The following is a 57,671-nucleotide window of genomic DNA, read 5'->3' as shown; positions in this document are numbered from 1 at the left end:
CGAACCGATAGGCCACCAGGCGTCCGTACTTGACGGCACTGAAATCGATGCAGGCAACGTTGGATTTCAACGGAGCAGGCTCGCCTTCCATCCAGTAATGTCCGACAAACACCGGCGGGGCATCGATCGGATAGCTGATCAGCTGCGCCCGTTCCCGATCGGTCAGAACCTGGCTGGCCACTTCGGGCGGCAGCGGATCGGGCTGGAACACCACATCGGCATAGGTACGCGGGTTGTCGGCCCAGAATTTGGTCCTGAAAAACTCCCGCACATAGCCATCGCGACCGGTAATTGACATTCCCTCGGGAAGCCGGAGATCGGTTCCCCGCAGCAGGGTGTCCATTACCTGCCCGGCAAACGATTCGATCGCGGCGGACGCGTGGAGAAAATCGTCATCAATATACGGTCCGCCCTGCAACGCCTTGAATTTCTCGATCAGGTCGCCATCCCAACACGCATGAACCACCCGGAAATCCTCGTCCTCGATGAACAGGGGAATCGTGTAGAACCACTCCAGAAACTCGTTCCACTCATGGGGATACGCGTCAAACTGTTCCAGGGTTTCCTTGATCAGACGGTTGTGCCGGGGGGTATGTTCCCGCAACCAGGTCTTACCGCTGCCAGCCCGTGCCCGGGTACAATAACCCAGTGCATTGTACTCGTGGTTGCCCATCACAATGCGCGCGGAGCCATGCTCGACCATGTCCCGCACGAGGTGAAGCGCCTCCCGGATCCGTGGTCCGCGGTCAATGATGTCGCCAATAAAGATGGCCTGCCTGGATGGGTGCCGATAGACGCCATTGACCTTGCGGTAGCCCATTCGATCGAGCAGACGCTCCAGGGTATGCGCACAGCCGTGGATATCCCCGATGATGTCGAAGCCGCGTTGTGCGGCGGGTCGTTGTCCTGCCATGGTTAACTCGCTGCGATCTCACTTGCCCAGCCAAGCTTGTCGCGGCAGGTGGCATAGAAATTGTGGTCCGTCGGATGAATGAGCCGGATCTTGAAGGGCTTTTTAATGATGCGAATGATGTCGCCCGGCGCGCAGGAAATGTTCATCTGCCCGTCAAAACTGATCTGGGGATAGGTCTCGTTGGTTTCGCCAATCACCAGCTTGATCTCGCTTTTCCCGTCCACCACGATCGGCCGGCTGCTGAGGGTATGCGGAAACATGGGGACCAGCACGATGGCATCCAGTTTGGGATGCATGATCGGACCGCCGGCAGACAACGAATAGGCCGTCGAGCCGGTCGGCGTTGACACGATCAGACCATCAGAACGCTGGCTGTACACAAAATGGCCGTCGATGAAGAGATCGAAGCCGATCATCCGGGTGGATTTGCCCGGGTGAAGCACCACGTCGTTGAGGGCACTGCCAAACCCCAGGGGCTGACCATTACGCTCGACGTGGCCATCCAGCAGAAAGCGGGTTTCTTCGATGTACTCGCCTTCCAGGACCTTTCCGAGGCGCTCCTCCAGGTCCGAGGGTGAAATATCCGTGAGAAAGCCCAGACGGCCGCGATTGACACCCAACAATGGAATCTTGGACTTGGCCAGTTCGCGGGCAGCGCCCAACAGGCTGCCATCGCCACCAACTACAATAACGAGGTCACAGATTTCTCCCAGCAGTTTCTTGCTGGCCACCTGCAAGCCGTGACCCGGGATCATGCCCGCCGTATCCTCTTCGAGAATGACCTGGTAGTTTTGGGCAAGAAGGTATTGCTTGAGCTGGCGCAGGGTTTCCACCACCTTGACGCTGCCCATTCGCCCAATGACGCCGATATTCCTGAATTGATCCATGAGGTTTCCTGTATTCACGGGATGCAACAGAGGCAGGCAAGGTCTGACCCCCTGTAACGATGGCGTACAGTGTAACGAAACTCGGCGGGATTCTGAAAAAAGCTTGGCAGGATCAGGCTTGATGCTTTTCGCATCGATCGTCTTTACCCGGTCTGAATTCCGACGGCTGACTGACCCTCATGATTGGTTCTTCGCACACATTGCCGTCGCTGTCCTGGTGACGGCACACCGGATTCTCGTAATGATCCAGCCATTCCCGGTAGGCCGGCTCATTGACACCGCAACGCTCTGCCGCATACGCCACGGGGTTTTTGAAGTAGCTTTCGATGTCATCGTACGGCAGCGTGACATGGCCCAGCCCCGGGTGATACGCCACCAGAAAGACCGATTGCTTCTGCAGGTGCTCCAGAATGGAGTTCTCGGTCGGCTCGACATGCTGGAGCTCGTGGTTCTCCTGTTCCAGAGCCACAATCCGCTCGTCCCGCAATTCAAGCTCACGTTGACGTCGATCGAGCTGCTCTCTCAGAAGCACCAGTTCCGCGTCGGCATTGGCGTCGTTTCTGGCACGCTCACCGTCTACCCCCTCCAGACGCTCCTGCATCGACAGGTATTGTTCATTCCGCTCAGCAAGCCGCTTCTTGAGCTGTTCATTACTGAGACGCTGGCGCTCATATTTCTGCTCGAGTTCGTTGAGCTCGCCGCGCAGGGCCTGCATTTCCAGCCGGTGCTCCCGCTGGATGTCTGACATGGCATCCCGATGGACGCTTTGCAGTGTTTTTATACGAAGGCGCTGCTCCCGGATCAACTGGGCCAGGCGGGCACGATCCCGGCCCTCTCCGTCCGGCACCCCCTCGGGTGCCCGGGACTCAGGGGCCGGAGCGGCATTCAGAACCGGGATATCTTCCTCAACCGGCTCGACTTTCCTGAACTTGAGGGTATTGGCGTCGACGGCTTTACGGATGGCCTGGAAGTGATTGTTGCCCGGCGTCATGTCGGGATCCCAGAGTTCCTGGACCAACTTTGGGTCGGGGCATTGGCTCCGGCAGACCAGGCGAATGGGTCCCGCTCCCATATCCGGGCCCTTTGCGCCGCGCTTCGCCAGCTCTTCGATGGGGATATTCCAGTTGGTATCCGCCCGGCCCTCTTCATCGAACCAGATACGGAAGAACACCAACGAGCGCACCAGCAGATCCGTTCCGAGATCCACAAGAACAGCGCGGACGTCTGTCTCGGCAAGATCCGACAGTCCGACGTAACCATCCAGGAAAGCACCAAACTCCGAAGCCCGCATCTGTCGGGCGACGCTTCCTCCTTCCATAAAAAATACGGCTGAGTAGCCGTCGGGTGCCGGTGCGGCAGATGCCATTCGTTAAACTCCGGGGTCAGGGATTGCCTAGCTTTACAATAGTCTAGCCAGACAATCCCCGATGGACAGCGGAAAACTGCAACGTTTTGTGATCAGATTTCCGCCGCCAGACGGCTGCCCTGGTTAATCGCCCGCTTGGCGTCCAGTTCTGCCGCAACGTCGGCCCCGCCAATCAGGTGGACCGGCATGCCAGCCGCCTCAACGCCCTGCTGCAACTCACGGAGCGGTTCCTGGCCAGCACAGATGATGATGGTATCAACGTCCAGAACCCGATCCTCGCCCTGCTCGGCACCCTTCGGCGTGACAGTGATGTGCAGGCCTTCGTCATCGATCTTCCGGTAAGTGACGCCCGGCACCATCTGCACGTGTCGATTCTTCAGGGAAGTCCTGTGGATCCAGCCGGTGGTCTTGCCCAGGTTTTTGCCCACTTTGGAGGCTTTGCGCTGGAGCAGATAAACCTGACGGGCCGGCTCGGGGACATCGGCTTCGACACCCTGGATTCCGCCCCGGTGCTCGACACTCAGGTCAACGCCCCACTCCTTCATGAACTCACCGGTATCCAGCGACGCCGACTTGCCCTTGTGAACGATAAACTCCGAGACGTCAAAGCCAATCCCGCCGGCGCCGATCACGGCCACCTTCTGACCGACTGGCTTGCGCTCAAGCAGCGCATCCAGATAGCCGATCACCTTGGGATGATCAATGCCATCGATGTCGGGAGTCCGGGGCTCGACACCGGTTGCCAGAACAACTTCGTCAAAGCCACCAGCCTTGAGATCGTCCGCGCTGACCCGGGTGTTCAGCCGGATATCCACGCCGTGCTTCTCAAGCATCACCCGGTAGTAACGGAGGGTTTCGTAGAATTCTTCTTTCCCCGGAATCCGCTTGGCCACATTGAACTGCCCACCGAGCTCGCTGCCGGCATCAAACAGAGTGACCTGGTGGCCACGCTCCGCCGCAACCGATGCGAATGCCAGGCCTGCCGGCCCGGCACCAACGACAGCAATGGACTTGGGCGCCGCGGTCTTCACATAGGTCAGCTCGGTCTCGTGACAGGCCCTCGGGTTGACCAGACAGGACGTCAGTTTGCCGCTGAAGGTATGATCCAGGCAGGCCTGGTTACACCCGATACAGGTGTTGATTTCGTCGGCACGATCCTCCGCGGCTTTCAGCACCAGCTCCGCATCGGCCAGGAACGGCCGTGCCATGGACACCATGTCGGCATCGCCCTCTGCCAGAACCTGCTCCGCAACATCGGGCATGTTAATCCGGTTGGTGGTCACCAGCGGTATGGAGACCTCGCCCTTGAGACGGGCCGTCACCTTGGTAAACGCGCCGCGGGGTACCGAGGTTGCGATGGTGGGCACCCGTGCCTCGTGCCAGCCGATACCGGTATTGATGATGGTGGCTCCGGCCTTCTCGATCTCCTTGGCCAGCAGCACAACTTCATCCCAGGTGCTGCCATCCTCGATCAGGTCGAGCATGGACAGACGGTAGACAATGATGAAGTTTTCACCGACACGCTCCCGTACCCGACGCACGATCTCGATGGGCAGGCGAATGCGATTCTCGTAGCTTCCGCCCCAGCGGTCCGTGCGCTGGTTGGTGTGCGTCACGATGAACTGGTTGATGAAGTAGCCCTCGGAACCCATGATCTCTACGCCATCGTAGCCCGCTCGCTGGGCAAGGGCGGCACAGTTCACATAGTCATCAATCTGCTTCTGGATGCCTTCCTCGTCCAGCTCCCTGGGCTTGAAGGGGTTGATCGGCGCCTGAATGGCTGACGGCGCCACCAGCGTCGGAGAGTAGGCATAGCGACCGGCATGCAGGATCTGCATACAGATCTTGCCGTTGGCCTCGTGAACGGCCTCCGTGATCACCTTGTGCCGATCAGATTCCTCCTCCGTATTCATTTTCGCGGCATGCTGGAAGACCGCGCCTTCCTCATTCGGACCGATGCCGCCCGTTACGATGAGTCCGGCGCCGCCCCGGGCGCGCTCCGCATAGAACTCGGCCAGACGGTTGAAGCCGTTCTTGGCTTCTTCCAGCCCCGTATGCATGGAGCCCATCAGCGTGCGGTTACGGAGTTTCGTGAAACCGAGGTCCAGCGGTTCCAGGAGGTGGGGATACTTCTCTACACCCGGTGTAGCGGTCATGTTGATCTCCTCATCGGTTCGGGCGACGACACGCCCCTTTCGGTATGGGAGACAACTTAACGGGCGATCAGGCGCCGCTCAATATCCAAAAACGACTTTCTGTTATCCTGTAATAACATCACTGATAAAGTTGAGATCGAATGCCACGAAACCAGGACGCCACTCACCGGAACGCCCTTGGCGACATCAGCATGCTCTACGTATCCGTGCTACTGCGGGCCGCCGAGGAAGAAGGGGCCGATGCCCGGGGGCTGGCACTGCAGTTCGGTCTGGACGAAACCGGGCTTGCCTCACCCGAAGCAAGAATCAGCATACCCCGGTTCATGCGCATGGGACACGCCGCTATCCGGGATTCGGGAAACCCCGCGCTGGGGTTGCGCATGGGTGCACTCAGCCGACCAGTGGATGCCGGCCTTGCGGGGATCGCAGCCGAGACCGCCCCGACTGTGAGCCAGGCCCTGAGGACACTGATCCGCTACTCGCTGCTGACCAGCCAGAACAGCCGCGGTCGCCCGTCCATCGAGCCAGAGCGTCGCACCGTCCATTTTTACTCCATACGCCCTTATAACCCATACAACTACTTCGTGGTGGACTCGGTGTTGGCTGCATGGACCCAGTTTGCCCGAACACTGACCGGCCGGTACGACCTTCTCGAAAAGGTTTCCATCGAATACCGGTCCAATGGACTGGACGATCTGTTTGAAAGCTGGTTCCGATGCCCGGTCGAGTTCGGAGCAGGCGGCAACAGCCTGACCTTCAAGGAAAGTGCCTGGCGCCAGCCAAGCAACCAGGCCCATCCTGCCATGCATGAACAGCTGGGCAGACTGTGCGAACAGGAACTCGAAAACATCCGCCGCGGCTGGCAGATGTCAGATCGGGTGCGCCATCTGATGACGCCCATGTTTAGGGGAGAAACGCCGTCGCTGGAAAGGGTCGCCGCACGCCTGGGTATGACACCCTGGACCTTGCAACGGCACCTGGCATCAGAGGGCACCGGCTTCCGGCAATTACTGGACAAGACCCGCCAGCAGCTGGCCGAGGATTATCTGCGGGAAACCGACAGCTCCCTGTCGGAAATCGCCTGGCTGCTGGGGTTTGCCAACCCGCCGGCTTTTCACAAGGCGTACCAGCGCTGGTTTGGAATCAGTCCCGGCGAAAGACGTAAACAACTCCGCCAGGCAGTAAATAACAACCTGCCGCCTGAACAGATTCAGAGCTCTGTGGCGTCGTCGACAAAGTCCTGATCGTCAGCAAGTTCGTCAAAACAGATTTCAAGAAGTTCTTCTTCGTATTCAGACATCAACCGTCTCTCGAATGACACTTTTGAGAGACAAAATAAAACGTCTTTATGACAGTTTGGAGTCAATTACGGAAGAAGCAGAATGAAAACAAGGGAAGGAAAATGGCGGAGCGGACGGGACTCGAACCCGCGACCCCCGGCGTGACAGGCCGGTATTCTAACCAGCTGAACTACCGCTCCGCGTGGGTCACCACCGTGCTCTCCAACATCGATCAAAAACCAGATCTGTTAAAGGCTTAGCCGTCAGGGGTGTGACTGCTCGGTGACAACGAGGGCGCATTATAAAGACGCCCTGAAACATGTCAACGGTTTTCCGAAAAAAACGGAAAACTTTTTACATGGCATCCACCATGGCGTCTTTGCCCTGGGCAGTCCGACGATATTCGATCGGCGTCATTCCGGACCAGCGTTTGAAAGCACGGTAAAACGTACTCGGTTCCGAAAAGCCGGTCAGATAGACAATTTCATCAATCGACTCGTCCGTTGTCGCCAGGAGCTGCCGGGCCAGGCGATAGCGGAATTCGGCCAACACCTGATTGAAACTGGTTTCGGCCTCGGTCAATCGGGTACGGAGGGTTCGGGGCTTGATACCGAGCCGTCCGGCCACCGCATCCAGCGTCACCTCACCGCTATCCAGCAGTTCGGCAACAATACGCTCCACCTGCCCGACGATGTCTTTTTTCTCCAACCGGGCCACCTGCTCGCTGGCGAACCGCTCATGCAGATCCAGCAACTCCGGTTCGGCGTGCGGAGAAGTATGCTGCAACAGGCTGACGGGGAAATAGAGGCGATTCTCCTCCGCACCAAACACAACCTCGCAGCCAAATACCTCGGCGACGTGCTCCTGCCCCTGTTCCCGGCTGTGTTCGAACTCTACGCGCGAGGGATAGAACTGACCATCGGTGATGGAGCGGAAAAACGTGATCAGCCCTAACGCGAAGCATTCGTTGAAATGCTTGAGCCGGCGGACATCGTCGCAGGCCGCATCCAGGACCATGCAGGCGTTATCGCCCTCGATAAAGAAATCGGTATTGGCCGCATCGCTGAGCAACCGCTGGTAATTCTGGGCGCGCCTCAACCCCTCTCCGAAGGTCGGACTGCTCAGAAACAGGTACTCGAGGACCTGCCCTTTGTAGGCGGGCAACAGCTGCCCGAGGTGAAGACCGATATCCGGGTCTCCGGACACATCTTCCAGCGCCTGCCAGAAGTACAGCTGGGCGCTGTGAGGCGTTCGAAGCTGATCGGTGTACACATAGCTCTCATCCACGCCCAGGCGACTGAAAACGGCATCGGTATCAACACCCTTTTTCTTCATCGCCTCGTAAATCAGGCGCAACATTACTCCCGCGTCACGAAGTTCCTGCATAAGATCCCGCTTTTTTTAGTTATGGGTACTACTTTGACCCGCCGGACAACCAGCGGGGCGTGCCAAGCCAATGATCGAGCCAGTCGGGTTTGCCAGACTCAACCAGAGTGTAAAAAGCCGGAAAATCCCGGGCATAGCCTCTCTATTCAGGGGCCAGAGGCGATCTGTGTTAATAATAGAGCATATCAGGCGACAAGGAGACCTGCACCATGCCGACGCCGTTGATTTATCGCAACCGACCACCCGCCTTGCTGCCACTGTTCAGCAAGGCCCTGATTCCCAAACGAATGGCCCCGGATGCGCAACCAACCATCCCCGAACTTGAAGCGTGCCTGCTCGGAGTTTCCACGGTCAACGAACGATTAGCCGAATACTCGTCGGTCTGCGGATTCGGCCAGCATAGCAGCGTCCCGGTCACATGGCCGCACATCCTCGCTTTCCCGCTGCACCTGAAATTGCTGACAGAGCCGGATTTCCCCCTGCCCTTGCTGGGACTGGTTCATCTCCGAAACACCATCACCCAGCATCGTCCTATCGGTGCAGGCGAAACCCTGGATCTGACCGTACGACTGGGGAACCAGCAGGAAACCGCCCGTGGCATCGAGTTCGACCTTATCACAGAGGCCCGATCGGCCGGCTCCCTGGCCTGGCAGGAAATCAGCACCAATCTGTTTCGCAAGCCACAACCCAAAGACACGACGTCCGGGCACAAACAGGCTTCGGAGCTGCAGCATTTTCCGCAAACCCTGTCGATCAGAGCCCCGGAATCCATCGGACGTCAGTACGGCGCTGTCTCTGGCGACCGCAACCCGATTCATCTGCATGCACTCACGGCCCGGGCATTCGGATTTCCGAGGGCCATTGCCCATGGCATGTGGAGCCAGGCAAAAATCCTGGCGGAGCTGGAACAGCAGGAGGACTGGAAAGGAGGCGCCTTTACCGTGAGCTGCCAGTTCAAGAAACCGTTCTTCCTTCCGGGAGAGGCGATCCTTGAATGGCAGGCTGATCAAAACGGCTGGGACTACCAGCTTCTCAACAGCAGAGGGGAAGCGCCCCATCTGACCGGGCGCGTTGACTGGCTTTAATCAGTGCCGGGGGGCTGACAGGGCTCCCCTTCCGCACCCGATACCGGGAGCGTGAAGAAGAATCGGGCACCGCCGTCTTCAGGGCGCTCAAAACCGATTTCACCGCCCTGCGCCTGAATGAGCGAGCGACAGGTGGCCAGCCCGATTCCCATGCCTTCGTCCTTGGTGGTGTAAAAGGGATGAAAGAGCTTGTCTTCGGCGTCATCCGGCAAGCCGACTCCATGATCGCGAACCTCGATCCGCACACACGCACTGCCTGCCAGGTAAGCCCTGACCTGTACCGGTTCTGATGCCCCGGCCGAGCGCGTGGACTCGAGGGCGTTGCGGATCAGGTTCAGGGCCACCTGTTGCACCTGCACCGGATCCGCCAGAACATCCGGCAAGTCGTCGTCGAGCCGAACATCTATCCCGCCCTCGTTGTTCCTCATATCCACTTCGGCAAACTGGCGGGTGTCTTCCAGAAGCGCCTCCACCGAGAGGATTTCCTTACCGGTCGCAGGCTTTTTCATGAAACGACGGATCCGGCGAATAATCTCGCTGGCACGGTGGGATTGCGCTTCGATCTTGTCCAGCGTTTCCTGTAACAGGGGGAGATCCGGGGACGCTTTGCCCATCATGCGCTTGGCCACACGGGCGTAGTTGGTGATGGCGGTCAATGGCTGGTTCACCTCATGGGCAAAACCCGCGGCCATTTCGCCCATCGTGGTCAGACGGGACGTGTGGGCCAGCTGATCACGCTGCTCCTGAACCAGCTCCCGGGCCTCCTGGAGTTCCCTCTCGTTTTCCAGCTCCGCCGTAATATCCCGGAAAACCACCACTGCGCCATGCAACTCGTCGTTGTCCAGTTTTGGCGTGGAGCGATACTCCGCCGGGAATCCGGTTCCATCAAGGCGCTGAAGACGGATATCTCGCTGATTCTCGGCAACCCCCTGTCGACAGGTGGCCTTTACCGGCAGACCGTCAGGATCGTCCGAACAGGTTGCAAAATGCAGTTCGAAAAAGTCCCGGCCGATCAACTCTTCAACGGGCGCTCCCATGATCAGCGCCGCAGCGGGATTGGCAAACTCGATGATTCCGTTCTCGTCGAGGCCGTAGATGCCCTCGCTGATAGAGTTGAGAATCCGGGCCTGATCCCCCTGCAATTCCCGGTTGCGCGCCTGCAGCTCGCGTTCGAGCCGTATGACCCTGGCGTGGGTCTTTACCCGCGCAATCACTTCCTGGGACTGGAATGGTTTGGAGATGTAATCCGCCCCGCCGAGGTTGAAGCCTTTCACCTTTGCCTGGAGATCATCCAGGGCCGACAGGAATACAACAGCGCAATCCGCCGTCTGCGGATCGTCTTTTAGCCGCTGGCATACTTCGTAGCCGTCCATTTCCGGCATCATGATGTCCAGCAGAATGACTTCGGGCTGGTGCCGGTGGGCAAGGTCCAGAGCCTTTTCGCCCTCATTGGCGATCAAAAGGCGATAACCTTTGTCTTTCAGGGTTTCATAGAGGACTTTGAGGTTCTGAGGATTGTCATCAACCAACAGAACCGTCACCTCGGAATTCTCGCTGACGGTTTCAGTCATAGAGTCGGGCCGGTAAAAAACGTCTCGCCATCATGCCGACGCAGGCACGCTTAGTCGATAAGGTCCTTTACGGACAAGACCATACGAACAAGATGTGCCAGAGAATGGGTTCCCATCTTGTGCATGACCCGGGAACGATGGATCTCGACCGTGCGCTGGCTGATCTCCAGCTCAATCGCAATGACCTTGTTCGCCTGACCTGCAATCATCCGGTCCATGATTTCATGCTCCCGGGGCGTCAGGCTCTTGATACGACGAATGATTTCCTGCTTTTCATCCAGCGTCTTGCGCTGCTCAAGGTCCTGCTCAAGCGCCGCTTCGATTTTTTCGAGGAGCGCCTCTTCACGGTAGGGCTTCTGGATAAAATCGACGGCCCCTTCCTTCATCGCATCAACCGCCATGGGTACATCGCCATGCCCGGTGACGAAGATGATGGGCAGGATGGAGTGCTTGTCGTTCAGCTTCTTCTGGAGTTCCATCCCGTCCATGCCGGGCATCCGGATATCCAGCACGATACAGCCGGCCATCTTGTCGGAGTAATCCCGCAAAAACGCATTCGCGCTCTCATAGGTCTGCACCGGCTTGCCATCGGATTTCAACAGCAGCTCGAGGGAATCGCGCACCGCCTCATCATCCTCAACTACGTACACAGTCTGCTGGATATCTGTCATGGGTGTATTCTCTCCTGTCCGTTTTCTTATCGTTTCCGGTCAGTGAATTGACGGGTCCTTTTGATCAGCCTTGGCGTGTTCCTGGCGCTCGTGTTCCCGCATTTGTTCAAGCCGTTGCTGGATAATGCCAAAAACGCTCTGTTTCGGATACCTGCCCCGCTTGTCCGGTTTGCCCGCGGGCAATCCCAGCAACAGACTGATCGCCTCTTCAACGTGGGCAACCGCGTAGACTGAAAACTGTCTGGCCCTGACAGCGCTGACCACTTCCGCGTCCAGCATCAGGTTCTGAACATTGGTCACGGGCACAATAACGCCCTGCTCACCTGTCAGACCGCCTTTCAACTGACAGGTGGCGAAGAATCCCTCCACTTTTTCGTTCACGCCCCCGATCGGCTGGACCTCACCGAACTGGTTGACCGAACCCGTGATGGCAAGGTCCTGGCGAACGGGCACACCGGACAAAGACGATACCAGCGCACACAGTTCCGCCAGCGAAGCACTGTCTCCCTCGACTTCACCATAGTTCTGCTCGAACGTGAGGCTGGCAGAGAGGTGCATGGGGTCTTCGACGGCGAACTTTGACGACAGCCAGGACGTCAGGATCATCACGCCCTTGGAGTGAATATTGCCGCCCAGCTTGGCATCCCGCTCAATATCCATGACACCACCATCGCCATAATAGCAGGTCGCCGTCACTCGATTGGAAAGGCCAAATTCATATCCACCGGTCGATAGTACGGACAGAGCGTTAACCTGGCCCACACAGGTGCCGGTGGTCGAGACAAGCGTCGACCCGTCCCGGATGGAATCGTAGAACTGATCCCGTATACGACTGCTCCGGTACCGGGCACTTTCCAGTGCCCTCTCAACATGGATGTCGGTAATCAAACGGGCCTTGGCCTGCCGCGCCCAGAAATCGGACTCCCGAAGCAGGTTGGCGATGTCCGCCGCATGCAGCGACAGCCGGTCCTGATGCTCCGCCATGCGCGCGCTGTGCTCGATGGTCCGTGCCACGGCTTTGTTGGTACAGTGGAGCAGTTTCTTCTCGCTGACCAGACTGGCGATGAACTTGGCATACAGCAGCTGGCTGTCATCGGTCCGGTACATTTCGTTTTCAAAATCCGCCGTCACCCTGAACAACTCGGAAAACTCGGAATCGTATTCCTGCAGCAAGAGCCAGGTTTCCCGATCTCCAAACAGGACGATCTTGACGTCGAGGGGCACGCCCTCCGGTTCGATGGAGATGGTTCCGGACAAGGTCATCTCACGCTCCAACGAGTTGATCTGCAGCGACCGGGACCGCAGGGCACGCTTGAGACCATCCCATACGAACGGCTGCTCGAGAACCTTGATGGCATCCATCAGAAGATACCCACCGTTGGCCTTGTGCAGGCTACCCGGACGAATCAGGGAAAAGTCGGTGAACACGGTGCCCTTGTAGGTCACGTTTTCCACATATCCGAACAGGTTGTGGTAAGTCGGGTTCTCCTCGACGATCACCGGCACTTCGTTGCTTTTCTGGTGTACCAACAGGTTAATCAGATACCGGCGGGGCATCTTTTTGTCGAGGGAAGCATAGGCGATGGCCACCTGCTCTTCACCGTCGTCCAGGAAAATGTCGAGGTTTTCCACCAGATCCGCCCGGACCGAATTGATATATTCAACAACATCCGGCAGCTCCCGGTACTTTTCAACAAGCTCGTCCAGCTGATGACCGGAAATCCCCGCCAGAGTTTCCTGGTTCAGTGCGTGCTGTTTCTCGGCGTACTCCTGCTCCCAGTCGGCAATTTTGCGCAACGCCTGGCGCAGACGCTTCTCCAGCCTGTTGATGGCATCTTCAAAGCGATCGCGCTCTTTCTCGCTGAGCGCCTCGAAAGTCTCCGCGGTGTGTGGCTCGTCTCCGTTCATAGCCACCAGACGGTACCCGCCCGGCGTCGTCACCGTCAGGCTGATTTTCTTGCGCTTCGCCTGGACCGCGACCTTTTCGAGCTCATCCTCCTGCTTCTTGCCGTATTCATTCTTGAGCTGCTCGGATCGTTCCAGAAAACTGTCACTGTCGAACGTCTGGGGAATCACCTTGACCAGACGTGACATCAGCTTGTCCATATCCTGCTTGAGCTGGGAACCCAGGCCCGCAGGGAGCTTCAACAGCCTGGGAACCCGAGGCTCCTCGAAGTTGGCCACATAGCACCAGTCATGGCTCTGCTGTTCCGTGTCCACATGATGTTCCAGATAGCGGAGCATCATCGTGCGCTTCCCCAGACCATTCCGTCCCACCGCATAGACGTTGTAGCCCCCATGCGGCATGGCCAGAGCAAAGCGTACCGCCTCCTGGGCACGATTCTGACCGACAATTTCAGCCAACGGCTCCAGTTGCTTGGTGGTCTTGAATGGGAGATCTTTCAGAACGCAGGCTTTGTAGAGCTGATGCAGATGCAATGGCTTCAAGGTAGGTTCCTGTAACAATCCGGATAACTGATTGATTGAAGAGTCTTTGGCCGCCCATTGTAGATTCTGCAAGCCGCCCTGTCGCGTTTTGGCAAAAGTTTTACTTGCCAGCTAGATCAGACCTGCATCGAGACTCGCCGCTACGTAAAGCCCCAATTCGCGACAGTCATTTTCGAAGTGATCCCGGTACTCGCCACGACAGACGAGCGGTTCGTGAACGCGCCGCCAGCGCAGACCGGTGGTGATAGAGTCAATCGCCCGGCAGGTGCCTGTGCCATCATGGCCTGCTCGAACGTAATAGGTGAAGGGCAATCCCTGGGTCTTTTCCAGACAGGGATAATAGGTGCGGTCAAAAAAATCCTTCAGGGCACCACTCATGTACCCCAGGTTCTCGGTCGTTCCAAGGATAATGGCATCGCACTCAAGAACGTCTTCAGGACCAGCCTCCAGTGGCGGCTTGACCACCACCTCAACGGCCTCGATGTCGTCATGCCGGGCGCCTGCACAGACGGCGTCCCGTAATCGAAGGGTATTCGGGGAAGGCGCGTGAGCGATAATCAGCAACCGTTTCATCGCACCTCCCCTCTTCACAGCCCGAAATACTCTTAGAGCAATTCTCCATTGGCCTCGGCCGGCTCTGCCGCCGCCGCATCTTTCTTGACCGGCTTGGGCATCAGCTTGTCGCGGACCTTGGCTTCAATTTCGGTGGCGATGTCCATATTCTCTTCGAGGAACTTGCAGGCGTTGGCCTTGCCCTGGCCAATCTTGTCGCCGTTGTACGAGTACCAGGCGCCGGATTTGTCCACAAAACCTTCCTTCACGCCCATGTCCAGCACCTCGGCCATGTGGTAGATGCCCTTGCCGTACATGATCTGGAACTCTGCCTGCTTGAACGGCGGAGAAACCTTGTTCTTGACAACCTTGACGCGGGTTTCGTTACCCACCACTTCGTCCCCTTCCTTGACGGCACCAATGCGGCGGATGTCCAGGCGGACAGAAGAGTAGAATTTCAGCGCATTACCGCCGGTGGTTGTTTCCGGCGAACCGAACATCACACCGATCTTCATACGGATCTGGTTGATGAACACCATCAGACAGTTGGCATGCTTGACGTTACCGGTCAGCTTGCGCAGCGCCTGGGACATCAGCCGTGCCTGGAGGCCTACGTGGCTGTCGCCCATTTCGCCTTCGATCTCCGCTTTCGGCGTCAATGCAGCCACGGAGTCGACAATGATCACATCCACGGCGTTGGAGCGAACCAGCATGTCGGCGATTTCAAGCGCCTGCTCACCGGTGTCCGGCTGGGAGACCAGAAGATCGTCAACGTTGACGCCCAGCTTCTCGGCGTAAACCGGATCCAGCGCGTGCTCGGCGTCCACGAATGCACAGGTTTTACCCTGCTTCTGGGCTTCGGCAATCACCTGCAGGGTCAACGTGGTTTTACCGGAACTTTCCGGGCCGTAGATTTCGACGATCCGGCCATAAGGCAGACCACCAATACCCAGGGCAACGTCCAGCCCCAGGGAACCGGTGGAGACCGCAGGAATGGCTTCGCGGGGCTGATCCCCCATCTTCATCACGGCACCCTTGCCGAACTGGCGCTCGATCTGGCTCAGCGCTGCGCTCAATGCTTTCTTGCGGTTGTCTTCCATTGGTACAAACCCTCGTCGCCGGGGCTGCCAGTCCTTTTCAGAAGACCGACAGCGGAATCTGGAAGGAAACCACCGGAGCTACCCAGTGCATTTCCTGTATATTTGAACAGTATTAAAACATAAGCGGATGAGGAGACCAACCCCTCCCGCGTGAAGCGAATCAAGAAACCGACGAAGTCCGCTCGAGGTACTCAGTTACTGCCTCCAGTACGAACAGAACCGACTGGCGACGCACCTGATCGCGATCCCCCTGAAAATGCCGGACAGCAGCTTCCGTACTGGCCCCGCCGGAGCCCCAGGCAAACCAGACCGTCCCCACCGGCTTTTCCTCACTGCCGCCACCGGGGCCGGCGACACCACTAATGGCCACTGCGACATCAACGCCCGCTGCATTGACCGCGCCGGTCACCATCTCCCGAACCACCGGCTCACTGACCGCACCGTGGGTGTCCAGCGTCTCTGTTTTAACCCCCAGCAAGGACTGCTTTGCACCGTTACTGTAGGTCACCAGCCCGGCCATGACATAGGCGGAAGAGCCGGGGCGATCCGTCAGCACCTTGGCCACCCAGCCGCCGGTGCAGCTTTCAGCGGTGGCAATGGTACGTCGCTGGCTGTCCAGGAGTTTGCCGAGCCGCAAACCCGCCTGCTCAAGGTCCTGGTCACTCACTGACATATCGCTCTCCTCGGGGAAGGGTTTATCGAAACGCTTCATTTCATCGCCGGCGTTATTTTCTTACAATTCACGCCTCCATCCAATCCAAGGCAGACCGGACCACTCATGTCAGCAGCGCAGACCGATCTCTCAAAGCACACGCCCATGATGCAGCAGTACCTGAAGATCAAGGGGCAGCATCCGAACGAGCTGGTCTTCTACCGGATGGGGGATTTTTATGAACTGTTCTACGAAGACGCCAAAAAGGCGGCCGAATTTCTGGATATCACCCTGACCGCCCGCGGGCAATCCGGCGGAAATCCGATTCCCATGGCAGGCGTCCCTTACCATTCGGCCGAAAGTTACATTGCCCGGCTGGTTCGCGCGGGTCAATCCATCGCCATCTGCGAGCAGATCGGGGACCCCGCCACCAGCAAGGGGCCCGTGGAGCGGCAGGTCGTCCGGATCGTCACACCCGGCACGCTCAGTGACGAAGCATTCCTCGAGGACCGGCGAGACAACCTGCTTGCGGCCATCTACAACCACAAGGAGCGGTTCGGATTCGCCTCCCTGGACATTTCCAGCGGCCGCTTCTCCGTCTCCGAACTCGACGACCTCGATGCCCTTCAAGGCGAGCTGCAGCGGCTCAGGCCGGCTGAGATACTGATCAGCGAAGATTTTCCGTACGCCGATATTCTGGAGGGCTTCACCGGCATCCGTCGACAGGGTCCCTGGCTGTTCGAATCCGATACCGCCCATCGGGTGCTTACCCAGCAGCTTCAGGTTCGGGATCTGACCGGTTTCGGCTGCGAAGACCTGCCGCTGGCCATCTGTGCGGCGGGTTGCCTGCTGCAATACGCCAAGGAAACCCAGCGTACCGCCCTGCCCCACATCCGTAAGTTAACCCGGGAACGCCGCGAGGAGGCCGTCATCCTCGACGCCACCAGTCGCCGCAACCTGGAGATCGATACCAACCTCATGGGCGGACATCAGCACACCCTCGCCTGGGTCATGGATCGCACGGCGACCGCCATGGGCGGCCGGGAACTCCGGCGATGGCTGAACCGACCGCTCCGGGACGTGGAGGTGGTTCGCCAGCGCCAACAGGCCGTTTCTGCCCTGCTGGACGGATTTCATTACGAACCGGTCCACGACCTGCTCAAACAGGTGGGCGACATCGAACGCATTCTTGCCCGGGTGGCGCTTCGCTCCGCCCGCCCCCGGGATCTCGCCAGGCTCCGCGACGCTTTTCAAACCCTGCCGGACCTGCAGAACGCGCTCAAGCCGGTCAGCTCACACCACGTTGTGAAACTGGCCACCACCATCGGTGAATACCCGCAACTGGCAGATTTACTGGAACGCTCGGTGATCGACAACCCGCCGGTGGTCATCCGGGATGGCGGCGTTATCCGCGAGGGGTTCGACGAGGAACTGGACGAGTTGCGCAACATCAGCGAGAACGCCGGCCAGTACCTTCTGGATGTGGAAACGCGGGAGCGGGAAAGAACCGGCATCAGCACGCTGAAGGTTGGCTACAACCGGGTCCACGGCTATTACATCGAAATCAGCCGTGCCCAGTCCGACCAGGCGCCGGTCGACTACATTCGCCGCCAGACCCTGAAGAACGCCGAGCGATTTATCACACCGGAACTCAAGGAATTCGAAGACAAGGCCCTGAGCGCCAAGAGCCGCGCCCTCGCCCGCGAAAAGGCCCTGTATGACGAGGTCCTCGAATCCGTAGCCGAACAGCTGGCCCCCTTGCAGGACGCCGCCCAGGCGCTGGCCGAACTGGACGTCCTGAGCAACTTTGCCGAGCGCGCCACGTCCCTCCGTTTTGCTGCCCCGGAGTTTACCGACACCCCCGGCTTCGATATCGAGGAGGGCCGGCATCCGGTGGTGGAGCAGCTCCTGGACGAGCCCTACGTCCCGAACGATCTGCTGATGGATACCAGGCGCCGGATGCTGGTCATCACCGGTCCGAACATGGGCGGTAAATCAACCTACATGCGCCAGGCCGCGCTGATCGCACTGCTCGCCTACACTGGCAGCTTTGTGCCCGCCAACCGGGCGGTGCTCGGGCCGGTAGACCGGATTTTCACCCGCATGGGATCCTCGGACGATATCGCCGGTGGCCGCTCCACCTTCATGGTGGAGATGACCGAAACCGCCAACATCCTGCACAACGCCACCGAGCACAGTCTGGTCCTGATGGATGAAGTCGGCCGGGGCACCAGCACCTTCGACGGGCTTTCGCTGGCCTGGGCAACGGCCGAGCACCTGGCACGGGACATCCGGTGCTACACCCTGTTCGCTACCCACTACTTCGAACTGACCCAGTTGGCGGAGGACCTGGAACACGCCGTCAACGTGCATCTGACCGCGACGGAACACGACGACAGCATCGTATTCCTCCACAACGTCCACGATGGCCCCGCCAGCCAGAGCTATGGCCTGCAGGTTGCCCAGCTTGCCGGTGTGCCCCAGGATGTGATCCGTAACGCCAAAGCCCAGCTGACACACCTTGAGGGCAGCGCGTCACCAGCTGCACCGGCGACCGGCCCCGAGCCGACGCCCCCCGCGAGGAAGGCAGGCTCTTCGGACACCCAGCGCGTCAGCGAGCCGGTTCTTCAGGCCGACATGTTTGCGTCATTGGAACCGAGCGTGGTGGAAGAGACGCTGCGGGAGCTGGATCTGGACGGATTGACGCCGCGGGAAGCGCTGAACCAGCTCTACGAACTGAAAAGCCTGATGAAAAAATAACCTGGGGCTGGCCTGATTCTGACCTGCGTAATAACCTTATAGCAGGCGAATGCTTGCCCCTTTGAAGGGCGCTCCCTACAATATCGCGCACCGAATTATAAGCAGGAGGCTTGCGATCTGGGGCTCCTGATGAGAATGAACACTCAAAGACCAGGGATCTGACTATGGCTTTTATCGTTACTGATAACTGCATTAAGTGCAAATACACGGACTGCGTGGAGGTCTGCCCCGTAGACTGTTTCTACGAGGGTCCGAACTTTCTGGTGATCGACCCCGACGAGTGCATCGACTGTGCCCTGTGCGAGCCCGAGTGCCCTGCGGAAGCCATCTTCTCGGAAGACGAGCTCCCGGCGGATCAGGTCCAGTTCGTGGAGATCAACGCCGATCTGGCCGGCAAGTGGCCCAACATCACCGAGAAGAAAGATCCCCTTCCGGACGCGGAAGAGTGGGACGGCAAGCCCAACAAGCTCCAGTATCTGGAGCGCTGAGAGGCCGACTGCGCCCTCCCAGGACACAAAAGGGAAGCCCGAGGGCTTCCCTTTTTTCGTTCTTCGATACCCGCTCAACTGACCGCCAGCTTCGCCCCTATTGCGACAAAGAAGCCACCGGTCAGGCCATGCAGGGCTCGACGGAGCTTCTGGCTGGCCCTGAGGCCGCGAAACCGGACCACCACCCAGGCCAGCCCGCATTGCCAGACCATCGCCAACACGAAATGTACGGACGCCAGGACCAGTGACTGCTGGAAAGCGTTGCCCGCCGGATCAATGAACTGGGGCAGAAGTGCCATATAGAACAGCGCCGTCTTGGGGTTCAGCACGTTCGACAGCAATCCTTCACGAAAGGCACCGGTAAGTGAGCTTCGGGGCATCGCTGGCACCTGTGCCAGATCAGCGTCAGATGTCCGGCGGCTCAATGCCTGGCGCAGAGACGCAACGCCCAGCCAGACCAGATAACAGGCGCCAAGAGCCTTGAGCAGGAGAAACGCCCAGGCCGTCTCCACCAGCAACACCGAGATTCCCAATGCCGACAGGGTAGCGTGGATAAACAGCCCACTGCAGATCCCGACACTGGTCACGCAACCGTCTTTGAGGCCACCACGACCGGTATTGCGCATCACCAGCAGCGTATCGACGCCCGGCGTAATGGTCAGCAATGTGATGGCCAGGAGATAGGCCCAGAACAGGTCACTCAAGACAACAGCCTCCGGAAAACAGCCCGGAGACCGCGTTCTCACGCCTCCGGTTCAAGGAGTTTTCGGGCAGCGGCGGATTTGTAGAAAGCCGACAGCCGGCGCCGCACCAGGGCCTCAACATAACCCTCTTCGCGCAGGACGTCCATCACCGGAAGTGCGTACGCATCCACCTCTGCGAGGATCACCTCCCGGGTGACCCCGACATCCGTCAGCAGATCCATAATGGGCCGGTCGCCATATTTGGCAAAGAGGTGTTCCACGACGGCCCTGGCACAGCCTTCGAAATAGCCGGTCTTGCGGAATTCCAGCCAGAATTCATAACCGAGTACGACAAACTCCTGGAGCTGGACATCCCCCAGCCCTTCCCGGAGTTCCGAGACGGTCTGATCCTCCACCGCCACCCAGGCGGCCATCACGCTGTCCCGCAGCTCATCGTCACTGAGCGCCCGGTTCAGGAACTGCTCGCTACGGGCGATCAGGCCGGGCAGACTGTCGGCCAGCCAGGTCTTGATCCGGCGCTCAAAGGTCTCGTCCAGTCCCGGAACCGCCCGATTGGCCATCTTCTTGCCGAATTTCATCATGGATCCAACACCCGGTACCGAGCGGGTAATCAGATTATCCTCGTACAGATAATTCACCAGGCCGTGATAAACCACATTGGATACCAGTTCCTGGTACACCGGATGCGCCATGATCTCACTGATCACCCGCTCCCGCTGCTGCCGGAGTTCCAGGGCCTGCTCCAGAAAATCGGACGCCTGTTCACGGCTCAGGATCTCTCCGAGTCGGGTTTCGGACTGGACCGGCGCGTTCAGAACTTCGGTGGCCATTTCAGCCGCCAGCTCCGGGATACCGGCATCCAGCTCCATTTCAACCACGATCCGCTGGATGACACCCATCACGCGATCAACGCTGGCCACACGATTCAGCGTAATGCGGCCGGCATGATCCAGAAGCCCGTCGATCTCCTTTTCAAGAAACCGCTTCAGCTTGGCGCCCTTCAGGGCCGCCAACTCGTGTCTGACGTGCGCTTCGAACAACTGGTCGGCCAGAGCGCCAGTGGATTTGGTCATATCGTTTCCGTCCTCAAGCCCGGCGGGCAGTCCGTGGAATTCTGAGTCGAGGCTAACACGAAGTCGGCGTGGCGGGATTTGCTCAAATTACTGAGGCCTGCGCGCATGGCAGCCAAGCCAGCGCGTGCCGAAAGGAGTCGTCAGTTACTGAAAATCGTTGAAGGTATGCGGCTCTGCTGCCAACGCCAGACACAGACTCCCCGGCCCGACGTAGATACTGCTGGTAATTCCCATCTGGGAAAGCAGCAGCTCAACACCGTTGCGCTCGCAGGCATCCCGGAGCCGGTTCAGGCCGGGCAGATCCTCGATTTCGGTCCAGGTCAGACCGCAGGAGAGGCTCACGTAGGGCGTCAACAGACCGGCTTCAACGCGAGCAGCCGCATAGTTCATGACCTTTTCCACCGCAGCGTCGAAATTCCGGGTTTTGGCCGCCGGCTGCCCTTCCGCGCCCTTCCCGAAAATCACCGGGGTAATATTCAGCGCCTTGCCAAGGAACGCCACGAGGGCAGAGACACTCTTGTCTCCACGGCGACGGGCACGCTCACGAATGTAGTGAAGGTCCCGCGGAATCACGCAGGTGTAGATCTTGTCGGTAAAGGTTTCGACTTCATGCCTGAGGGCATTTTTCGAGAGCTTCTGATCGATCAGTTTCAGGGTATGGGCGGCAAGCAGTCCCTGCCCCGCAAAAATCTGTCGGCTGTCGATGACCCGCATCGAGAACTTTCCTTCGCGGCCAGCCGCCGATCGCGCGCGCTCATAGTTGGAGAGCACGCTGTTCATGGCTTCCGTGGCGTTCTGATAGATCAGGCTTCGGCTGCGGGTAACCGTCTCACAGATCGCCACATCGAACTGGGTGACAATCTTTTCCATGAACAGATCGTGGATCTGCCCAGCCGAGAAGGCTTCCGTTTCCGCCTGGTGTCCCTTCTGAAGGAGACCGCTCTGATAGAACTCCTGGGTGCGTACCGGATCGTGCTCGTCAATGTAGGTCTGACCATCAATCCTGGCCGTGACGGGAAGGATGAAAAGATCATGCTTGCGACTGAACTCATAGGGTAGATCACAAGCGGAATCGACGATCAAACCTACTCGCATAAGGGCTGCCTCCGGCTACGGGTCATTCCTCGGTCGGGAATGCCCTTTATTGTCATTGTTCTGGGGAAGCCCAGTTTTACACAAGGCGACGGGAATTTCAGTATCCGTATCAATTGGCGGCGTACCCCGACTCCAGCTGCTCCAGGTTTTCCCGCAACAACGCGCGATTGTCCTGCTGCCAGGGATGGAAATCCCGGCGCATATAGGCCAGAAAGTCCGGCAGGCACCGACGGATGACGCCCGGTTTGCCCCACAGGAAATTCAGGCCGCCCAGCCAGGTGCGCAGACTCCAGAGTTTGCCGTCCTTTCGAAGCAGGCTGCAGGTATTCAGGAACGTGTATTTGAAGAAATTCCAGGTCACAAAAAGGAAGACAATGCGGCGCAAACGGTCATCACCGACACAGTTGCGGTAAACATCAAACGCCACCGACTTGTGTTCGGTTTCCTCGATGGCGTGCCAGCGCCACAGCTGTTGCATGGTCGGCGTCGCGCCTTCCATCCACTCGGGGTTTTTCAGGATCGCATTCGCCAGAACCGCCGTGTAATGCTCCGCACCACAGGTACCGGCCAGTTGCCGGCTGGGCGGTAATTTCCGGACCCATTTCATGTGACGGTCGAAGCGCCGGTCGATCGCCTCGATATCATAGCCCCGGGCCTTGAGCGCCTCGTTGTAATCCTTGTGTTCGCGGCTGTGCAGAGCCTCCTGCCCGATAAATCCCCGTATTTCACCGGCCAGCTTGGGGTCGTCGATCCGATCACGATAGTGTCGCACAGCGCTGATGAACTGCTGCTCGCCCTCGGGGAATTGCAGGGACAGAGCATTGAAAAAAGCCGTTCGAAAGGCATCGTTGCCATGCCAGAGTTTCTTGAGATCTTCGCTGACATCAAAACGAATGTGCCTGGGCGAAACGGACACGTCCTCCGGGGTGGAACTGATCGTCATGTGAGCCTCCTGCCACTGATAATTTTATTGTTGTGGCGTTAATAATGGCCAAAAACCGAACAACTTGTCGAGTTTACTCCCGGGACAGGTGAACAGAAAAGCAGAGGGGACCAAAAACAGAACAGGTTGTCATCAAATGACAAAAGCTGGAGGGGCGGTACGACAGGAGAAAGCAAAAAAGGGAGGCGGGGCCAGCGCCGCCAGACCTCCCAAGGACACACAGAGGGGTACGCCTCCCGGTCGGGAGGCCTGTGGTTACGACAACTCTTTCGCTTGTCCGCGAAGGACGAATTTCTGGATCTTTCCGGTAGAGGTTTTGGGCAACTCGGTGAAAACGACCGTCTTGGGCACCTTGAAGCGGGCCAGATGCTCCCGACAGAAGGCGATGATATCGTCCTCCGATACCTCACCGGCCTCCGGTTTGAGCGTGATAAACGCACAGGGCGTCTCGCCCCATTTCTCGTCAGGGCGGGCAACCACCGCTGCCTCCAGCACGGCCGGATGGCGATACAGGGCGTCCTCCACTTCGATCGTGGAAATATTCTCACCACCGGAGATGATGATGTCCTTGAGGCGGTCCTTGATTTCCATGTAGCCGTCTTCATGCCACACCGCCAGGTCCCCGGTATGGAACCAGCCGCCCCGGAAAGCCTCCTCGGTGGCGGTCGGGTTTTTCAGGTAGCCCTTCATCACGGTGTTACCACGCAGGAAAATTTCACCAATGGTCTTGCCGTCACGGGGTACCGGTTCCATGGTGTTGGGATCGCCGACCATGGTGCCAGCCAGGGTGTGATACCGGACACCCTGGCGGGCCTTGATGCGGGCCCGCTGATCCAGGGGCAATTCATCCCACTCCGATTTCCAGGCGCAGACCGTCACCGGACCATACACTTCGGTCAGACCGTAAACGTGAGTGACCTGGATTCCCATTTCTTCAACGGCACCAATCACCTGGGCAGGTGGCGCGGCGCCGGCGGTCATGGACTTGACCTCATGATCGATGCCCGCCTTCGCGGCCGCAGGCGCATTGAGCAATGCGTTCAGAACAATCGGTGCACCGCACATGTGGGTCACCTGGTGATCTCGGATCAGTTGCAGGATCTTTTCCGGGTCGACGCGACGCAGGCACACATGGGTGCCCGCCATGGCCGTGACCGTCCACGGAAAGCACCAGCCGTTGCAATGGAACATCGGCAGGGTCCAGAGGTACACCGGGTGCATGCCCATCGACCAGACTGTCTGGTTGCCGAGCGCATTCAGGTAGGCGCCACGATGGTGATAGACCACGCCCTTGGGATTGCCGGTGGTGCCGGAGGTATAGTTCAGGGAAATCGCATTCCACTCGTTGTCCGGGAACTGCCACTGGAACTGGGGATCCCCTTCCTGCAGGAAGGCTTCGTAATCCAGATCGCTGACCTGAACGCCCTCGCCGTATTCCGGATCGTTAACGTCGATCACCAGGGGTTTGTGCTCGAGGTGCCGGATCGCATCCCGGATGACCTCGCCAAATTCGCGATCGGCAATCACAACCTTCGCCTCGCCATGCTCCAGCATGAACGCAATTGCCTCGGCATCGAGCCGAACGTTCAGCGTGTTGAGCACAGCGCCGATCATTGGCACCCCGAAATGGCTCTCCACCATGGCCGGAATATTGGGCAACATGACGGCAACCGTATCGCCTTTGCCAATTCCGCGACCCGCCAGGGCCGATGCCAGACGGCGGCAACGCTCGTAGGTCTCGGCCCAGGTGTAACGAATTGCACCGTGAATCACTGACGGGAATTCGGGATAGACGGCGGCGGTACGCTCAATGAAGTCAATCGGGGACTGAACGGCATAGTTGGCATCGACTGGGGCCAGGCCCTGCTCAAAGATCGAGGTCATGATGGGGTCCTCTCGGTCTACTGTTGTTGTTGTGATCTGTTCAGTAAAATCGCTAACATGGCTAAAGATTACGCTGGCGACGATAGTATTCGATAGTAGATATACTAGAAACTAAACCAACGTATTATAGAATAACCACTATATTAAACCTGATGCCGGACTTAGCCCCCCACCCCGTGTTCAGCCTGCATGACGCCGACCCGCAACCGGGCCTCGTTCTGGACCGGGCCGGCACCGTGCTTCAGGCCAATCCAAGCGCCCTGAAGCTCGCCGGCGATTGCGGACTCGACAACAGTCAGACTCTGTTGCCGATCAACACGACGTCGCTGATTCAGGCCTGCCTGCAGCAGAATCGCGCCATCGAAGATGTCGAATCCCGGATTCCCGGTCACACCCTTGTCTGGACGCTGATCCCCGACAGCAAACAGGGCCTGGTGCTGTTGCGCGGTCGTGATGCAACCCGAGAGATGCAGGTGCGGGACGAAGCCATTCAGTCCAGCCGGCTCTACCGGCTGATCACCGAGAACACCACCGATCTCATTTCCAGGCATGCACCCGATGGCCGGTTCATCGACGCTACCCCGGCCTCCTGGCGCCTCCTGGGCTATTGGCCGGAAGAACTGCGGGACAGGACGCTAGAGGAGGTCTTCCCCGATGACCGCATCAGCGAGCGGCTCGCGGAGACCCGGAACCGCCTGAGGGACGACGGCTATGCCACCATGACACTGGAAATCCGCCATCGGGATGGCAGCCACCGGTGGTTCGAGATTGCCAGCCGGGCCATTCGTGAAACCTACACCGGCGCGGTCGTAGAAGTCGTCAGTGTCTCGAGGGACATCACCGCCCGGGTGGAATCGGAAGAAAACAACCGGCGTCTGGCGGACGAACTGGCGCGGGCCGCACGCCTGGCAACGCTGGGCGAGCTGGCTTCGAGCATTGCACATGAAATGAACCAGCCCCTGGCCACCATCGTCAATTTTGCCAGCGCCAGCCAGCGCTACCTGAAAAGTGCCGAAAACAGCCCGGAAGCACTCGAACGGGTCGACGACGGCCTGGGGAAGATCATTCACCATGCCAACCGGGCCTCAGAAGTGATCAAACGACTGCGGGCTTTCCTCAGTAAAGGCCGAAAGCGAACCGCACCGGTCGCCCTGAACGATGTAATCAGCGAGGTAGCCCGCCTGTGTCACTGGGAGGCAGACAAAGCCGGCATCCGTCTGCGGGAGCGGCTCAGCCCGACCAGTCCGATCGTCACCGCCGACCCGGTCCTGCTCGAACAGGTGTTGATCAACCTCATCCGCAATGGCATCGAGGCAACGCTGGATGCCCGGGAAGCGCCTGAAGCGGCCAGTGACACCCCCGCAACGATTACCCTTGCCTCCAGCATCAACAGCCAGGGTGAACCCCTGATTGAAGTCACCGATGAAGGCTCCGGTCTCGACGAGCAGGCCATTCGTCAGATGTTCCAACCCTTCTATACCAGCAAGCCCCAGGGCCTGGGCATAGGCCTGTCCATGAGCCGCTCGATCATTGAGGGCTTTGGTGGGTTCCTGGACGCCTACCCTGCCGAGACCGGCGGCCTCACACTGACCTGCCGGTTCCCGGCCTCTGCGGCCAGGCCCGCCAATCCACCTACGGAGACACACCCAGATGACTGAATCCGCTACCCCGACGCCGCCGACCGTTTACGTTGTTGACGATGACGCGGGCATGCTGGAGTCCACCCAATGGCTTCTGGAGTCGGTTGGCCTGCGCGTTGAAGCCTACAGCGACGGCCGGCAGTTCCTCGACGCACTGGGGAATGCCACGGCCGGTTGCGTTGTGCTCGACGTGCGGATGCCGGGACTGGGTGGTTTGAACGTGCAGGAAGAACTGCAGAAACGGGGGCAGGTTGTGCCCATCATTTTCGTGTCCGGCCATGCTGATGTGCCCATTGTGGTCCGGGCTTTCAAATCCGGCGCCTTCGATTTCATCGAAAAGCCCTTCAATGAGCAGCTGCTTCTGGACAGCGTCCAGCAGGCACTGCAGGAACACCAGACGGCCAACCCAACAGGCGGAGCGAGCGTTGACACTGCCGAACTGCTTGACACCCTTACCCGCCGGGAACGGGACGTCTTTCTCCCGCTGGCCAAGGGCTACACCAGTCGGGAAATCGCCGACCAGCTGGGGGTCAGCGTGAAAACCATCGACCTGTACCGTGCCCGCGTCATGAAGCGACTGGGGGCGGACCGGCTACCGGACGTCACCGGCATCGCCATTGCCGCGGGACTGCTCGACCCGCTCGATCTTCGCCGGCACGATCAGTCGCTGACGACCGCCTCCTGAGCCAGTGCACCGAGCCTGAACACCGCGGTTTCCAGTCTTTCGGTCCAGGGATTTCCTCCGTTCAGGCGAAGGCAGTTCTCGAACTTCCGGGTCGTCGAGAACATCAGCCCCGGCGCCACGTTGATGTTCTCCGCCCTCGCCCGCTGGTATAGCGCCGTCCCTGAAACCCCGTCCGGCAACTCGACCCACAACACAAAGCCGCCCTGGGGTCGGCTCACCGCCGTTCCCTCGGGAAACGAACGCGCCACGGCTGAGCGCATACGTTCCGTCGCCTCCCGGTAATGCTGACGTGCCGCGCGCAGATAACGGTCATAACCGCCCTGCTCCAGAAAATGCGCCACCGCCAGCTGGGGTATGGAGGAGGTTGCCAGGTTCACGAAATACTTGTGCTGCCGGGCACTGGCCATGTGCCGGCCCGGGATCATCCAGCCAAGCCTCAGCCCGGGCGATACCGTCTTGGAAAACGAGCTGCAGTAGATGACGTTGTCCGCGCGGTCGAACGCCTTGGCGGGACGAGGCCGCTGTCCGTTGTGTGCGAGATCACCGTAGATATCGTCCTCGATCAGAGGCACGCCGGCGGCGGCCAGCATGGAAACCAGCTGCTTTTTGCGCTCGTCGGACATCCGGGCCCCCATGGGATTGCTGTGATTGGGTACCGCCACACAGGCCTTCAGGGGCCATTGTTCCAGCGCCAGTTGCAATCCATCGAGGCTGATTCCCTCGGAGGGATGGGTGGGAATCTCGATCACCCGCAGGCCCACCACCTCCAGGGCCTGTAGAATGCCGGGGAAAGACGGAGACTCCACGGCCACGATATCGCCCGGTTCGGTCACCGCCCGCAGGGCCAGGATGATGGCCTCCTGGGCCCCGTTGGTCGCCAGAATGTCATCGGGGGTTACGGGCACACCGATGGCTGCCATGCGCTGGGCAATCTGACGGCGGAAAGATTCCTTGCCGGGGAACGCATAATCCAGCGTCTCCAGGCCCCGTCGGGCTGCCCAGAGCGTGCTTTGCTGGATCTGCCGCAGCGGCAGGTAATCGGGATGGGGTATCGCGGTGGCCAGCGGCACCATCTGCTTCTGCTCATCGGCACACAGGTCCAACGTCATTTCCCGGGCGGTGACCGGGACCGGACGGCTGCGGTGCCGTGGCATTCGCGGTTCGGGGATGTCCCGGGCCGGCAGTCGGACAAAATAGCCGCTGCGCTCCCGGGCCTCGAGGTAGCCCCGCGCTTCCAACGTCTGATGCGCCTGGAGCACCGTTGAAATGGATACACCAAATTGCCGGCCCAGGATGCGAACCCCGGGCAACCGGTCTCCGTCCCGATAAACCCCTTCGAGGATCAGTGCCTGAAGCTGATCAGCAATCTGATTGTAAAGAACCCCCATCACGCTCCCCTTTCGAATGGACTCCCTGCCATTGCACCAGATCGCTGCAATGCCCGGGCAGTACAGTTCGGGCACAAACAAAGCGGTACAGTTACCTAAAAATGAAAACTGTACCGGTTCAATACAAGATTATCTGAATCTGTTATGCCCGTCATCGGAGGACGACAATGGAATCCGGTTCAACGAAGAAGGAGTTTCACCATGAAAGCTGCAAACACCCCGGCGGAATCAGCACGGCCACTTCAAACGGCCTACCGCAGGCGCTTCGGTAATCGCAAGGACGCGCTGGCTCTCTCTGAGCCGACCGGTCCTGCCGGCATGAAAGGCCAGGCAACCACCCGACAGCAACTCGCGGATCTGGGACTCGCAGTAACGCAAGCGGAACCGGACCACTGGATCGTTACGGTGGGGAATCCCCTGCCTGAGATTCATCTCTATGGCGCAGCCGAGCTGGAGCGGTTTGCCTCATGCAAGGCCCGCCATTACGCTAAGCGGGCACCCAAGGAGACAGACAGATGAAGACCCCCATTTACCAGATCGACGCTTTCACGGACCGGGTGTTCGGTGGCAACCCGGCGGCCGTCATGCCCCTGGAAAGCTGGCCGGCGGACACGACCCTTCAGGCGATCGCCCTGGAAAACAACCTCTCGGAAACCGCGTTTCTGGTCCGGCTGCCATCCGGGGCCGATGCCGACTTTCACATTCGCTGGTTCACTCCGGCCGTGGAAGTGCCTTTGTGCGGCCATGCCACCCTCGCCAGCGCCTGGGTGGTCTTTAACCGACTCGGATGGGAACGCGATCAGGTGACGTTTCTGTCCCGTAGCGGCCCTCTCGGTGTCCGCAAAAACGGTGACTGGCTGGTACTGGACTTCCCCAACCTGGCCTTCGAGGAGCGCCCGACACCACCGCTGATCCACCAGGCTCTGGAGGGCGCGCCAGACAGGGCTTTTCACGTGCCGAATGACACCAACGACATGGTGGTACTGGACAGCGAATCGGCCGTGCGTGACGCCCGACCCGATATGGCCGCACTCCGGGAGCTGGGCAACCAGGGCCTGATCATTACCGCCCGGGGTGATGACTGCGATTTCGTCAGTCGCTACTTCGCTCCCGGCGCCGGCATTGATGAAGATCCGGTCACCGGCTCCATTCACAGCGTGTTGGTTCCCTACTGGGCCGATGTCCTTGGCAAATCGGTCCTGGAAGCGCGACAGCTGTCCGCCCGTGGCGGTCTCCTGCGCTGTGAGCTGAAGGGCGATCGTGTCGACATCGCCGGCCAGGCCGCGTTCTACATGGAAGGTTCCGTACACCTGCCCTGAGACTGGTATACTCCCCGCCGTTCATTCACAGCGGCGGGCAGTCATGACGGCATCCCCAGAATCCCACTACGACGTAATCATCATCGGCGCCGGTGCGGCCGGGCTCATGTGTGCGGCCACCACGGGATACCGGGGGCGCCGGGTGCTTGTCCTCGATCACGCCAACAAGCCGGGCAAGAAAATCCTGATGTCCGGGGGCGGACGCTGCAACTTCACCAACCTGAACAGCACCCCGGCCAACTTCCTGTCCGACAACCCCCACTACTGCATCTCCGCATTGAAGCGATACACGCCCCAGGACTTTCTCGAACTGGTGGATCGTCATGGGGTGGAATACGAGGAAAAGGCACCGGGACAACTGTTCTGCAAAGACAGCGCCAGGGATATCCTGAACCTGCTGCTGACAGAGTGCGACTGGGCTGGCGCACAAATCCGTATGAAGACCCCGGTCACAGGCATCATGGAGTCCGGGGATGGGTACGTCATCGCAACCGCCTCCGGCAAGCTCCGTTGCCAGTCCCTGGTCATTGCCACCGGCGGGCTCTCGATCCCCACCATGGGCGCGACCGGGTTCGGCTACGACGTGGCCCGGAAATTTGGTCTTACTGTCCTGCCGACCCGCGCCGGACTGGTACCCTTCACCCTCCAGCCGGAGCTCAGGGAGCAGTTGGCCCCGCTGGCGGGAATCAGTTGCCCGGTCGAGGTCAGTTGCGAAGGGCAACACTTCCGGGAGCCGATGCTGGTGACGCACCGGGGCCTGAGTGGCCCGGCCATGCTCCAGATTTCCAGCTACTGGCACCCCGGAGACAGCCTCGACATCAACCTGCTACCAACCTGCCAGATCCAGGACGACCTGATGGCCCTGCGCCGGCAAAAGCCCCAGGCCACTGTCGTGCACTACCTGAATCAGCACCTTCCGAAACGGTTTGCACAGGCATTCAATGAGTTATCCGGCTGGAGCGGCCCCCTGCAATCCTTCAAGAATGCGGACATCGAGCGGGTCGCACAAACGCTGGGAGACTGGGTCATCAAGCCTTCAGGTACAGAGGGCTACCGAACGGCGGAGGTCACGCTGGGAGGCGTGGACACACGCCAGCTGTCGTCAAAGACCATGGCCGTCCTGAACCGGCCCGATCTCTACTTCATCGGCGAAGTGGTCGATGTCACCGGGCACCTTGGGGGCCACAACTTCCAGTGGGCCTGGGCGTCGGCTGTGGCGGCCGGGAACGACGCCTGAGTCATGACCTGAAATAATTCAGATTTAGACAATCGTAATTGTTTTGAGACAAACCAGAAGAATCCATAATTGTTTTTGGACAATTCCGAGGGCCAGATGCCGAGCGGGAAGGTTTTAAGGCACACGAAGCAACTTTGTGTTATCGGCCTTGGCCGATCAGCGCTTCGACCAAGTCGTCGTAGTCGATACCCAAAATGCTGTCATAATCGACGTAAAATCCAGATCGCTTGTAATGTGCATCCGAAATGTAAACGAAGTCCTGTCTTGATGTGACCTCTCGATCCCACCTCGATAGGAACCACTCTCCAAATTCCAGACACCCTGAAGCAACATGAATGGATCTGAGCCCGCGATTCGGTCTCAGGGATCGCAGAAATTCATCGTGCAACTCTGATAGGCGTTTCAACTTCGCCGAGTCATTAGGTTCATCCATCAATTCCTCTCCTCTTTTCACCCAAGTAAAGCGCAAAATTCAATAAGCACATCAAATTTTCTCGGACAACAAATAGGCCATATTCCAAAAAGAAATATAAGACGTAAACCTAAATATATTAATATTTTAAAGAAACAAATAGACAATAAAATTAATACACGAAATACAAATACTTAACATATAAATATTTTTTTATTAAATATTAAATTCGTAATTATTTAGAGCAAAATTAATAAGCACCTTATAATAAAATATTCCTTCCTCAAAATAATTTACGACTGATATCATTCTGAAAAACTTAATTGGGTGAATCATGAAGAAAAGACGGGGCATAAAGAGTATCGACAGAGACAGGTGGGTAAAAACCTGGCAAACAGATTGGAACAAAGGCAGATATAACCCATTTATCAGGACCGAGGATGTTCCGTCATTTGGGACAAAACACAGGTGTCGAGGCATCAAGTCCAATCGTGTTCATCACTTTCTGTCAGCTAATGAATACAGCTTTTTCGTAAACTTGGAATTTAAACCAGAGGTTATTTCAATATACGAACAATTTCCCATGCTTCCTTTAAGCATGACAAAAGGGATTGCTAACGAGTTGAAAATTAATCATCCAAGGTATACACGTACAACAACAGATATGATCCTCACCACTGACTTTTTCATCCAGCTTGATAACGGCGAGTGGGAAGCATATTCGGTTAAGCCAATGAAGGCACTGGAGCATGATCGCACCATACAGAAACAGGCCATAGAGAAGGCCTATTGGGAATTACAGGGCGTTAAGTGGCACATCGTCCTAGACAATCAGCTTAAAACGATTGCCTGTATGAATCTCGGCCTTCTACGACATTATGCCGAAACTTCAGTTACGAATTCCGTTTCGATACCTTCTTGGATTAAAATTTTTCAATCAGCAATTTTGGAAAAAAAGAACATAAGCATATCAGACGCCATAGAAGAAACATCTATAAAGTTAAACATAGATTATAAACTATCATCATCGGTATTATTTCACTGCCTTTGGCATCGAATCATAGCCGTCAATCTAAATATACCAATCCATCTTGAAAAAAAACCCATCGACCTAGGCATTGTCATAAATGCTTAGTGTAAACACGCTGCTATTGCCTTTGGAGGACATTAGTAGAAGCCCGATATCTGAAACTATGGTTGTGGTGTTCAGTGATTATCGTACGAACCGTATATTTCTTATCAATTACACAGGAAAGCCAAGGAAGCCATGCGTCTTCCCACTAACGACAGTTATGGTTTGGATTGAAGGCGGACTAATTACAACGGCAGAAATGGAGTTACCATCATTTCGTTTACTTCCTGATAATCAACAAACATCGAAAGCAATCCAGAAACGTGACAAAAAATTCAGTGCGATAGCTCCTATTATCGAAAACCTTGAGGAGTTCCTGATACCAACTTACGGTTCAAAGCTCGTTTCCCAAGCGGCAGAAGCCTCCGGCGTGAGGCGCTCCCAAATATATACATGGATCTACCTTTTCCTTCAATTCGGCCAGACAAAGAACGCTCTCCTACCGGATAACAGGAATCGAAAAGGCAATAAGCGGAGGCTATCCGGAGTCCGTTTGGGTCGCAAGCCTAAGTCTCCGAAAGCTCCTTACAAACACAAAACGCCGGAGGACGAGCGCAACCTCGAGAGAGTACTTAAGAAGCATTACCTTATCCCGGGAGGCCTACCTCTCACCAAAGTTTACGAACACTTTAAGGCGCTGCATTTCTCAGGCTGCATGCGAGTTCAACCAGACGGTGAAATTAGGTATGAAATTTTGCCTGGCCAAAGTTACCCATCCATGTCCCAGTTTAGGAGCTGGACGAAATCCTACGAAAATGAAAAGGGAATCAACGCTCCAAGGATGCGAATGGGGAGCAGCAAATACGATAAAGACCTCAAGGGTAGATCCGGCGATATAGTTGTGCCTAATGGGCCAGGCGAAATTTATCAAATTGACGCTACTCCGGGCGACATATATCTCGTGTCTCAACTCGACAAGCTGCGGACCTTAATTGTGGGAAGGCCCACCATTTACTCTGTAGTGGATGTCTTTTCAGAAGCCATAGTAGGCATTTACGTTTCGCTCTTTTCCAGCTCATTTGATGCAATGCGACTTGCACTCTTCAATGCATTTCGCTCAAAAGTTTCGTTTGCAAGAGAATTCGGGCTCACCATCACTGAAAGTGACTGGCCTATGGCAGTACCTTGCCTGAAATTATTTGGCGACAACGCCGAACTTACCTCTAGGCGTTCGGAGAGTCTAATCGAAGATTTGGGTATAACAGTACAGTTTGGTCGCGCCTACCGTGGCGATGATAAAGGGCTGGTGGAAAAATCTTTCGACCACTACAACAACAATCTTCTCTCCGGCCTGCCCGGATTTGTCGAAAAAGATTATAAAACCAGGGGAGCAAAAGATCCTAAGCTTGATGCGGTCCTAACTCTTCCGGAACTATATCGCCGATTAATTCCGTACATTATTCATCACAACAACTTTGAGAAATGCTCATCACGGCTGTTCACTCGGGAAATGACAATTGATGAAGTTCCATTCCATAGAAGAGATGTTTGGAACTGGGGCGTAAAACATCGACCGTTCTCGGGCAAGAAGCTTTCGGAAGAACAGCTCTATCTGAACCTTCTTGAGAAAGGCGAGGCATCGGTACATCGGGAGGGAGTTTACTTCAACAAACTTTGGTATTCCTGCCAATGGACCTTAGTGAACGGTCATCAAGATCAAAGCATGAATCGGAATCGAACCAAAAGGTTTGATGTTCGATTTATGCGTCATAGTACCGATCGAATTTTTTTGTGCACATCTGACGGCCTACAGATTGCTTTTCTGAAGCACGACTCCGCTCGATTCCAAGGTTGTTCTTTCGACGAAGTGGAAGTTCAGCTGAGCCGCGAGCACAACAAGGAGCTTGAACAGGCACCAGAGGTGCTTGCCTCAGAACTGTCACTCCTCGAAAACACCAAACGGCTCGTCAAGAAGGCTCAGTCTGAGCAGATCAGGTTGCCTGTCTCAGAAATCAAGACGCAATCAATAACCGAGAATCGCGGGCTCGACATTGAACACGAGCAGCAGCAGGAACGCGAGCGGCTGCAACGTTACACAAATTCACAGTATGGCATTGCTGAACAGCCAGACATCGCACATGGCACTAAGGACCATTCCAAGCGCAACACCGCACACCAAGATGCAATGAACAACCTTTTCGGGAGCACCGATGACAACGATAGCTAAAGCAGAATACTTATCTCAGCGTTTGGAGGAAAACCAGGGCAACCCACTCATTGAAGCGATTCCAGGAAGGCTTTCACCGAACCGGCTCATTGATGCGGTCGCCAGACTACCGGATTTCAATCCTGCTCAGCGCGACTGGCATGATCACGAACGTGAGCTTATCACCAAACGATTGGAACGCTGCGTCATTCCACTCTCGGTTTACCAAGATGTCTACGCAACCATGTACACGACGTTGATTGCTGGGTATCAGGACAGAAATCCATTGCGACCAGCGACTGAGCAGTGGCTTTATGGAGTAACACAAAACGTACAGATCAACAGTAAAACCACTGCGGACTCGATACTCATAACCGGCTTGTCTGGAGCTGGGAAAAGCACACTCATCAACAGTATCTTGTCGTGCTTCCCCCAGGTCATTGAGCATGAAAGCTATAACGACGAACCCTACATACAGAAGCAAGTTGTGTATTTGAAAATTGAGATTCCACCGGATGCGGTTCGAAAGGCGTTATGTTTGAGCTTTTTTTCTGCCTTAGATGAGGCGCTCGAAACCAACTACTACGTGCAGTATAGCAACAGCCGGAAAGGCATTAGCGAGTTGGAAACCGCCATCCATCAGATCTGTGCAAGTCATTGCGTCGGAATGATTATTATAGATGAGTTTCAAAATCTTAACGTTGCGAAGGCAGGCGGTGACGAAGTCATACTTCAGTTCTTCGACTCGATAACCAATAACGCAAAAATCCCAATCATTAAGGTTGGCACACCAGCAGCTTTGCGGCTTTTCAGCGCAAAATTCAGGTCGGGGAGGCGCGCGGGAAGCGCCGGTTTCTACGAACTGGGCCAGCTCAAGAATGACGAACAAGATTGGAAGACTCTTGTCCGTGCAGTCTGGACATTCCAGTGGGTGAAAAATCCAAAGAGACTAGACCAGAAACTCGAGAATACACTTTACGAGCTTTCACAAGGGATCCCGTTCTGCCTGTTCAAGCTCATGCAACTTGCGAACCTTGAAGCAATCTCATCCGGAGTCGAGTCCATTTCAGCATCAACCCTCAGGGGCGTCTATAAGCAGCACTTCGGGTTATTGAGGCACGCATTGTCTGCACTGCGGAAGGGAAACCCAAGGCAATACGAGGACCTGCTGCCAGTTTCCGTTTGGCTCGAGGGAGGAAGCAGTTCTGTGCCAATCGGACACTTGATAAATCTCGCGAAAACCGAAGAATTCCGGGGCGAGGCAGCCAAAATGGTCAAAAATCATGTGGATGATGCCATTGCTGAGGCTGGACTGTCAGCAAGCCAGAAGCGGCAGCTTTTCAAGATCAAAGAAAATCTCGAAACAAAATTAGCAGAAGGCAAAGGCGCGGAGTTTCTTGGTGGAGAGGCCGAATAGCATGGTCTCGTTTTTCCCTGTTCTGATGCCTGACGAGCACCTGTTCTCCATTTTTGCTCGATATCACCAAATTGCAGGCAACGCTACAATTGATCGCACGAAAGCGCAGCTTGGATTAGCAGCAGGCCCCTTGAAGCCGCAGGACGTTTCCAACCAAACCTTCCATACGGCGCTCAAGACTGCCGCGACCTTGCTCATGCAATCTCTGAGCAAGGTCGCTCGGGACCATACGCTCGTTCCACTCCTGAAGCTATCCCTACCATCGAGAATCCAAGACCAGCTACACACAGCGTGGGAAAACGATCAATCTTCCATTCCCGCCCCCAACACTCTCATGAATGACCGAATGCTCACATTCGACAAGTCTTGGAGGTTCTGCAACGAATGCATCAAGACGGACACGCGAGAAGTGGGCTTCGGGTACTGGCACCTGAGTCATCAAATACCATCAATCAAGCGATGCAAAATCCATCAGGCACCGCTACTCAGCTCCGGGTTAAAGACCCTAAACGATTTTCAACTACCTCGAGATGCCCATGAAAACACTGTCCAAGGCAGTGACAATTTGATGGAGAATCGCTGGGAATGCTGGCTAATGGAATTATTCGCGAGCTGCCAGGCGTCTGGCAGCTGGGTCGGCCTTGAGGTTCTCAAAGCAACCTTCGAAAACGTCTGGGGAGTGCCTAAAAAGCCTGGATGGGCAAGAACCCGCAGGTACGAGGAAATCGTTGGTTACGTAGAAGACGTCGCGGGCATACCGCTACTGGAGACAATCTTCGAATTCTATCAGGGCGACCGACTGACCTACCGGGGTAGAGCGCGACCAAACTTCATTCGAGCAACCTTTGAATCAACGGATCCCAAAATCCGGCACCCCATTTATTACCTGCTACCGATCTGGGCTGCGGGCCTGTCACCGCACCCCGTAGAATGGTCTCGCGGGCTTTAACGTTATGACCAGCTCGATACATATTCAGCCATTTCCAGGAGAGACTGTTTATAGCCTGGTTAGCCGATACCATCTCCTCTCAGGGAACGTGGACGAGTCCGCATCATACTCAGCGCTGTATTCGTCCAATAGGGCCAGGATCAACGCCTATTTACCGTCACAACTCGAGAAGACCGGGCATTACTTCGGATTGCCCCCCGAAGCCTTACTGTGGAACCACACGCTGTATCCTCTATTCGCGAGCTTCATAACCCCAAGAAGGGCTCAGGAACTAAAACGCGCGATGTTTCTGAATTTTGGCAGCCATGTGGGCGAAAAGGCGGGGCTCCCGCAGTCGAAGCTCAAATTCACAACCGGCCATAAGCATTGTCCGATGTGCTTGGCCGAAGATGTGAACCAGATAGGCGTTGGATACTTCCGAAACAGTCATCAACTGCCCGGCGTGAATGCCTGCCCAACCCATGCATCACAATTATTCTGTACAGCCATCAGTGACTTCTCGCTCGATCGTTCATTGATTTTGCCTCGCTCCCACATGAACGTAATCCCCGCCGAGAACGCTTCGGTGAAACTTTCCCGTTTTGGCGCTTCAGTGGTCCAGCAGCTACAAACCCGGCAACGGTTTCCCGATTATCGAAGGGCCTATCGAATTCAGCTGAACAAAAAAGGCCTTTTAACCAAAAACGGCAATGTGCGAATGAGGAGAGTCATACCGGCCTTGAAAGCTCACTGGGCCACACTGGAAAAGACATACAACCATAACCAGCTCGAGTATCCAGACCAACTACTAACATTCGAGTTCGTAGGCCCCCTACTTCGCGCAAAGACACATTACCCAGCACACCCCATCAAACACCTGCTTTTCGCAGAATGGCTGTTCGATGGGGATGCTAATTTGTTTTGGGACGCCGACGAAGAAGAACAGCTCATCCTCCCCGGCTTTGGAGTGCCAACTGCTGGAAAGAGCCACACCCATAGAGATGATTTTTTCAGCAAGCGGGAGACGCGCCGACGCTCCATCCGTGATTATATGGAAAAGCATCCTTTCGCGATCCGGAAAGACATCAAAGCAGCGAGGAATGCGGACTTTTTCTGGCTTTACCACAACGACAGGGATTGGCTGGAGCAGCAGTTGCCGTCACCGATGCCACCGCAACGCCCAGAAAAAAATTGGCATGCTCTCGATGAAGCAGTGTGCGAAATGATCCAAGAGCGAATACTGCAACTCTCGGAGCCAATATCCGTTTCAGAGTTAGACATCTTGCTTGGCGGGCATCGCTGGCTGACAAAGTTTCTGGGAAACCTGCCAAAAACTCAAAACCTCATTAAAGACCAGGTCGCCGAAGGAACTCTCAAGAAAGTGGGGCAACCGACGTAAACCCAAAGATTAAGCAGTGAGGTAGCGGTATACATTACCAGTTGAAATTATCCCGAAAGTCGGAGAAGATTCCTGCTGCGAGGTTGACGCACGCTGCCCACTTTAGCGAACCCGGACGGGACAACCCTTACCAACCTTTTCTTACGCTCTGATTTTCTCAGCGAATCATGGCAGTGGGCACCATTTTTTTCGCTAATTGAGGAAAAACACATGAGTGTAACGACCGCTGTCTCTTCGAAAACCATTCAACAGCTCAAGCAAATAGCCAAGCAATACAAGCGCCGCTTATCGATCACCCACACAGAAGCCTTGGAACTCGCCGCTCAGAAAGCAGGTTTTGTGAACTGGCACCAGGCCACACAGGCTAAAGCAGTGCTGCTGCCCGCCGAGACAGCGCTCAAGACAGGCGCAATCATCGGCATGGATATGAAGGATGGAATGGACTATTTCGACTCAATCACTGAGGACGGAACCTTCATCTACGATGAGCTTCTTCCCATGGTCTGCGCCCAATCTTTTCGAAAGATGATGTGGTCGGGCCCAGACCCAGATGATGAACTTGGCAGGCTTCCCTCTGAGACCATGACAGAATACGAGTTCGAGGAATGGTTTCATACCAACCTTTACGACAACATGTATTTCCGCCTGAGTGAACAAGTCTCCGTCGAATCACTGGATAAAGTACTCAAACTACTTGATGAGAGATCGTTCTGGCCTGCGTTTTACGTGTGGTTCCAGGGCAAGCTCTACGAGTTTGAGAAAGGCTATGAGGATCCAATTCCTGTTTTTGCAAGCTAAATAGCCCTCCAATGCTTGGCGGCATTTCTCTGCCGCCAAGCTATGAATTCGCAAGGACATCGAAATGGCAATACCAACCGCCACCTATGCAGAAGCCTATGAAGAACTTTCCTCAACCATTGAATGGATCGAGAGCCTCGGACTGGACCCCAATCGCGGAAGAATCCGTCAATACCACAGAAATCTTGGACATTGGAAAGATAACTACCTGTCCGCCAATGATGAGGACGTTCGAAACGGCTTCGCCGAATTCATCAATGCAATTCAGGATGCAGATGACTTGGTAGCCGTATACCGGAAGTTCCACCCCCTGCCACCCAGCCAGCTCCAATCGATCAAAGAGAAGCTCTCCAAGGCGCTCAATGGTCCAGTCAGGAGGCAGGATGAGCAGCCCCGCACCACTATTGCTCGTAACTTTCTATTTGAAGCCCTTGTTGCAGCCCGGTTGCATCACCCAGAACGAGGCGTGACGGCAATGCTCGATGCAAAAACCGACACAGGATTCAAGGCATGGGATAACAGGGTCTGGATTGAATGCAAAAGAATCACCAGTTTCGACAAACTCGAAGCAAATATTCGCGATGCATCCAGGCAGCTTGAAAGGGCTTTCAAGCGAAACCCCGGCAGCGCTCACAAGGGGCTGGTGGCAATCGATATCTCGAAACTTGCGAATGACGGAAGCAAAATCTTAGTCAAACCTGATGAAAACACACTACGCGCTGATATGGCACGTCATATCGAACACTTCATCAGCCAACAAAGACACCAATGGGAGAAGGTTTATAGAGAGCGAGACAAAAGGATTATGGGAACACTGGTTCGGCTATCGACAATGGCAAGCGTCGAAGAAAAGAACCTGCCGACGGTTGCCACTGAGTGGGTCATAAACCCCAGGGACCGTTTGTCCGAAGCAGATCAAAACTTCCTTCAGCAGCTTGCATCAGCTCTGGACTCCGCGTAACCCTCCAACGTCCGAAATGTTCGAATTCCACAAAGGGCATTATGAAACGCAGCCCCTTTCTGCCCTCCAGATTTGCTACCATCTCCCACAAGAAAAAACACAGAATGAGAGCATGCAAAACCAATCGCCCTCTCCTCCGATTCGAGCAGTAACGGACTATTTGAGCAAGCATGACACTGATCAACCTGAAAGATCTTGAAGCCCACCTTTGGCACGCCGCGCACATAATCACCGGACCCATCGACGCTTCTGACTATAAGACCTACATTTTCCCGATTCTGTTCTTCAAAAGGATCTGTGACGTCTACGACGAAGAGTTCGCCGACGCCATGGAGAAGGTTGGAGACAGAGACCTGGCCGCCCAGAGCATGTTCCACCGCATTCAGATTCCACCTGAATGTCACTGGCAGCATGTATTTGAGCGGACTAAAGACATCGGTCAGGCGCTCAAGGATGCCTTTCGCGGGATTGAGCTGGCGAACGACAAGCTCCATGGGATATTCGGGGACGCAAGTTGGACTAACAAAGACCGTCTGCCAGATGAATTGCTGGCCACGCTGCTGAACCACTTCAACCAGGTTAATCTTGGTGTTCGCAGCGTCCGTGATGACGATATGGGACGCGCCTACGAATACCTGATTAAGCGGTTTGCCGATAAAGCCAATAAAAAAGCTGGTGAATTCTACACGCCTCGAACCATCGTCCAGCTGATGGTGAACATCCTCGACCCTCAAGCCGGCGAGAGCGTTTACGACCCAGCATGCGGTACAGGGGGAATGCTGCTCGAAACCATTCACCATGTCCGAGAAAATGGCGGAGATCCGCGATTGCTTAGGATTAAAGGGCAGGAGAAAAACCTGACCACTGAGGCCATCGCAAGGATGAACCTGTTCCTGCATGGCCAGGAAGATTTCGACATAGTGCGAGGCGATACACTGCGGCACCCCAAATTCTTGATTAATGACCGCCTCGAAACATTTGATTGCGTGATCGCCAACCCACCTTTCAGTCTCAAAGAGTGGGGGCACAATCTATGGTCGAGCGACCCTTTCGACCGAAATCGATACGGACTCGCCCCAAAAACCAATGGCGATTTTGCCTGGGTTCAGCACATGTTTGCTTCCCTCAACGACCAAGGACGCATGGCCGTTGTTCTCCCCCACGGAGTTTTGTTCCGTGGAGGCGCAGAAGGCAAGATCCGAACAAAGCTTCTACAAGAAAACAGAATCGAGGCCATCATCGGCGTTGCGCCTAACTTGTTTTACGGCACAGGCATACCTGCCTGCATTCTTGTTCTGCGCAAACAGCGCCCAGCCGCCCATCAAGACCATGTGTTGATCATCAATGCTGAGGAGATTTTCACCAAGGGGCGAGCGCAGAACACCCTTTCAGATGCCCAAGCCAATCAAATTTTCAAAATCTACAGCGATCAGGAGACCTCTGGTCCTGCCGGAGAACCGATTGAACGAACTGCGCGCTGGGTGCCCCTATCTGAAATTGCAGAGAAAGAGTTCAATCTAAGCATTACTCAGTACGTTCAGAAGCCTCTTGAGGGAGAATCAATCTCAGTCGAGGAAGCTTTGAAGGATTTTCACGAAAAGCTGACTGCCTTGGAACACGCAGAGGAAGAACTCGAGGAACTATTGGTACAGGAGGGCTTTGAACTATGAACAAACGACAGTTGGAAGACCTTCTCTGGGGCGCTGCGGAGTTTCTCCGAGGCCAGATCGATGCCTCAGACTACAAACAGTATATTTTCCCTCTGCTCTTCTATAAGCGTCTCTCCGACGTCTACTTAGATGAGTACACAGAAGCACTGGAACTAAGCGATGGTGACGCTCATTACGCCACCATGCCAATGTTCCATCGGTTCGACATTCCGGAAGAGGCTCGATGGGAAAAGGTCCGCAATACCAGCAAGAATATTGGTGAGGCAATCCAGAGTGCCCTCAGGCTCATCGAAGCCAAGAACGAGAGACTTCACGGGGTATTCGGTGATGCCCAGTGGACAAACAAAGAGCGCCTGCCTGACCACCTTCTCGCGGACCTGATCCAGCACTTCAGCAAAATTCCACTGGGCATCAAATCGGTGAATCAAGACGACCTGGGTGAGGCCTATGAATATTTGATCAAAAAATTTGCTGATGATTCGGGCCACACTGCTGCTGAGTTCTACACAAACCGCACCGTAGTCCACCTGATGACAAGGATCATGGGACTGAAACCCGGCGAGACGGCGTACGACCCGACTTGCGGTACTGGAGGCATGCTGTTAAACGCAGTTATGGACCTTCGAAGCCAAGGTGAAGAATGGCGTTCAGTGAAGCTTTACGGTCAGGAAGTGAACCTGCTCACCTCCGCCATCGCTCGCATGAACATGTTCCTGCACGACATTGAGGAATTTGACGTTCTGCGAGGTGACACTCTCGGTGATCCTAAGTTTGTCGAAAATGACCGGCTTAAGCAGTTTGATGTGATTTTTGCGAACCCTCCCTACTCCATCAAAAAGTGGAATCGGGACAAGTTTGCCGCAGACCCTTATGGCCGCAACCTCTACGGAGTACCACCGCAAGGCTGTGCGGACTATGCGTTTTACACCCACATCATCAAAAGCCTAAAACCCGACACCGGCCGCGCAGCAATGCTCTGGCCACACGGCGTTCTATTCCGCGATTCCGAGCAAAGCATTCGTAAACAGGTGATTGAATCAGACATCATTGAAGCAGTGATTGGTTTGGGACCAAACCTATTTTACAACTCGCCGATGGAATCTTGCGTAGTGGTACTCAATTGCAATAAACAAGCTGAGCGCAAAAGCAAGGTGTTGTTTATCAATGGCGTGGAGCATGTTACCCGTGAGCGCGCCCACAGCCGCTTATCGGATGAGAATTTGGCCACGCTCTGTGAAGCGTACTTCGATCCTGAGAAGCAAAGCGACATCACAGCTTTGGTTGATATCGCTACCCTTAAAGAGAACCTCTACAACCTTTCAATTCCGCTCTATGTAAAGGCAAAAACCAATAGTGATGTGCACGATATTGAACATGCTATCGAGACATGGAAAGTCAGCCGGGTGCAAATGAAAAAGCAAACCAACAAATTATTCCAAAGCCTTGCAGCGAATGGATACACAGTTGAAAGCAGGGTGGAGCAGTAAATGACTGAGCAACAATTACCAGAGGGCTGGCAAGTGATGAAGTTTGGCGATATCGCTAAAAATATATCCCGGCGAGTCGAACCAAGCGAAACAGAACTCAAAATCTATGTCGGTCTCGAACACTTGGAGACTGATAGTTTGAAGATAAAACGTCACGGCGTTCCCAGTGACGTAGCAGGGCAAAAGCTGTTAGTCGAAAAAGGACAAATTATTTTCGGCAAGCGTCGTGCATACCAGCGCAAGGTAGCAGTGGCTCCTTGGAACTGCATTTGTTCTGCTCATGCAATGGTCTTAGAAGCAAACCCGGAAACAATGATACCTGAGTTTTTGCCATTCTTTATGCAATCTGACGTTTTCATGGAAAGGGCGGTTGCAATTTCCGAGGGATCGCTATCACCTACAATAAAATGGAAAGTATTAGCTGCTCAGTATTTTCCGGTTCCAAATTTGGATATTCAACGCAGATTTTTAAAAATACTGCACGGATCGGAGATAGCTCTAGAAAGAGTGGAGCAAACCTTTCAGTCGGCCAAGCAACTATTTATTTCAGTTTTTGATGAGCAATGGGAACACTCGTCAGATTGGTCCGCTTGCACCTTGATAAACGTTTTGGAAAAAAAACCAGAATACGGTGCCTCTGCGAAAGCGGTTCCATACACACAAGGGCGACCGCGTTATATACGAGTAACTGACATTTCTGAGTCGGGAATGCTAGATTCGACCGATATTGTGGGAGTAGACAGCAGTTACGAATCGAAGTTTGGCTTAAGCGACAATGATTTCCTTATCGCTCGAAGTGGAAACACCGTTGGGAAAACTCTGTTATACAAAAAGGAGTATGGCGACGCTGTTTTTGCAGGATATTTGATACGGTTAAAGCTAAATTCTAAGGTTGTATTACCTGACTTTTTTCAAATCTTTACTTTTTCGAAGGCTTATAAGAACTGGCTTAACAGCGCTGCCAGAGGGGGCGCTCAACCAAACATCAACGCCAAACAAATCGAGAATATGCCTTTCAAGTACCCGCCGATGAGCAAACAGCGAGAAATTGTGAAGCTGTACGAACAGGTAAAGCCGATTTTGGCCACCTTAGTCAGCAAGGAAGTTCAGATAAAAATCATTAAGAAGGCATTTTTTAGGATATAGCCCAATGTTTAACGAACAAACCGTCACAGAAGATGGAATTATCGACCGCTTAACGGGGTTAGGAGGGGCAAAGTGGACTTATTGCCATGGCGAAAGCCTGCCGAAACAGGCGCAAGATATTTTTGTTGATGCTTGGCTCAAGGACGCACTTTGTTCGTTGAACCCCGATATTGCTCGCCAGCCCGACTACGCCGATGAGGTGATTTACAAGCTACGCGGCGTGGTACTCGATGCTCGTCATACTGGTCTAGTAAAGGCCAACGAAAATTTCCAAGGGTGGTTGATGGCTGAGAAGACCCTACCTCTCGGCGAAAATGGCGACCACATCACCATCAACCTAATCGATTTCGACAACATCGAAAACAACCATTTTATCGTGGCGCAACAGGTGCACTATATCGCCGCCACGGAGGTATTTTTCGATATCGTCCTCTATATCAACGGGATCCCGCTGGTTGTTGGAGAAGTAAAAACCGCAACACGCCCTAGTGTAACTTGGCAGGACGGCGCTGCTGACTTCATCGGCGGCACTAAGCATTATTGGAAAAATGCGGAGCCCTTCTTCGTCCCAAACCTGCTGTGCTTCGCCTCTGAAGGTCGGAGCTTCGCCTACGGTGCGATAAACGCCGGCCCCAAGGACTGGGGCCCCTGGCACACTACACAACAGGAAGAAGAGCAGCTCACCGGCATGGGTTCAGTGCTTGCCAGTGTTGAAGGATTACTGAACCCTCAAACGCTGCTTCAGATTCTCGAATCCTTCGCTCTCTTCTCAACAATCAAGACCGGCAAAAAAACTCCACCCAAACGCATCAAGCTGCTTCCTCGTTACCCTCAATTTGAAGCAGCCAAGCAAATCGTCGACCGCGTCAAAAGCGGTTACCCCAAAAAGGGTCTGATCTGGCATTTCCAAGGCTCTGGTAAGTCCCTACTGATGCTTTACGCGGCTCGCATGCTGCGAGCCGACAATGACCTCAAGAACCCCACCGTTCTGGTGGTAGTTGACCGGCGCGACCTTGATAGTCAAATAAACGAAACGTTTGGCGGTGCCGACGTTAAGAACCTCGTTAAAGTGCAAAGCTGCAAGAAACTGGGCGAGCACATTGAACAGGACAGCCGGGGCATTTTGATTACTACCATCTTCAAATTCCAGGATGTGGAAATTGATGAAAGTAATCCCAAAGGCCTGAATGACCGAGAAAACATCATTGTATTGGTCGACGAAGCGCACCGGACCCAAGAGGGCTCCCTTGGTGACAAGATGCGCTGGGCCCTGCCAAATGCACACTTCTACGGCCTGACAGGCACGCCGATTTCAAGCATCGAGCGAAACACCTTCAAGCTGTTTGGTGCGGACGAAGACCCCGGCAGATACATGAATCGCTACAGCTACAAGCAGTCCATCCGCGATGGGGCCACCGTACCGGTGAAATTCGAACCACGTTTGGCGGAGCTTCGCGTCGACAGAGCCTCAATTGACAAAGAGTTTGAACGGTTAGCTGAAGAACACGGCTTGGACAACGATGAGAAGACCGCGCTGTCTACGCGGGCAGGCAAATTGGCAGTCATGCTGAAAGCCCCGAAGCGTATGGAGGCGATCAGCGACGATATCGTTGAACACTTCACCAGCCACGTGAAGCCGAAAAAACTGAAAGGCATGGTGGTTGTTTACGACCGAGATGCCTGCGTTCAGATGTATTACCTACTCGGCCAGAAGCTTGGTTTTGACGCCGTCGAAGTGGTGATGAATGTTGATCAAGCTCCAATTAAAGCGACGGGTGGTGGCAAAGATGGGAAGGAAAACAAAGACTGGCGTAAATGGTCCAAAGAATTGGAACTGCCGATAACGGAGGAGGACTTTCAGCGTTGGCAGGAGATCGACGGAGATGACCAACTTCAAAAAGATCTGATCGAGTCCTACAAAGATTCAGAGAACCCTCTTCAGCTTCTCATTGTTACAGCAAAACTCCTCACCGGTTTTGATGCTCCCATTTGCTACTGCATGTACTTGGACAAGCCACTTCGAGACCACACCCTCCTCCAGGCCATGTGCCGTACCAACCGTCTCTACGAAGCAAACGGTATGCGCAAGGGAATGGGATTGATCATCGACTACCTTGGTGTGTTTGAGAACCTTCGAACCGCCCTCGCTTACAACCCCGACGAAATCGAGGGCGTTGTCGAAGGCATCGAACGCTTTAAGGAAATGCTTCCAGAGCAGCTGAAAAAGTGCCTGGCGTTCTTCCCTGAAGTGGATCGATCCCTTGAAGGCTTTGAGGGCATCATCGCGGCCCAGGAATGCCTGCCAACCAACCAGAAGCGGGACGAATTTGCCGCTGCGTTTGGCGTACTCAGTAAACTTTGGTCTGCGATCAATCCAGATCCTTTCCTCGCGCCCTACCGCACCGACTACAAGTGGCTTGCTCAAATCTATGAGAGTGTTCGCCCCGTCGGCCAAACTGGCGCTCTGGTCTGGGCCGCGCTCGGGCCTGAAACCATCAAAATGATTCACGAGAACACCGATATAAACCGCATTCGGAACGACATCGATGAACTTGTGATGGATGAGCACGCCATTTTCACGCTCACAGAGAAGGAACAAGAGAAGCGCGCGCGCAGACTCGAAATTGATTTGATGGGACGGTTGAGAGGAAGTGGACGTCCAGAATTTGTCGCGCTCGGTGAACGCCTGGAAAAGCTCAGACAGCAATACGAAGCCGGAGTTATTAAGGCCATCGATTGGCTCAAAGGCCTGCTTGATACCGCCAAAGAGACCGTGGAACTTGAGAAACAGAGTGGCGAGCGCCCAGTCACTCAAGAAGACAATGTGCAGGCGCTCACCAAGCTTTTCATGGAAACCAGGCCTGACCGGACGCCAAAGGTCATTCAAGATGTTGTGGAGCAGATCGACAAGATTGTCAAAGCCACGAGGTTTGATGGCTGGCAGAATTCCGCAAGTGGACCACGAGAGATACAGAAAGCTCTGATGTTGACGCTGGTTCAGTTTGGACTCGGCAAGGATAAAGACCTATTCAACAAAGCCTATGAGTACATCAAGGGCCACTACTGAAGCTTTAGGGCGGTGACTTTGTTCGCAGATATACGTCAAGAAACGATGACGTATAAAGGTGGACAAAATGCCTTTTAAAGGAACTGGATAGCTCGGCTTGGAGTCGTGCGAATAATAGAAGCGAACTCAAGACCGCTCTCAGGAGTCAGTTTTCATCCGATTCACCCTCCGAATCCCGCGTCTTGGGCAATAGAGAGCCATCACCATCTGGCGGCCTGTGAATGCGATCCGTTAGGTAGTGTAAACCCAATAACGTAGTGACCATTAGATTGGAGATTAAGAAAATGTAGACGAACGTAAACCCTGGCTTGGTCCACGTAATCATTTCTTTTGGCAAAAGGGACGCCAGATTGTTATGCAGCACACTGATTGACATCCCAATCAAAAATAGAAAAAGACTGAGGAAAGCCAGATAACCAAAGAGATAAGACAAGAACCGTCTTCGGTTAATTGAAATTAGTATTCTTTGCCCTTTTCTTTCTACCCTGATCTGGACCTGATCTCCGGCAAACGGTTGATCAAGAACTTTTGATGGAAAGGTTGCCACGGCTGCCAGCGCGGCGATGTAAAACCCAATTAGCATTTGAAGTAGTTGTGTCACATGGGCAACTAAGCCGGTCTCTCCGAAAAGATTCACCCTGCCAGGCAAAAGCATCAAAAGAGTGAACACCAAAGCGGTTATGGCCAAAGGGATGTACCAATCAAACCAGGGTTTGATTGGATTCCTGATCCTTAAATAGGCTAGTGGAGTAAAGAGCTGTCGAAGACCAGGAACCATAATCCTATTCCAAAAGCCCGAGAATTTTTGCGGCGTAGGAACTTACGATTTTGTCACTGCATTGCGACAAGCCAGGAGCATGCTCTATGTATTCAACGCGCCCCACGAGTGCATCCTTGACATCGTCTGTATCCGTGCCCATCACAGCAGTTTTCCTCTTCCCGCCGTTTTTCTTGTAATGAATTTTAAGATCATCAAAACCTTCACTTCTGGCTTTCTTACGCAGCTTCTCGATAAAAGTTGGCTTCTCGCCATTCCCGTCCACGACCTTGAGCTTGAGAGTTCTGACGTCCTCTTTGTAATAGTGCTCTTCATCGAAGTGACTGATCTTTATACGCTCTACCAGTTCTATGCTATCGACTGTTGAACCCTCCAACTCCTCTTGGAAGGCCTTACTTGGCGTCGCGAGTATTCGTACCCGAGGGCGGTATGCACGACTTCGGCCATTCTCCTCCTCATCATCGAAGTGCAATCTTCCTTTCGTGACCGCGCGGAACATGGTTTGGAAAAATCCCTCCAAACCTGACCTGCCAAGGCCTGGCACTTCCTCCAACAAAAACAAAAATTCGTTACCTCCATTTTCTGTTGGCGAAAGGCTTAAAACTGCATGTGCGGAAACAGCGATGCCCTCGCCGTCGAGCTTGGGCTCAGGACGAAGGTCTGTTGTTGTCAGCTTGCTGAAAACGGGGTCGCTAGCTTTCGAGTTGGAGTACATCAGCAAAAACACGGCCGAATTATTCTCTTCGTTTATTCTTAAGTCACGAATTCGAAAACAAGCTTCGTCATTCTCAACCATCTTAAACGCGCCGCCGGAGTCAACGAGTTTCTGAAGCTCGTCTATACATTCTTTCAAATTAATCTGCGGCGCATGAGAAGGTGAACTATCAAGAATGAAACGGTGGAAATAAATCCAGCGCTCATAGGGATTTAGCATTTGGAGCCATCCATGTTAGTAATTTTCTTTTCGTTTACTGAAGCTACCACACGGACTAAGACCCTCGAAAGTGCAAGGTTCCTGAGCCCTAGGGTAAATCCTCTCAGCCAAGATTTATGTTTCTGACCGAGCTGAACTTGAACCTTAATCTTCGTCTCCAAGTCAGCTTTTTTAAATGCCATTTTTCGATAACTCGATGTATCGACAAAATGCATTAGCCAGCTGCATCTGCCTCGGTGTTCTGCACTCCGCCTCAAAAACAGCGGGTGACGCAATCAGTATCGCCAAACACTTGGCCCGAGAAATCGCCACATTTAGCCGATTCGGACTGTAGAGAAACTCCATGCCTCTTGGCGCGTCGGCATGACTTGAGGTCGCCATTGAAAAGATCGTGATGGGTGCCTCCTGGCCCTGAAATTTATCGACAGTGCCCACCCTTGCATCGGGCAACCTCTGATGAATCTCAAATACCTGAGCGTTGTAAGGGGCGATAATCAGGATATCCGCGAGAGTCAATTCGTGCTCGTACCCTTCACCATCAATCCAAGTCGTATTGCTGCTCAAGATCTCGTTGACGATTCGGAAGACCTCATCCGCCTCCTCAGTTGAACTACTCGTGTTGCCACTGTGTTCAACTGGCACGAACCGTAAGCCGGTGCCAGAAAGAGAGCCTTCAGATTTGATCTCATGATTTGCCGCCTTCGGGATGGAGGACAGTTTACCCTCGTAGAACAATTCCGAATTAAAGCGGCAGATTTCTGGATGAAGGCGGTAAGTGATCCCCAGGAACAGACCTTGATCGTCAGAAATGGTCTGATGCCCCTCTAACAGGTGGTCCAGGGCAGAACAGTCCGCTCCATCGGGGTGTGAGCCCTGGGTCGGCTGTTCAAGCTGTTGCGGATCACCAAGCAGGATCAGGCTTCTTGCACACGCAGAAACCGCTACAACGTTCGCCAGAGCCATCTGAGCTGCTTCGTCAACGATAAGCACATCAAGCGCTTCCTCTGCCTCTTCACGTGCCCAAAGAAAACTCGTCGCGCCTGCAACTTGAGCGGTGCCTTTTTCCAACGCTTTGAATAGTGCTTGATTGCTTTTGGCAAAAACCAGGTTCGGTTGATCTGGCTCTTTACTGCCACTGGCAGGTTTTTGAATACATTTGAGATCAATGCCTCTCTCAACCGCAACGTCGAGAGCTTTATCGATCAAATTTCGGATGACCTTATGACTATTCGCTGTTATTCCGACAGTCATCCCTTTTTCAACCAAATCGCAGATAACGTGAGCCCCCGTAAAGGACTTACCTGTTCCTGGCGGCCCCTGAATTGGCAAGACATCACCGTTCAGAGTCGGGGCGATTCTAAGCGCAGCATCGAGTGTTAGCTCACCCTCATGTTGAAGAGAGAGTCCATCCTCACCAACCTTTGAGCAAAGTAAAATTGACCGGCCAGCTTTATATCGGCCTTCACCCTCAAGGCCATGTTCGGCGACGTACTCCCCTAATCGGAAAAGCGCGGCCTTCTGCTCATTCGTCCTTATGAGGGTGTGGGAGAACACCGCTTCAGGATGTATCTCTGCGGTTGCTCCCTTCTTCTTGATGTCGAGCGTTCCATCTTCCATGGACACCGCTTCAACCTTACCGAGATCGTCGCCCCCAGCAGCCTTCAGCTCATCCCCGGCTCGCACCTCAGTATCCTGAGGAATGAACTTGTACCGGTCCGTCGGAATGCCCTGTTTTGAGGTTTCGACAGTACCCACGAACTCAAGTCCTGAAATCGCAGCTCGCTCCCGCAGAAGTTCATCCGGCTGCAACTCACACAATCGGAAGTATTCCCACCAAACAGACTTTTCTTCTCTCCGATGCCATTCCAATAAATGGGCCAGAATCCAGCGTCCGTGTTGTTCGGGAGTGCGCTCCTCGTCGTCTACCGGAACTCCATCAATCAGGCTGTCAACCAATGCTTGAATACGCTGCGCCTGTTCGTCAGCTTCTTCGCTCGGTTCAGTTCCTGGTTCGGGCCTATCAATCAAATGGCCTTCGCTGATTAATTCATCACGCAACCTTTCGAGCCAATCTCTCAAAGCAGACGTCGCATAGCAGTCGTCTGCGTTGTAAGCCTCAACAATCGACTGGGTCTCTTCGGTCACTGAATCAAAGTCATCCAGTTCGATGTGAGACGACAGCTGAGTCAGAGCCACATTGGCATCGTGAAGTGAGATCTTTCGCTCAAACTCGAAAAACGGTTCCAGCTTTTTGATGGAGTAGCTTTCCACACTGGCACGCAGCCCGTTTCGTACGACACTCAACAGATCAACGAACACCAACCCTCGGAGCAGATTGTCGATTTCGCTCTCACGCGAGGCATATCGCCCCATAAGACGTTTCAATGCCGATGGTTCGTAGGGGGCAAAGTGATAAACGTGCATATCTGGATATTGCTGACGACGCTCAGTAACGAAATCGATAAACCGTTCGAAGATCTCCTTCTCTTCATTCCGGTCAAAAGCCCACTTAGCCTGATATTGGAGACCTCCGTCCTCGCCCTGAAAGGCGTAACCAAACAGATATTCCAGCCCGTGCTCTCCGACAAACTGATCGCTTTCGATATCAAAGAACACATCGCCCTCAGAGGGTTCCGGTAAAGCGCCGAGCCCTGCTCCTGGAATAGGCTCAAGAAATTCATACTCCAACTCTCCCTTCTCCCGCGCAGAAACCTGAATGGCCGCCTGTGCCCTGATTTTTTCAAGAGAAGGTTTTGTTCCTCGTCTGGGTTCAAAGGGGATCGGGGTTGGCAGCTTGGCAAGCTCCTTCATTGTGGTAACGCCATTGGCGTGGAACTCAACAATTTGCGCCTTGCTGATGTTGGCAACCAGACACAGATGGTCATCTTCACGTCTTCGCTGATCGCACTGGTTCTGCCAACGACAAACATCGCAGTGAGACTTAGGGTCTGGATAGGTTTCACTAAAATGTTCGGAGCTGATGTCTTGCTCCGCTGCCTTTCGAACCTGCCGAAAATAGGCTGCATAGTCCGCGAACCGATAACTTTGAGGCTCAAAATCACTCCAAGGAGCCACCACATGAACAAACTCGGGGTCAACCTTCTGGACGCGCGACAGGAGATCCGCATAAAGGCATAGCTGGAGTACCGTACCGCCCTTCGTCTCGCGGGCCAACTTGGTGTCTATGACTTCATATGACCAATCACCGAGTGCGCTTGGCTTTTCTACCCTAAGAAGGAAGTCTGCTCTACCGCTCCAGCCATCACTTCTCAGGGCCGCTTGTGCAATGACGTGTTGCCCGGCTTTCATGGCTTCAAGGGTTCGACCTACGCTCTGATCGTCTACCTCGACGCCATCGATACTTGTGACAACAAAGCCACTCTCCTTCAAGTATTCAAGATAAGCGTTTTCATGCCTTTGACCGCGCTCCCGCAGAATATCCAGCAATGGATCGTAGTGATCTGGTTTAGAAAGCTCGCCCAGCGCAACCCGCTTCTCAAGCCCCATCAAATGATCACAGGCGCTGTGTGCAACGAGGTCTGTCGCTGTGAGCTGAAAATTTTCGTCCGTGAATTTCATGAGCTGCAAACTCCGTATGTGCAGTTTCGATTGGGTAATTGAGGAGCGAGGTCATTCGGCAAAAGTAAGGTGGAACGCCGACACTCGTCTAAATTATCAATGTAGGTTGCATTTTTTAAGCGGGCCAACAATATTATCTATACTGTGAACCAGGATTCCTTTTATCGCTTTGCATTCTAAAAATGGATCCGCAAAAGTCAGGGTTCACTCATCAACAGACATTCGCTTACATCACCAGCCTTACGCAGGGAAGAACCTTGATGTTGGACTCGGAACAAATCCACAATGAACTCATTAAGCTTGGTTACGATATCGAGCCAGGGAAGAACCATCCTTCGTATGCCTATGAGCATTACATGGGTAATGGCATCTATCTCTACGTTAAGCGCAGAGACGGATCTTCGGTTCAGAAGGAGCCACTCGTTTTTCCTCCGATGGCAGGTAAGCTTGAAAGGGAAGTACAAAACGTTAAAGGCCTTCACCTCTCACCAACACCCGCCAAAAGCACAAGCTATCGCAAGTTTCCGAAACTCAATGGACAGTCACAGCATGGCTATCCAGCCGATATTGAAGATACCAACGCAATTGCAGCAGTTGTGGAGATTTTTGGCCGACAAGAAGCCGCGGTCAGCCCTTTTCCTGGTAATACTCCTAAGCTAAGTCAGGAGAGTTCGATGCGTTTCCCCCTCAACCAAATTCTCTATGGTCCTCCCGGAACCGGAAAAACCTACCAAACAACGGCATTGGCCGTTCAGATCGCTGACCCGGAATGGTATCGAGAAAATATAGATCCGTCGGCCTCAGCTGAAGGCCGTGCGGCCCTGAAGGCTAGGTTTGATGAATTGGTTCGTGAGGAAAGAATAGGGTTCACCACCTTCCATCAGAGCTTCGCATATGAGGACTTTATCGAGGGTATTCGGGCAGAAACCGATCCGGAGACTGGCGAACTTCGTTACCCGGTCCGCGACGGCGTGTTCAAAACACTCTGCAAAAATGCCGATAGAAAAGTAATCGCGCATCAGACAATTTCTCCGGAAAGCCTATCTGCTCGTGCAGTCTGGAAAATGTCCCTTGGCAATTCACAAACGGCCGAAGCAGGCGAGGTATTCACTGAATGCCTCGAAAATAATTACGTGCTACTTGGATGGGGAGGAGACGCTGACTTTTCAGGATGCGACGACTATGAGTCGGTAAAAAAGCGATATCTGGAGCGCTACCCTGCCGAAAAACAGGAATACGCGTTTCGGGCCGTTAACACCTTCAGGAACCAAGTGAAAGAAGGCGACTTGCTTGTCATATCAGACGGCAACTCCCGTTTCCGCGCAGTTGCTGAAGTTACAGGTCATCACAGAACCCTTGAGGACAAACCGGATTGGTTCCATCAGGCCCGTGATGTGAAATGGCTCCAGGTATACGAAAATTCGCGCCCAGTGAGCGAGTTGTACGGTAGCCAGTTTACTCAGATGACCCTTTATAAATTGAAACCTTCGAAATTAAACACGAGTCGACTACTGGAAATGGTCTCGACAGAAACGCCGGAGGAGGATGCCCCACCACATGTACTGATTATCGATGAAATCAACCGAGGCAATATCGCCCGCATTTTTGGCGAATTGATTACACTTTTGGAGCCGAGCAAACGAGCCGGAGCCCCTGACGCCCAAACAGTCACACTCCCATACTCCAAGGAGCAGTTCTCAGTTCCGTCCAATGTGTTCGTCATCGGAACAATGAACACCGCAGACAAATCGCTGGCACAGCTCGATTTGGCCCTTCGAAGACGTTTCAGCTTTATGGAAATGCTGCCTGACCCAAGCCACCTATCAGGCGTCTCAGTTTACGATACACCAATCGACATGCTCATCGATCTGATGAACCAAAGGATCGAGGTTCTGCTGGATTCAGAACATCAGATTGGCCATGCCTATTTTATGGAGCTGGCCAACATCACCTCAGAATCAGAGCGCAGGATCGTTCTAAAACACATTTTCCGCGACAAAGTGATCCCACTACTTCAAGAATACTTTTTCGAAGATTATGAACGTATCGGCTGGGTCCTGAATGATCCTGTGAAAGCCTCCGAACACAAGTTCATCACTCCCGGAACAACAAGCGTCAGCTCGCGTACGCGGCAACTGTCGGACCTTTTCCCTGGCGAGATCGCAGAACATTTGACGGACAACCGATTCCGGATCAACGAGAAGGCTTTCGACGAGCCCGAGGCCTATCAACACATTGTTGGAACAGTCCGGTGATTCAAGTTCGTGAATACGCAACGTTAACTGCGGATCCCGAGGTTTCTCCCAGCATGGATGTCGGCCAGGTATCCAATGCGACCTTTGATTGGCTAATGGATTTGCATCAGCGCTGGAATCAAGATTCGAAACTCGTGATACGCAATCAGAAGCAATATCTGAAGCTCGGGAGCTACGTCGGTTACCTGCAAAGCCCTTCTGGAGAAGGCATCGAGATTCTGCCCAAAACCGAAATCGCGTCGCCTCAAAGGCCAGAAAGTCTTCGGGCACTGCTTCAGGAGATGCTCGCCTGTTCTCACCAGTTACCCTTCAAAGAGGGTGACGCCGCCGATCTTGCCCGCTCGGATATCCCGCTGCATGAGTGGATCATCTCGCAATTTCTTATCCAGCTCACAAGCCTCGTAAAAAGAGGCCTACGATTCGATTATCAAAATGTGGAGGAGGAAAGCCGATTTGTTCGAGGACAGCTAGACGTTGGAAAACAAAGTCGTCAGTCGCCTTCAAAAGCCGTTTGGTTCAACATCCGCCATGATGTTTTCAGCCCAAATCGAATTGAAAACCGTCTACTCAAAACAGCATTGGATTACGTCTTAAAGCTGACGAAGGACAGTCACAACTGGCGCATGGCAAACACACTCGCGCACCAGCTCTCGGTGATTAACTCATTCAGAAAGCCCTTGCCTGAGATCGCCAAATGGCAAGACAGTAAATTGATGCAGCCATACAGATCCATCAAACCTTGGTGCGTTCTTGTTCTTGAGCAACTGAATCCGAACTTTCAGCATGGGCTTCACAGTGGCATTGCCATGTTGTTCCCGATGGAGCAACTTTTCGAGAATTACGTTTCACACCATTTGAGAAAATCTCTACCGTCAGACGCCAAGATTACGGCGCAAACTGCCAGCCAATATTTGGTCCACCACTCGCCTGATGGTGGGGAGGAGAAAGCATGGTTCCAGCTCAAGCCTGATCTCCTCCTTTCACATGTCGGTTTGCGAACTGTCATGGATTGCAAGTGGAAGCTTCTGAACTCCACCCAAAGTACGGCGGCAGAAAAGTATGGCATTAGCCAAGCGGACCTATACCAACTCTTTGCGTACGGCCAGAAGTACCAAAATGGCCATGGCCATATGGTGCTGATATATCCGCGCCATTCAGAATTTCAAGAACCGCTGGCAAAGCTGAGCTTTTCAGAACATCTTCATCTCTGGTGCGTGCCTTTCGACCTGCACCAAAAAAAATTAGTCCCTGGCGACTGGATCTATCACGTTCCAGCTTTGTCTCCTGACGAACCGAGCAAGCGCAAAGGCTTTTTATCCGAAAGGCTCGAATCGTTAGATGACGTCGCAAAAGTGTTGGGAGGAAAGTCAGGCACTGAACTTTGGCCACGCCTTAACGAACATTTCGGCCTTGAAGGGGAACTCCAGCTCATTCGAAGAAATGCTGCAATGTCTCGATCTTTAGGGGATCCAATTGACGATTATTCCGACGAGGAGTGGATCGCCGGCTTCGAATATTTTGCGACAGAACCACGCTACAACTACGAAGTTAGCACAGGGATGCTTTTGCTCCCTTTAACCGTAAATGCCCTTCTTCGGAGACTACGCATCACAAAAGAAAAGTATCAGAAAATCGCCCAAGGCCAGATCGCAAGTGATCTGGGAGGAATCAGCGCCCACCTGGAGGAGAATGTGAACTTAAGGACAATGAGAAAGCGCCCAAGCACTTAGAGTCCACAATGTCACATGTCACGTGCTCGACAACGTGTTCTTCAAATAGAAGAACATAAGCAAAAATATGCGACTTCAGATACCTTCGAGCTTATCACCAAAGCTGGCAATAGCCTCCCACTGGTCTGGTGAGTATCCGGCTCGAAGAAGGTGTAGGCTCTCAACCGGAGCTTCCATACGAATTCCCTCCCCACTTGCCTGGTAAAGACTGTCCCGTGTCTTAAACAGCTGCTTCCCAAGCTCCTCAAGGACAACACCAATCACCGGGCATCCGTCGGCCCTTTCTGTCCTCAGCCACGATGCCCCAAAGAACCCTTTTTTCAATACGCTCTCCCTCTTGAGTGAAATCGACGAGATACCAGTTTTTGATAATTGTGTCAGCGTTCATTCCAGATCTCCTGTGCAGTTTCTGAGATCCTAGCCTCTTCCCGGGATATGTCACAAAAATGTTTTAAAACAATTAGTTAAATCAATATTAAGCAATGAACTGGCAAAGCTTGATTCGATGTCGCCAAAAAGCAGAGTTACGCCATTCATCTTGAGAATTAC

The 57,671-nt window shown here is 54.5% G+C and carries 43 protein-coding genes and 1 tRNA gene (1 of these 44 running past the window's edge); 22 read left to right on the top strand and 22 right to left on the bottom strand.

The features are described from left to right. The 4 genes from MSNKSG1_RS02565 to MSNKSG1_RS02550 form a co-directional block, all read right to left on the bottom strand. On the bottom strand, positions 1–913 hold the 5' portion of the coding sequence (locus tag MSNKSG1_RS02565) for a metallophosphoesterase (protein ID WP_008937675.1). It extends 101 nt beyond the left edge of the window; the window shows 913 of its 1,014 coding nt (coding positions 1–913); it begins with the start codon at positions 911–913; its stop codon lies beyond the left edge, outside the window. A 2-nt stretch (positions 914–915) separates the two neighbouring features. Next, positions 916–1,800: an NAD(+) kinase gene (locus MSNKSG1_RS02560; RefSeq protein ID WP_008937674.1), complete on the bottom strand. Its 885-nt coding sequence runs from the start codon at positions 1,798–1,800 to the stop codon at positions 916–918. Positions 1,801–1,912: 112 nt separating this feature from the next. Next, complete coding sequence (locus tag MSNKSG1_RS02555) at positions 1,913–3,166, bottom strand: hypothetical protein (RefSeq protein ID WP_008937673.1); 1,254 nt, start codon at positions 3,164–3,166, stop codon at positions 1,913–1,915. A gap of 92 nt (positions 3,167–3,258) precedes the next feature. Next, on the bottom strand, positions 3,259–5,322 hold the full coding sequence (locus MSNKSG1_RS02550; protein ID WP_008937672.1) for an NADPH-dependent 2,4-dienoyl-CoA reductase: 2,064 nt from the start codon (positions 5,320–5,322) through the stop codon (positions 3,259–3,261). A 140-nt stretch (positions 5,323–5,462) separates the two neighbouring features. On the opposite strand from MSNKSG1_RS02550, the gene MSNKSG1_RS02545 reads away from it, so the two are divergent. After that, positions 5,463–6,566 (top strand): AraC family transcriptional regulator, encoded by a 1,104-nt coding sequence (locus tag MSNKSG1_RS02545; protein WP_008937671.1) that lies wholly within the window; start codon positions 5,463–5,465, stop codon positions 6,564–6,566. Positions 6,567–6,725: 159 nt separating this feature from the next. Here the strand turns inward: MSNKSG1_RS02545 and MSNKSG1_RS02540 are convergent. Both MSNKSG1_RS02540 and MSNKSG1_RS02535 read right to left on the bottom strand, forming a co-directional pair. Beyond that, a tRNA-Asp gene (locus MSNKSG1_RS02540) sits at positions 6,726–6,802 on the bottom strand. A 154-nt stretch (positions 6,803–6,956) separates the two neighbouring features. Continuing rightward, entirely contained in the window at positions 6,957–7,961 is a 1,005-nt protein-coding gene (locus tag MSNKSG1_RS02535) for an AraC family transcriptional regulator (protein ID WP_008937670.1), read from the bottom strand. A gap of 236 nt (positions 7,962–8,197) precedes the next feature. On the opposite strand from MSNKSG1_RS02535, the gene MSNKSG1_RS02530 reads away from it, so the two are divergent. After that, a complete protein-coding gene (locus tag MSNKSG1_RS02530; protein ID WP_008937669.1) occupies positions 8,198–9,073 on the top strand; it encodes a MaoC/PaaZ C-terminal domain-containing protein in 876 nt (291 codons plus the stop codon). On the opposite strand, the gene MSNKSG1_RS02525 is transcribed toward MSNKSG1_RS02530, so the two are convergent. The 6 genes from MSNKSG1_RS02525 to MSNKSG1_RS02500 all read right to left on the bottom strand — a co-directional run bounded on the left by MSNKSG1_RS02525 (position 9,070) and on the right by MSNKSG1_RS02500 (position 16,088). Then, entirely contained in the window at positions 9,070–10,644 is a 1,575-nt protein-coding gene (locus MSNKSG1_RS02525) for an ATP-binding response regulator (protein ID WP_008937668.1), read from the bottom strand. The genes MSNKSG1_RS02530 and MSNKSG1_RS02525 overlap by 4 nt on opposite strands. 50 nt (positions 10,645–10,694) lie before the next feature. Continuing rightward, a complete protein-coding gene (gene fixJ, locus MSNKSG1_RS02520) occupies positions 10,695–11,315 on the bottom strand; it encodes a response regulator FixJ (protein WP_008937667.1) in 621 nt (206 codons plus the stop codon). A 39-nt stretch (positions 11,316–11,354) separates the two neighbouring features. Then, positions 11,355–13,763, bottom strand: coding sequence for a Lon protease family protein (locus tag MSNKSG1_RS02515; RefSeq protein WP_040886574.1), 2,409 nt, complete (start codon positions 13,761–13,763; stop codon positions 11,355–11,357). A 111-nt stretch (positions 13,764–13,874) separates the two neighbouring features. Then, positions 13,875–14,336, bottom strand: a complete 462-nt coding sequence (locus MSNKSG1_RS02510; protein ID WP_008937665.1) for a flavodoxin family protein — start codon at positions 14,334–14,336, stop codon at positions 13,875–13,877. 32 nt (positions 14,337–14,368) lie between these two features. Further along, positions 14,369–15,415 carry a recombinase RecA gene (gene recA, locus MSNKSG1_RS02505; RefSeq protein ID WP_008937664.1) on the bottom strand — a complete coding sequence of 349 codons (1,047 nt, stop codon included), beginning with the start codon at positions 15,413–15,415 and terminating at the stop codon, positions 14,369–14,371. 160 nt (positions 15,416–15,575) lie between these two features. Further along, the gene (locus tag MSNKSG1_RS02500) at positions 15,576–16,088 is read right to left on the bottom strand and encodes a CinA family protein (RefSeq protein ID WP_008937663.1); all 513 of its coding nucleotides are present in this window, start codon (positions 16,086–16,088) and stop codon (positions 15,576–15,578) included. A 105-nt stretch (positions 16,089–16,193) separates the two neighbouring features. Here MSNKSG1_RS02500 and mutS point away from each other — a divergent pair, with 105 nt between their 5' ends. Next, positions 16,194–18,827 carry a DNA mismatch repair protein MutS gene (mutS, locus tag MSNKSG1_RS02495; RefSeq protein ID WP_008937662.1) on the top strand — a complete coding sequence of 878 codons (2,634 nt, stop codon included), beginning with the start codon at positions 16,194–16,196 and terminating at the stop codon, positions 18,825–18,827. Positions 18,828–18,991: 164 nt separating this feature from the next. Beyond that, on the top strand, positions 18,992–19,315 hold the full coding sequence (gene fdxA / locus MSNKSG1_RS02490) for a ferredoxin FdxA (protein WP_008937661.1): 324 nt from the start codon (positions 18,992–18,994) through the stop codon (positions 19,313–19,315). Between the two features lie 74 nt (positions 19,316–19,389). On the opposite strand, the gene MSNKSG1_RS02485 is transcribed toward fdxA, so the two are convergent. The 5 genes from MSNKSG1_RS02485 to MSNKSG1_RS02465 all read right to left on the bottom strand — a co-directional run bounded on the left by MSNKSG1_RS02485 (position 19,390) and on the right by MSNKSG1_RS02465 (position 25,014). Beyond that, on the bottom strand, positions 19,390–20,019 hold the full coding sequence (locus MSNKSG1_RS02485; protein ID WP_008937660.1) for a LysE family translocator: 630 nt from the start codon (positions 20,017–20,019) through the stop codon (positions 19,390–19,392). 38 nt (positions 20,020–20,057) lie between these two features. After that, positions 20,058–21,092: a hypothetical protein gene (locus tag MSNKSG1_RS02480; RefSeq protein WP_008937659.1), complete on the bottom strand. Its 1,035-nt coding sequence runs from the start codon at positions 21,090–21,092 to the stop codon at positions 20,058–20,060. Positions 21,093–21,236: 144 nt separating this feature from the next. Next, positions 21,237–22,187: a DegV family protein gene (locus MSNKSG1_RS02475; protein ID WP_008937658.1), complete on the bottom strand. Its 951-nt coding sequence runs from the start codon at positions 22,185–22,187 to the stop codon at positions 21,237–21,239. 109 nt (positions 22,188–22,296) lie between these two features. Further along, a complete protein-coding gene (locus tag MSNKSG1_RS02470) occupies positions 22,297–23,130 on the bottom strand; it encodes a metal-dependent hydrolase (RefSeq protein WP_008937657.1) in 834 nt (277 codons plus the stop codon). Between the two features lie 255 nt (positions 23,131–23,385). After that, complete coding sequence (locus MSNKSG1_RS02465; RefSeq protein WP_008937656.1) at positions 23,386–25,014, bottom strand: acyl-CoA synthetase; 1,629 nt, start codon at positions 25,012–25,014, stop codon at positions 23,386–23,388. A 152-nt stretch (positions 25,015–25,166) separates the two neighbouring features. Between MSNKSG1_RS02465 and MSNKSG1_RS02460 the strand changes: the two genes are divergently transcribed. Further along, the gene (locus MSNKSG1_RS02460; RefSeq protein ID WP_040886573.1) at positions 25,167–26,672 is read left to right on the top strand and encodes a sensor histidine kinase; all 1,506 of its coding nucleotides are present in this window, start codon (positions 25,167–25,169) and stop codon (positions 26,670–26,672) included. Continuing rightward, a complete protein-coding gene (locus MSNKSG1_RS02455) occupies positions 26,665–27,339 on the top strand; it encodes a response regulator transcription factor (RefSeq protein WP_008937654.1) in 675 nt (224 codons plus the stop codon). Before MSNKSG1_RS02460 ends, MSNKSG1_RS02455 begins: the two co-directional genes overlap by 8 nt. Here the strand turns inward: MSNKSG1_RS02455 and MSNKSG1_RS02450 are convergent. Further along, complete coding sequence (locus MSNKSG1_RS02450; RefSeq protein WP_008937653.1) at positions 27,315–28,727, bottom strand: aminotransferase-like domain-containing protein; 1,413 nt, start codon at positions 28,725–28,727, stop codon at positions 27,315–27,317. The genes MSNKSG1_RS02455 and MSNKSG1_RS02450 overlap by 25 nt on opposite strands. A 201-nt stretch (positions 28,728–28,928) precedes the next feature. Here MSNKSG1_RS02450 and MSNKSG1_RS18635 point away from each other — a divergent pair, with 201 nt between their 5' ends. The 14 genes from MSNKSG1_RS18635 to MSNKSG1_RS02375 all read left to right on the top strand — a co-directional run bounded on the left by MSNKSG1_RS18635 (position 28,929) and on the right by MSNKSG1_RS02375 (position 47,846). Beyond that, positions 28,929–29,246, top strand: a complete 318-nt coding sequence (locus MSNKSG1_RS18635) for a hypothetical protein (protein WP_008937652.1) — start codon at positions 28,929–28,931, stop codon at positions 29,244–29,246. Then, positions 29,243–30,046, top strand: a complete 804-nt coding sequence (locus tag MSNKSG1_RS02440) for a PhzF family phenazine biosynthesis protein (RefSeq protein WP_008937651.1) — start codon at positions 29,243–29,245, stop codon at positions 30,044–30,046. Before MSNKSG1_RS18635 ends, MSNKSG1_RS02440 begins: the two co-directional genes overlap by 4 nt. A 43-nt stretch (positions 30,047–30,089) precedes the next feature. Beyond that, a complete protein-coding gene (locus tag MSNKSG1_RS02435) occupies positions 30,090–31,283 on the top strand; it encodes a BaiN/RdsA family NAD(P)/FAD-dependent oxidoreductase (RefSeq protein WP_008937650.1) in 1,194 nt (397 codons plus the stop codon). Between the two features lie 746 nt (positions 31,284–32,029). Continuing rightward, positions 32,030–32,830 (top strand): TnsA endonuclease N-terminal domain-containing protein, encoded by an 801-nt coding sequence (locus MSNKSG1_RS18835; protein WP_083870944.1) that lies wholly within the window; start codon positions 32,030–32,032, stop codon positions 32,828–32,830. Between the two features lie 157 nt (positions 32,831–32,987). Further along, a complete protein-coding gene (locus tag MSNKSG1_RS02420; RefSeq protein WP_040886572.1) occupies positions 32,988–34,994 on the top strand; it encodes an integrase catalytic domain-containing protein in 2,007 nt (668 codons plus the stop codon). Next, entirely contained in the window at positions 34,978–36,390 is a 1,413-nt protein-coding gene (locus MSNKSG1_RS02415) for an AAA family ATPase (protein WP_008937646.1), read from the top strand. The genes MSNKSG1_RS02420 and MSNKSG1_RS02415 overlap by 17 nt, the downstream gene beginning before the upstream one ends. 1 nt (position 36,391) lies before the next feature. Then, positions 36,392–37,339: a TniQ family protein gene (locus tag MSNKSG1_RS02410; protein WP_040886571.1), complete on the top strand. Its 948-nt coding sequence runs from the start codon at positions 36,392–36,394 to the stop codon at positions 37,337–37,339. 4 nt (positions 37,340–37,343) lie between these two features. Then, entirely contained in the window at positions 37,344–38,717 is a 1,374-nt protein-coding gene (locus MSNKSG1_RS02405; RefSeq protein WP_083870941.1) for a TnsD family Tn7-like transposition protein, read from the top strand. Positions 38,718–38,927: 210 nt separating this feature from the next. Beyond that, on the top strand, positions 38,928–39,515 hold the full coding sequence (locus MSNKSG1_RS02400; protein ID WP_008937643.1) for a hypothetical protein: 588 nt from the start codon (positions 38,928–38,930) through the stop codon (positions 39,513–39,515). 64 nt (positions 39,516–39,579) lie between these two features. Further along, positions 39,580–40,476 carry a hypothetical protein gene (locus MSNKSG1_RS02395; RefSeq protein ID WP_008937642.1) on the top strand — a complete coding sequence of 299 codons (897 nt, stop codon included), beginning with the start codon at positions 39,580–39,582 and terminating at the stop codon, positions 40,474–40,476. A 170-nt stretch (positions 40,477–40,646) separates the two neighbouring features. Then, positions 40,647–42,146 carry a type I restriction-modification system subunit M gene (locus tag MSNKSG1_RS02390; RefSeq protein ID WP_008937641.1) on the top strand — a complete coding sequence of 500 codons (1,500 nt, stop codon included), beginning with the start codon at positions 40,647–40,649 and terminating at the stop codon, positions 42,144–42,146. Further along, entirely contained in the window at positions 42,143–43,633 is a 1,491-nt protein-coding gene (locus tag MSNKSG1_RS02385) for a type I restriction-modification system subunit M (RefSeq protein ID WP_008937640.1), read from the top strand. Before MSNKSG1_RS02390 ends, MSNKSG1_RS02385 begins: the two co-directional genes overlap by 4 nt. Beyond that, entirely contained in the window at positions 43,634–44,779 is a 1,146-nt protein-coding gene (locus MSNKSG1_RS02380; RefSeq protein WP_008937639.1) for a restriction endonuclease subunit S, read from the top strand. It abuts the gene before it with no gap. Between the two features lie 4 nt (positions 44,780–44,783). After that, positions 44,784–47,846, top strand: coding sequence for a type I restriction endonuclease subunit R (locus MSNKSG1_RS02375; RefSeq protein ID WP_040886570.1), 3,063 nt, complete (start codon positions 44,784–44,786; stop codon positions 47,844–47,846). A 145-nt stretch (positions 47,847–47,991) separates the two neighbouring features. Here MSNKSG1_RS02375 and MSNKSG1_RS02370 read toward each other — a convergent pair whose 3' ends face one another. The 3 genes from MSNKSG1_RS02370 to MSNKSG1_RS02360 form a co-directional block, all read right to left on the bottom strand. Beyond that, positions 47,992–48,624 carry a hypothetical protein gene (locus MSNKSG1_RS02370; RefSeq protein ID WP_008937637.1) on the bottom strand — a complete coding sequence of 211 codons (633 nt, stop codon included), beginning with the start codon at positions 48,622–48,624 and terminating at the stop codon, positions 47,992–47,994. A gap of 4 nt (positions 48,625–48,628) precedes the next feature. Next, positions 48,629–49,558: a hypothetical protein gene (locus MSNKSG1_RS02365; protein WP_008937636.1), complete on the bottom strand. Its 930-nt coding sequence runs from the start codon at positions 49,556–49,558 to the stop codon at positions 48,629–48,631. A gap of 171 nt (positions 49,559–49,729) precedes the next feature. Continuing rightward, positions 49,730–53,137 carry a TM0106 family RecB-like putative nuclease gene (locus tag MSNKSG1_RS02360; protein ID WP_008937635.1) on the bottom strand — a complete coding sequence of 1,136 codons (3,408 nt, stop codon included), beginning with the start codon at positions 53,135–53,137 and terminating at the stop codon, positions 49,730–49,732. Positions 53,138–53,397: 260 nt separating this feature from the next. Here MSNKSG1_RS02360 and MSNKSG1_RS02355 point away from each other — a divergent pair, with 260 nt between their 5' ends. Continuing rightward, entirely contained in the window at positions 53,398–55,392 is a 1,995-nt protein-coding gene (locus tag MSNKSG1_RS02355; protein WP_008937634.1) for an AAA family ATPase, read from the top strand. Continuing rightward, the gene (locus tag MSNKSG1_RS02350; protein WP_201764935.1) at positions 55,389–57,122 is read left to right on the top strand and encodes an McrC family protein; all 1,734 of its coding nucleotides are present in this window, start codon (positions 55,389–55,391) and stop codon (positions 57,120–57,122) included. Before MSNKSG1_RS02355 ends, MSNKSG1_RS02350 begins: the two co-directional genes overlap by 4 nt. Before the next feature lie 244 nt (positions 57,123–57,366). Here the strand turns inward: MSNKSG1_RS02350 and MSNKSG1_RS19195 are convergent, their stop codons facing one another. Then, positions 57,367–57,510, bottom strand: a complete 144-nt coding sequence (locus tag MSNKSG1_RS19195) for a hypothetical protein (RefSeq protein WP_160164263.1) — start codon at positions 57,508–57,510, stop codon at positions 57,367–57,369. Positions 57,511–57,671: the final 161 nt, after the last annotated feature.

The organism is Marinobacter santoriniensis NKSG1 (assembly GCF_000347775.1).
GTDB classification, from domain to species: Bacteria; Pseudomonadota; Gammaproteobacteria; order Pseudomonadales; family Oleiphilaceae; genus Marinobacter; species Marinobacter santoriniensis.
Note: the sequence above shows the minus strand (reverse complement) of the source record. Positions and strands in the feature narration are given on the sequence as shown.

Coding starts and splice junctions, on each gene's coding strand:
- MSNKSG1_RS18635 (WP_008937652.1), top strand. CDS start 28,929: ATGAAAGCTGCAAACACCCCGGCGGAATCAGCACGGCCACTTCAAACG.
- MSNKSG1_RS02555 (WP_008937673.1), bottom strand. CDS start 3,166: ATGGCATCTGCCGCACCGGCACCCGACGGCTACTCAGCCGTATTTTTT.
- MSNKSG1_RS02365 (WP_008937636.1), bottom strand. CDS start 49,558: ATGCTAAATCCCTATGAGCGCTGGATTTATTTCCACCGTTTCATTCTT.
- MSNKSG1_RS02440 (WP_008937651.1), top strand. CDS start 29,243: ATGAAGACCCCCATTTACCAGATCGACGCTTTCACGGACCGGGTGTTC.
- MSNKSG1_RS02470 (WP_008937657.1), bottom strand. CDS start 23,130: ATGACGATCAGTTCCACCCCGGAGGACGTGTCCGTTTCGCCCAGGCAC.
- MSNKSG1_RS02420 (WP_040886572.1), top strand. CDS start 32,988: ATGGTTTGGATTGAAGGCGGACTAATTACAACGGCAGAAATGGAGTTA.
- MSNKSG1_RS02475 (WP_008937658.1), bottom strand. CDS start 22,187: ATGCGAGTAGGTTTGATCGTCGATTCCGCTTGTGATCTACCCTATGAG.
- MSNKSG1_RS02355 (WP_008937634.1), top strand. CDS start 53,398: ATGTTGGACTCGGAACAAATCCACAATGAACTCATTAAGCTTGGTTAC.
- MSNKSG1_RS02410 (WP_040886571.1), top strand. CDS start 36,392: ATGGTCTCGTTTTTCCCTGTTCTGATGCCTGACGAGCACCTGTTCTCC.
- MSNKSG1_RS02400 (WP_008937643.1), top strand. CDS start 38,928: ATGAGTGTAACGACCGCTGTCTCTTCGAAAACCATTCAACAGCTCAAG.
- MSNKSG1_RS02550 (WP_008937672.1), bottom strand. CDS start 5,322: ATGACCGCTACACCGGGTGTAGAGAAGTATCCCCACCTCCTGGAACCG.
- MSNKSG1_RS02535 (WP_008937670.1), bottom strand. CDS start 7,961: ATGTTGCGCCTGATTTACGAGGCGATGAAGAAAAAGGGTGTTGATACC.
- MSNKSG1_RS02560 (WP_008937674.1), bottom strand. CDS start 1,800: ATGGATCAATTCAGGAATATCGGCGTCATTGGGCGAATGGGCAGCGTC.
- MSNKSG1_RS02545 (WP_008937671.1), top strand. CDS start 5,463: ATGCCACGAAACCAGGACGCCACTCACCGGAACGCCCTTGGCGACATC.
- MSNKSG1_RS02380 (WP_008937639.1), top strand. CDS start 43,634: ATGACTGAGCAACAATTACCAGAGGGCTGGCAAGTGATGAAGTTTGGC.
- fdxA (WP_008937661.1), top strand. CDS start 18,992: ATGGCTTTTATCGTTACTGATAACTGCATTAAGTGCAAATACACGGAC.
- mutS (WP_008937662.1), top strand. CDS start 16,194: ATGTCAGCAGCGCAGACCGATCTCTCAAAGCACACGCCCATGATGCAG.
- MSNKSG1_RS02480 (WP_008937659.1), bottom strand. CDS start 21,092: ATGACCAAATCCACTGGCGCTCTGGCCGACCAGTTGTTCGAAGCGCAC.
- MSNKSG1_RS18835 (WP_083870944.1), top strand. CDS start 32,030: ATGAAGAAAAGACGGGGCATAAAGAGTATCGACAGAGACAGGTGGGTA.
- MSNKSG1_RS02460 (WP_040886573.1), top strand. CDS start 25,167: ATGCCGGACTTAGCCCCCCACCCCGTGTTCAGCCTGCATGACGCCGAC.
- fixJ (WP_008937667.1), bottom strand. CDS start 11,315: ATGACAGATATCCAGCAGACTGTGTACGTAGTTGAGGATGATGAGGCG.
- MSNKSG1_RS02435 (WP_008937650.1), top strand. CDS start 30,090: ATGACGGCATCCCCAGAATCCCACTACGACGTAATCATCATCGGCGCC.
- MSNKSG1_RS02405 (WP_083870941.1), top strand. CDS start 37,344: ATGACCAGCTCGATACATATTCAGCCATTTCCAGGAGAGACTGTTTAT.
- recA (WP_008937664.1), bottom strand. CDS start 15,415: ATGGAAGACAACCGCAAGAAAGCATTGAGCGCAGCGCTGAGCCAGATC.
- MSNKSG1_RS02370 (WP_008937637.1), bottom strand. CDS start 48,624: ATGGTTCCTGGTCTTCGACAGCTCTTTACTCCACTAGCCTATTTAAGG.
- MSNKSG1_RS19195 (WP_160164263.1), bottom strand. CDS start 57,510: ATGAACGCTGACACAATTATCAAAAACTGGTATCTCGTCGATTTCACT.
- MSNKSG1_RS02360 (WP_008937635.1), bottom strand. CDS start 53,137: ATGAAATTCACGGACGAAAATTTTCAGCTCACAGCGACAGACCTCGTT.
- MSNKSG1_RS02385 (WP_008937640.1), top strand. CDS start 42,143: ATGAACAAACGACAGTTGGAAGACCTTCTCTGGGGCGCTGCGGAGTTT.
- MSNKSG1_RS02455 (WP_008937654.1), top strand. CDS start 26,665: ATGACTGAATCCGCTACCCCGACGCCGCCGACCGTTTACGTTGTTGAC.
- MSNKSG1_RS02510 (WP_008937665.1), bottom strand. CDS start 14,336: ATGAAACGGTTGCTGATTATCGCTCACGCGCCTTCCCCGAATACCCTT.
- MSNKSG1_RS02450 (WP_008937653.1), bottom strand. CDS start 28,727: ATGGGGGTTCTTTACAATCAGATTGCTGATCAGCTTCAGGCACTGATC.
- MSNKSG1_RS02415 (WP_008937646.1), top strand. CDS start 34,978: ATGACAACGATAGCTAAAGCAGAATACTTATCTCAGCGTTTGGAGGAA.
- MSNKSG1_RS02390 (WP_008937641.1), top strand. CDS start 40,647: ATGACACTGATCAACCTGAAAGATCTTGAAGCCCACCTTTGGCACGCC.
- MSNKSG1_RS02465 (WP_008937656.1), bottom strand. CDS start 25,014: ATGACCTCGATCTTTGAGCAGGGCCTGGCCCCAGTCGATGCCAACTAT.
- MSNKSG1_RS02375 (WP_040886570.1), top strand. CDS start 44,784: ATGTTTAACGAACAAACCGTCACAGAAGATGGAATTATCGACCGCTTA.
- MSNKSG1_RS02530 (WP_008937669.1), top strand. CDS start 8,198: ATGCCGACGCCGTTGATTTATCGCAACCGACCACCCGCCTTGCTGCCA.
- MSNKSG1_RS02395 (WP_008937642.1), top strand. CDS start 39,580: ATGGCAATACCAACCGCCACCTATGCAGAAGCCTATGAAGAACTTTCC.
- MSNKSG1_RS02500 (WP_008937663.1), bottom strand. CDS start 16,088: ATGTCAGTGAGTGACCAGGACCTTGAGCAGGCGGGTTTGCGGCTCGGC.
- MSNKSG1_RS02525 (WP_008937668.1), bottom strand. CDS start 10,644: ATGACTGAAACCGTCAGCGAGAATTCCGAGGTGACGGTTCTGTTGGTT.